The organism is Staphylococcus sp. SB1-57, from assembly GCF_017086425.1.
In the GTDB taxonomy this organism is placed as follows: Bacteria; Bacillota; Bacilli; order Staphylococcales; family Staphylococcaceae; genus Staphylococcus; species Staphylococcus warneri_A.
Genome location: NZ_CP070964.1, coordinates 2,191,516 through 2,249,186, shown reverse-complemented (window position 1 = coordinate 2,249,186; position 57,671 = coordinate 2,191,516). Strand labels below are relative to the sequence as shown.

Annotated in this window: 47 protein-coding genes, 10 tRNA genes, 5 rRNA genes and 1 other RNA gene (2 of these 63 only partly in view); all 63 read left to right on the top strand. The window is 36.0% G+C overall.

The genetic code is table 11. The features are described from left to right. Nucleotides 1-2,477, top strand: the 3' portion of a protein-coding gene (gene gltB / locus JX000_RS11145) for a glutamate synthase large subunit (RefSeq protein WP_206140707.1). The gene continues 2,020 nt to the left of window position 1, outside the view; 2,477 of the gene's 4,497 nt are visible here — the last part of the coding sequence; its start codon lies beyond the left edge, outside the window; its stop codon occupies nt 2,475-2,477. Between the two features lie 15 nt (nt 2,478-2,492). Then, on the top strand, nt 2,493-3,956 hold the full coding sequence (locus tag JX000_RS11140) for a glutamate synthase subunit beta (protein ID WP_049425207.1): 1,464 nt from the start codon (nt 2,493-2,495) through the stop codon (nt 3,954-3,956). Between the two features lie 52 nt (nt 3,957-4,008). After that, a tRNA-Ser gene (locus JX000_RS11135) sits at nt 4,009-4,101 on the top strand. A gap of 280 nt (nt 4,102-4,381) precedes the next feature. Beyond that, nucleotides 4,382-5,818, top strand: coding sequence for a PTS system trehalose-specific EIIBC component (gene treP, locus JX000_RS11130; RefSeq protein WP_124228260.1), 1,437 nt, complete (start codon nt 4,382-4,384; stop codon nt 5,816-5,818). 75 nt (nt 5,819-5,893) lie between these two features. Further along, nucleotides 5,894-7,531, top strand: coding sequence for an alpha,alpha-phosphotrehalase (gene treC, locus JX000_RS11125; protein WP_206140706.1), 1,638 nt, complete (start codon nt 5,894-5,896; stop codon nt 7,529-7,531). A 25-nt stretch (nt 7,532-7,556) separates the two neighbouring features. Continuing rightward, nucleotides 7,557-8,291, top strand: a complete 735-nt coding sequence (gene treR, locus JX000_RS11120; RefSeq protein WP_002451943.1) for a trehalose operon repressor — start codon at nt 7,557-7,559, stop codon at nt 8,289-8,291. Between the two features lie 91 nt (nt 8,292-8,382). Beyond that, an RNA gene (ffs, locus tag JX000_RS11115) (signal recognition particle sRNA large type) lies at nt 8,383-8,652 on the top strand. Nucleotides 8,653-8,809: 157 nt separating this feature from the next. After that, nucleotides 8,810-9,340 (top strand): GNAT family N-acetyltransferase, encoded by a 531-nt coding sequence (locus JX000_RS11110; protein ID WP_049425478.1) that lies wholly within the window; start codon nt 8,810-8,812, stop codon nt 9,338-9,340. A 70-nt stretch (nt 9,341-9,410) separates the two neighbouring features. Then, a complete protein-coding gene (dnaX, locus tag JX000_RS11105) occupies nt 9,411-11,111 on the top strand; it encodes a DNA polymerase III subunit gamma/tau (protein ID WP_002451945.1) in 1,701 nt (566 codons plus the stop codon). An 89-nt stretch (nt 11,112-11,200) separates the two neighbouring features. Further along, nucleotides 11,201-11,518: a YbaB/EbfC family nucleoid-associated protein gene (locus JX000_RS11100; protein WP_002451946.1), complete on the top strand. Its 318-nt coding sequence runs from the start codon at nt 11,201-11,203 to the stop codon at nt 11,516-11,518. A gap of 4 nt (nt 11,519-11,522) precedes the next feature. Then, the gene (gene recR / locus JX000_RS11095) at nt 11,523-12,119 is read left to right on the top strand and encodes a recombination mediator RecR (protein WP_002466890.1); all 597 of its coding nucleotides are present in this window, start codon (nt 11,523-11,525) and stop codon (nt 12,117-12,119) included. 472 nt (nt 12,120-12,591) lie between these two features. Next, nucleotides 12,592-14,144: ribosomal RNA gene (locus JX000_RS11090) — 16S ribosomal RNA — on the top strand. Between the two features lie 380 nt (nt 14,145-14,524). After that, nucleotides 14,525-17,446, top strand: a 23S ribosomal RNA gene (locus JX000_RS11085). 70 nt (nt 17,447-17,516) lie between these two features. Continuing rightward, nucleotides 17,517-17,631: ribosomal RNA gene (rrf, locus tag JX000_RS11080) — 5S ribosomal RNA — on the top strand. The 16S, 23S and 5S rRNA genes sit together here, the layout of an rRNA operon. Nucleotides 17,632-17,936: 305 nt before the next feature. Next, nucleotides 17,937-18,464, top strand: a complete 528-nt coding sequence (locus JX000_RS11075) for a GNAT family N-acetyltransferase (protein WP_075778455.1) — start codon at nt 17,937-17,939, stop codon at nt 18,462-18,464. A 44-nt stretch (nt 18,465-18,508) separates the two neighbouring features. Continuing rightward, nucleotides 18,509-19,846: an Orn/Lys/Arg family decarboxylase gene (locus JX000_RS11070; protein ID WP_124227636.1), complete on the top strand. Its 1,338-nt coding sequence runs from the start codon at nt 18,509-18,511 to the stop codon at nt 19,844-19,846. 2 nt (nt 19,847-19,848) lie between these two features. Then, entirely contained in the window at nt 19,849-20,460 is a 612-nt protein-coding gene (gene tmk, locus JX000_RS11065; RefSeq protein WP_124227637.1) for a dTMP kinase, read from the top strand. A 34-nt stretch (nt 20,461-20,494) separates the two neighbouring features. After that, complete coding sequence (locus JX000_RS11060; protein ID WP_002451717.1) at nt 20,495-20,824, top strand: cyclic-di-AMP receptor; 330 nt, start codon at nt 20,495-20,497, stop codon at nt 20,822-20,824. Between the two features lie 125 nt (nt 20,825-20,949). Beyond that, on the top strand, nt 20,950-21,876 hold the full coding sequence (locus JX000_RS11055; RefSeq protein ID WP_124227638.1) for a DNA polymerase III subunit: 927 nt from the start codon (nt 20,950-20,952) through the stop codon (nt 21,874-21,876). Beyond that, nucleotides 21,877-22,680: a PSP1 domain-containing protein gene (locus tag JX000_RS11050; protein WP_124227639.1), complete on the top strand. Its 804-nt coding sequence runs from the start codon at nt 21,877-21,879 to the stop codon at nt 22,678-22,680. It abuts the gene before it with no gap. 16 nt (nt 22,681-22,696) lie between these two features. Continuing rightward, entirely contained in the window at nt 22,697-23,044 is a 348-nt protein-coding gene (gene yabA / locus JX000_RS11045) for a DNA replication initiation control protein YabA (protein WP_049425327.1), read from the top strand. Between the two features lie 96 nt (nt 23,045-23,140). Next, nucleotides 23,141-23,866: a tRNA1(Val) (adenine(37)-N6)-methyltransferase gene (locus JX000_RS11040; RefSeq protein ID WP_075778451.1), complete on the top strand. Its 726-nt coding sequence runs from the start codon at nt 23,141-23,143 to the stop codon at nt 23,864-23,866. Then, nucleotides 23,859-24,107: a GIY-YIG nuclease family protein gene (locus JX000_RS11035; RefSeq protein ID WP_002451722.1), complete on the top strand. Its 249-nt coding sequence runs from the start codon at nt 23,859-23,861 to the stop codon at nt 24,105-24,107. Before JX000_RS11040 ends, JX000_RS11035 begins: the two co-directional genes overlap by 8 nt. A gap of 1 nt (nt 24,108) precedes the next feature. Beyond that, nucleotides 24,109-24,948: a 16S rRNA (cytidine(1402)-2'-O)-methyltransferase gene (rsmI, locus tag JX000_RS11030; protein WP_049425329.1), complete on the top strand. Its 840-nt coding sequence runs from the start codon at nt 24,109-24,111 to the stop codon at nt 24,946-24,948. Nucleotides 24,949-25,177: 229 nt separating this feature from the next. Then, on the top strand, nt 25,178-27,148 hold the full coding sequence (gene metG / locus JX000_RS11025) for a methionine--tRNA ligase (protein ID WP_075778450.1): 1,971 nt from the start codon (nt 25,178-25,180) through the stop codon (nt 27,146-27,148). Nucleotides 27,149-27,175: 27 nt separating this feature from the next. Beyond that, nucleotides 27,176-27,952: a TatD family hydrolase gene (locus tag JX000_RS11020; protein ID WP_002451725.1), complete on the top strand. Its 777-nt coding sequence runs from the start codon at nt 27,176-27,178 to the stop codon at nt 27,950-27,952. Nucleotides 27,953-28,095: 143 nt separating this feature from the next. Then, nucleotides 28,096-28,644: a ribonuclease M5 gene (rnmV, locus tag JX000_RS11015; RefSeq protein ID WP_206140705.1), complete on the top strand. Its 549-nt coding sequence runs from the start codon at nt 28,096-28,098 to the stop codon at nt 28,642-28,644. Between the two features lie 4 nt (nt 28,645-28,648). After that, on the top strand, nt 28,649-29,539 hold the full coding sequence (rsmA, locus tag JX000_RS11010) for a 16S rRNA (adenine(1518)-N(6)/adenine(1519)-N(6))-dimethyltransferase RsmA (RefSeq protein ID WP_206141010.1): 891 nt from the start codon (nt 28,649-28,651) through the stop codon (nt 29,537-29,539). Between the two features lie 99 nt (nt 29,540-29,638). Next, complete coding sequence (gene veg / locus JX000_RS11005) at nt 29,639-29,902, top strand: biofilm formation stimulator Veg (RefSeq protein WP_002451728.1); 264 nt, start codon at nt 29,639-29,641, stop codon at nt 29,900-29,902. Nucleotides 29,903-30,203: 301 nt separating this feature from the next. Next, a complete protein-coding gene (gene ispE / locus JX000_RS11000) occupies nt 30,204-31,052 on the top strand; it encodes a 4-(cytidine 5'-diphospho)-2-C-methyl-D-erythritol kinase (RefSeq protein ID WP_002451729.1) in 849 nt (282 codons plus the stop codon). A gap of 14 nt (nt 31,053-31,066) precedes the next feature. Next, nucleotides 31,067-31,891: a pur operon repressor gene (gene purR / locus JX000_RS10995; RefSeq protein ID WP_002451730.1), complete on the top strand. Its 825-nt coding sequence runs from the start codon at nt 31,067-31,069 to the stop codon at nt 31,889-31,891. Nucleotides 31,892-31,907: 16 nt separating this feature from the next. Continuing rightward, on the top strand, nt 31,908-32,282 hold the full coding sequence (locus JX000_RS10990) for a RidA family protein (protein ID WP_002451731.1): 375 nt from the start codon (nt 31,908-31,910) through the stop codon (nt 32,280-32,282). A 73-nt stretch (nt 32,283-32,355) separates the two neighbouring features. Next, nucleotides 32,356-32,667, top strand: a complete 312-nt coding sequence (gene spoVG, locus JX000_RS10985; RefSeq protein WP_002451732.1) for a septation regulator SpoVG — start codon at nt 32,356-32,358, stop codon at nt 32,665-32,667. A 309-nt stretch (nt 32,668-32,976) separates the two neighbouring features. Then, entirely contained in the window at nt 32,977-34,341 is a 1,365-nt protein-coding gene (gene glmU, locus JX000_RS10980; protein ID WP_107533007.1) for a bifunctional UDP-N-acetylglucosamine diphosphorylase/glucosamine-1-phosphate N-acetyltransferase GlmU, read from the top strand. Between the two features lie 103 nt (nt 34,342-34,444). Continuing rightward, nucleotides 34,445-35,410 carry a ribose-phosphate diphosphokinase gene (locus JX000_RS10975; protein WP_002451734.1) on the top strand — a complete coding sequence of 322 codons (966 nt, stop codon included), beginning with the start codon at nt 34,445-34,447 and terminating at the stop codon, nt 35,408-35,410. A gap of 152 nt (nt 35,411-35,562) precedes the next feature. Further along, nucleotides 35,563-36,225, top strand: a complete 663-nt coding sequence (locus JX000_RS10970) for a 50S ribosomal protein L25/general stress protein Ctc (RefSeq protein ID WP_124227641.1) — start codon at nt 35,563-35,565, stop codon at nt 36,223-36,225. A gap of 236 nt (nt 36,226-36,461) precedes the next feature. Continuing rightward, entirely contained in the window at nt 36,462-37,034 is a 573-nt protein-coding gene (pth, locus tag JX000_RS10965) for an aminoacyl-tRNA hydrolase (RefSeq protein WP_002451736.1), read from the top strand. Beyond that, complete coding sequence (gene mfd / locus JX000_RS10960; protein WP_002451737.1) at nt 37,031-40,540, top strand: transcription-repair coupling factor; 3,510 nt, start codon at nt 37,031-37,033, stop codon at nt 40,538-40,540. The genes pth and mfd overlap by 4 nt, the downstream gene beginning before the upstream one ends. Further along, the gene (locus JX000_RS10955) at nt 40,530-42,059 is read left to right on the top strand and encodes a polysaccharide biosynthesis protein (protein ID WP_206140704.1); all 1,530 of its coding nucleotides are present in this window, start codon (nt 40,530-40,532) and stop codon (nt 42,057-42,059) included. The genes mfd and JX000_RS10955 overlap by 11 nt, the downstream gene beginning before the upstream one ends. After that, nucleotides 42,056-43,246 (top strand): MazG nucleotide pyrophosphohydrolase domain-containing protein, encoded by a 1,191-nt coding sequence (locus JX000_RS10950; RefSeq protein ID WP_206140703.1) that lies wholly within the window; start codon nt 42,056-42,058, stop codon nt 43,244-43,246. The genes JX000_RS10955 and JX000_RS10950 overlap by 4 nt, the downstream gene beginning before the upstream one ends. Next, nucleotides 43,243-43,509 (top strand): RNA-binding S4 domain-containing protein, encoded by a 267-nt coding sequence (locus tag JX000_RS10945; protein ID WP_002451740.1) that lies wholly within the window; start codon nt 43,243-43,245, stop codon nt 43,507-43,509. Before JX000_RS10950 ends, JX000_RS10945 begins: the two co-directional genes overlap by 4 nt. A 20-nt stretch (nt 43,510-43,529) precedes the next feature. Further along, nucleotides 43,530-43,928 (top strand): cell division protein DivIC, encoded by a 399-nt coding sequence (gene divIC / locus JX000_RS10940; protein WP_002451741.1) that lies wholly within the window; start codon nt 43,530-43,532, stop codon nt 43,926-43,928. A gap of 102 nt (nt 43,929-44,030) precedes the next feature. Further along, nucleotides 44,031-44,438: a S1 domain-containing RNA-binding protein gene (locus JX000_RS10935; protein WP_002451742.1), complete on the top strand. Its 408-nt coding sequence runs from the start codon at nt 44,031-44,033 to the stop codon at nt 44,436-44,438. A 165-nt stretch (nt 44,439-44,603) separates the two neighbouring features. After that, entirely contained in the window at nt 44,604-45,902 is a 1,299-nt protein-coding gene (gene tilS / locus JX000_RS10930) for a tRNA lysidine(34) synthetase TilS (RefSeq protein ID WP_124227643.1), read from the top strand. Nucleotides 45,903-45,905: 3 nt separating this feature from the next. Then, the gene (gene hpt, locus JX000_RS10925) at nt 45,906-46,442 is read left to right on the top strand and encodes a hypoxanthine phosphoribosyltransferase (protein ID WP_124227644.1); all 537 of its coding nucleotides are present in this window, start codon (nt 45,906-45,908) and stop codon (nt 46,440-46,442) included. A gap of 264 nt (nt 46,443-46,706) precedes the next feature. Continuing rightward, nucleotides 46,707-48,764 carry an ATP-dependent zinc metalloprotease FtsH gene (gene ftsH / locus JX000_RS10920; protein ID WP_206140702.1) on the top strand — a complete coding sequence of 686 codons (2,058 nt, stop codon included), beginning with the start codon at nt 46,707-46,709 and terminating at the stop codon, nt 48,762-48,764. Nucleotides 48,765-48,995: 231 nt separating this feature from the next. Further along, nucleotides 48,996-49,877, top strand: a complete 882-nt coding sequence (gene hslO, locus JX000_RS10915; protein ID WP_206140701.1) for an Hsp33 family molecular chaperone HslO — start codon at nt 48,996-48,998, stop codon at nt 49,875-49,877. A 172-nt stretch (nt 49,878-50,049) separates the two neighbouring features. Beyond that, nucleotides 50,050-50,982 (top strand): cysteine synthase A, encoded by a 933-nt coding sequence (cysK, locus tag JX000_RS10910; RefSeq protein WP_002465696.1) that lies wholly within the window; start codon nt 50,050-50,052, stop codon nt 50,980-50,982. Between the two features lie 207 nt (nt 50,983-51,189). Next, nucleotides 51,190-51,993 carry a dihydropteroate synthase gene (gene folP / locus JX000_RS10905; RefSeq protein WP_206140700.1) on the top strand — a complete coding sequence of 268 codons (804 nt, stop codon included), beginning with the start codon at nt 51,190-51,192 and terminating at the stop codon, nt 51,991-51,993. Further along, nucleotides 51,971-52,336 carry a dihydroneopterin aldolase gene (gene folB, locus JX000_RS10900; protein WP_002451749.1) on the top strand — a complete coding sequence of 122 codons (366 nt, stop codon included), beginning with the start codon at nt 51,971-51,973 and terminating at the stop codon, nt 52,334-52,336. The genes folP and folB overlap by 23 nt, the downstream gene beginning before the upstream one ends. After that, on the top strand, nt 52,337-52,816 hold the full coding sequence (gene folK / locus JX000_RS10895; RefSeq protein WP_075778442.1) for a 2-amino-4-hydroxy-6-hydroxymethyldihydropteridine diphosphokinase: 480 nt from the start codon (nt 52,337-52,339) through the stop codon (nt 52,814-52,816). A gap of 332 nt (nt 52,817-53,148) precedes the next feature. Continuing rightward, entirely contained in the window at nt 53,149-54,636 is a 1,488-nt protein-coding gene (gene lysS, locus JX000_RS10890; protein WP_107533001.1) for a lysine--tRNA ligase, read from the top strand. A gap of 394 nt (nt 54,637-55,030) precedes the next feature. Then, nucleotides 55,031-55,145: ribosomal RNA gene (gene rrf, locus JX000_RS10885) — 5S ribosomal RNA — on the top strand. Between the two features lie 11 nt (nt 55,146-55,156). Beyond that, nucleotides 55,157-55,232 (top strand) — tRNA-Val (locus JX000_RS10880). A gap of 7 nt (nt 55,233-55,239) precedes the next feature. Beyond that, nucleotides 55,240-55,315: transfer RNA gene (locus JX000_RS10875), tRNA-Thr, on the top strand. A gap of 6 nt (nt 55,316-55,321) precedes the next feature. Further along, nucleotides 55,322-55,394 (top strand) — tRNA-Lys (locus tag JX000_RS10870). Nucleotides 55,395-55,428: 34 nt separating this feature from the next. Continuing rightward, nucleotides 55,429-55,503 (top strand) — tRNA-Gly (locus JX000_RS10865). A 7-nt stretch (nt 55,504-55,510) separates the two neighbouring features. After that, nucleotides 55,511-55,599: transfer RNA gene (locus JX000_RS10860), tRNA-Leu, on the top strand. A 10-nt stretch (nt 55,600-55,609) separates the two neighbouring features. Then, nucleotides 55,610-55,686, top strand: a tRNA-Arg gene (locus tag JX000_RS10855). A gap of 22 nt (nt 55,687-55,708) precedes the next feature. After that, nucleotides 55,709-55,782, top strand: a tRNA-Pro gene (locus tag JX000_RS10850). Nucleotides 55,783-55,795: 13 nt separating this feature from the next. Next, a tRNA-Ala gene (locus JX000_RS10845) sits at nt 55,796-55,871 on the top strand. A 121-nt stretch (nt 55,872-55,992) separates the two neighbouring features. Continuing rightward, nucleotides 55,993-57,545 (top strand): 16S ribosomal RNA (locus JX000_RS10840). 95 nt (nt 57,546-57,640) lie between these two features. Beyond that, a tRNA-Ile gene (locus tag JX000_RS10835) sits at nt 57,641-57,671 on the top strand (it continues 46 nt past the right edge of the window).

Here is a 57,671-nt window from a genome sequence, read left to right as displayed (position 1 = left end):
AACGAACGGTTGAACAACTCACAAATGATGGCAAATTACATGGTACAGTAACATCGAATGTCGAAACGTATACAAACGTGTTATCAGAAGGTGTTATTAAAGTAATGGCTAAAATGGGAATATCAACAGTTCAAAGTTATCAAGGTGCACAAATATTTGAAGCGGTTGGGATATCACAAACTGTTATTGATAAATATTTTACAGGGACACAATCTAAAATCTCTGGTATTAACATTCAACAAATTGATGAGGAAAATAAAGCAAGACAAGAGTCGCATTCAGATTATTTAGCGTCTGGTAGTACTTTCCAATGGAGACAACAAGGACAGCATCATGCTTATAATCCGAAAACAATTTTCTTATTACAGCATGCTTGTCGTGATAATGACTATGACTTATTCAAACAATATTCCGATACGGTTAATCAACAGCGCCAAGATTTTATTCGTCATTTATTAGAATTTAAGACTTGTAAACCTATTGATATATCAAAAGTTGAGCCTGCTTCTGAAATTGTTAAACGTTTTAACACAGGTGCAATGAGTTATGGATCTATATCAGCTGAAGCGCACGAAACATTGGCGCAAGCGATGAACAGTCTAGGAGGTAAAAGTAACAGTGGTGAAGGTGGAGAAGATCCTTTACGCTATCAACCTCAAAAAGACGGTAGTAATAAAATTAGCGCAATTAAACAAGTTGCCTCTGGAAGATTTGGCGTAACGAATGACTACTTACAACATGCAAAGGAAATACAGATTAAAGTAGCACAAGGTGCTAAACCTGGTGAGGGTGGTCAATTACCTGGTTCTAAAGTATATCCGTGGATTGCCGAAACAAGAGGATCTACGCCGGGTATCGGTCTCATTTCACCACCACCGCATCATGATATATATTCTATCGAAGACTTAGCACAATTGATTCATGATTTGAAAAATGCAAATAAAGAAGCGGATATTGCTGTTAAATTAGTGTCGAAAACAGGTGTGGGAACCATTGCATCAGGGGTAGCAAAAGCGTTTGCAGATAAAATTGTCATCAGTGGCTATGACGGTGGAACAGGTGCTTCGCCTAAAACTAGTATTCAACATGCGGGTGTGCCTTGGGAAATAGGTTTGGCAGAAACACATCAAACTTTGAAATTAAATGATTTACGAAGTCGAGTGAAGTTAGAAACAGATGGTAAATTGCTTACTGGTAAAGATGTAGCGTATGCATGTGCGCTTGGAGCGGAAGAATTTGGATTTGCAACAGCACCTTTAGTGGTTTTGGGATGTGTTATGATGCGTGTTTGTCATAAGGATACATGTCCAGTAGGAGTTGCTACTCAAAACAAAGATTTACGTGCTTTATTTAAAGGAAAAGCACAACATGTTGTACATTTTATGTATTTTATTGCAGAAGAATTACGTGAAATACTTGCATCATTAGGATTGAGAACAGTTGGAGAATTAGTAGGACGAACAGACTTATTACAACGTTCTTCTCATATTAAACCAGGAACAAAAGCAGCATCTGTTGAAATCGAACGATTAATCAACATAGCTGATGGTCCTAATACTAAGGAAATAGCACAGAATCATCATTTAGATGAAGGTTTTGATTTGAATTATCTATATCCAGATGCCAAACAAAGTATAGAGGCAGGTCATGCATTTTCAGGAAGTTATACCATTAAGAACGTTCAACGTGATGTTGGCGTGATTACTGGTAGTGCGATTGCTAAACAATATGGGGAAAAAGGATTACTAGAAGATACGATTTATGTTAATACGGATGGCCATGCTGGTCAAAGTTTGGCTGCTTTTGCGCCAAAAGGATTAACGATACATCATAATGGAGATGCCAATGACTATGTCGGTAAAGGTTTGTCAGGTGGTACAGTCATTGTACAAGCACCTAATTCATTACGTGAAAATGAAATCATAGCAGGAAACGTATGCTTCTATGGTGCATCAAAAGGTAAAGCTTTTATTAATGGTAAAGCCGGAGAACGTTTCTGTATTAGAAATAGTGGTGCCGATGTGGTAGTTGAAGGTATTGGTGATCATGGACTTGAATATATGACAGGCGGCCACGTATTAATACTTGGCGATGTAGGAAAGAACTTCGGTCAAGGTATGAGTGGTGGCGTAAGTTATGTATTTCCAAGTGATATCAGTCAATTTAAGACGCAACATGCACTTAATACTTTGGAATTTAGTGAAGTTATGTATGACGAAGAAATGCAGTTTATTAAGAAAATGCTTGAGAGTCATGTGAAATATACACATAGTTCAAAGGCGCAAGATATATTACAACATTTCGATGACATAAAAAATCTAGTTGTCAAAGTGATACCTAAAGATTATAAATTAATGATGCAAAAAATTGATATTCAATTACGTCAACATAGTAGAAAAGACGATGCTATGTTAGCGGCATTTAATGATAACAGTTCAAGTGTTGATGAGACATTAAAACCAGCAGTAGTTTATTAAGAAAGAGGGATTATCATGGGCGAATTTAAAGGGTTTATGAAATATGAAAAGCAAGCATTAGCAGAATTGTCTTTGATTGATCGTCTTTCAAATCATCATGCATTTCAACAACGTTTTACAAAGGAAGATGCATCTACTCAAGGGGCGAGATGTATGGACTGCGGTACACCTTTTTGTCAAAGTGGATTATCCTATGGTTTTGAAACGATAGGATGCCCCATCGGCAACTATATTCCGGAATGGAACGATTTAGTTTATCGAGGAGATTTTAAAGCAGCATACGATAGACTTAGTGAAACGAACAATTTTCCAGAATTTACTGGACGTGTATGTCCAGCACCATGTGAACAATCATGTGTGATGAAAATTAATCGGAATTCAGTAGCTATTAAAGGAATTGAACGTACAATTATTGATGAAGCATATGAAAATGGATGGGTTAAGCCAAAATATCCTGAAGCGGATAGAGGGCAAAGTGTTGCTATCGTAGGAAGTGGACCAGCTGGGTTGACAGCAGCTGATGAACTTAACCATAGAGGCTATAAGGTCACAGTATATGAACGAGCTAAGGAACCCGGTGGCTTATTGATGTATGGTATTCCTAACATGAAATTAGATAAAGATGTGGTAAGACGTCGTATTAAATTAATGAAAGAAGCTGGCATTCAGTTTAAAACTGGCATTGAAATTGGTGTCGATATCAGTCGTGAAGATTTAGAATCAACATATGATGCTATTATTTTATGCACAGGTTCACAGAATGCTAGAGATTTACCGTTAGAGGGACGTATGGGTTATGGTATTCACTTTGCAATGGATTATTTAACAGAACAAACACGATTTTTAACTGGTGAAATTGACGAAGTAACTATCTCAGCTAAAGATAAGAATGTCATTATTATTGGTGCAGGAGATACGGGGGCAGATTGCGTGGCAACAGCGTTGCGTGAAAATTGTAAATCCATTGTGCAGTTCAATAAGTTTACGAAACTTCCTGAAGAAATCACTTTTGAAACCAATACATCGTGGCCACTTGCCTTACCAGTATTCAAAATGGATTATGCACATAAAGAATGTGAAGCGAAATTTGGTAAAGAGCCACGTGCATATGGTGTTCAAACAATGAGATATGATGTGGACGATACTGGGAAAGTGAGAGGGCTTTATACACAAATATTAAGAGAGACTGAAGACGGTACGGTGATGGAAGATGGACCAGAACGATTTTGGCCAGCAGATTTAGTTATACTTTCCATTGGCTTTATAGGTACTGAAATCACCATTCCACAATCATTTGGTATTAAAACCGAACGAAACAAAATTGTGGCTAATGACAAAGACTTTAGAACGAATCATTCGAAGATCTTTGCTGCTGGGGATGCACGAAGAGGACCTAGTCTTGTTGTATGGGCTATTAAAGAAGGTAGAGCCGTAGCTGATGCAGTTGAAACGTATTTAAACCAAGAAATTCTAGTGTAAAAAAGAATTGACTTTTAATGAACACTATTATATGATAATTATTGTGTTCAATGGAGGAATACCCAAGTCCGGCTGAAGGGATCGGTCTTGAAAACCGACAGGGCCTTAACGGGCCGCGGGGGTTCGAATCCCTCTTCCTCCGCCATTAGAATTTTAAATCCAAGACTAATAGATATAAAAGGCAAGTATTCATTTTATGATGAGTATTTGCCTTTTTTATTTGCCTTTTTATATAGCGACGTTAAGACGGAATTGAACAACGCAGTGCTGACAGTTTTATATGCCTAATAAAGGGGCAGTTTTAAATTGAAACGTGACTCATTTGTGTCTTTGAAGTAAAAGATTATATGAATTTACTTGAAAGCCTTTACATAACTTGTCTAGACAAGTTATAATTTGTGTAAGATAACAAAGGAGTGAGGGCTATGGCTGTAAAAAAACAAGATGTAAAAGCCATTGTAGATGCAATTGGGGGGAAGGAGAACCTAGATACTGCGACACACTGTGTAACAAGACTACGGTTAGTATTAAAAGATGATAATAAAGTAGATAAAGATGCGTTGAGTGATAATCCTTTAGTAAAAGGACAATTCAAAGCAGATCATCAGTATCAAATTGTTATTGGGCCGGGAACGGTAGATGAAGTTTATAAACAATTTGTAGCAGAAACGGGAGCAGAAGAAGCTTCAAAAGACGACGCTAAACAAGCTGCAGCTAAAAAAGGGAATCCAATTCAAAGATTGATTAAATTATTGGGGGATATATTTATACCAATCTTACCAGCGATTGTAACAGCTGGGTTATTAATGGGGATCAATAACATTTTAACTATGGAAGGGTTATTTGGTCCTAAAAAGTTAATAGACATGTACCCACAAATTGCGGACATTTCAAATATAATTAATGTCATCGCAAGTACCGCTTTCATTTTCTTACCTGCTTTAATTGGTTGGAGTAGTATGCGTGTATTTGGAGGAAGTCCAATTTTAGGATTGGTTTTAGGGCTTATCTTAATGCATCCGCAACTTGTATCACAATATGATATTGGTAAAGGGCATATACCAACTTGGAATTTATTTGGCTTAGAAATTAAGCAGCTTAATTATCAAGGACAAGTTTTACCAGTATTATTAGCAACATATGTGTTAGCTCAATTAGAGAAAGTACTAAACAAAGTTGTACATGATTCTATTAAGATGCTCGTAGTTGGACCGGTAGCATTGTTGATTACAGGTTTCTTAGCGTTTATAGTTATAGGACCTATTGCCTTAATATTAGGCACAGGCATTACAAATGGCGTGACTTATGTATTTGAACATGCAGGTTGGTTAGGTGGCGCGTTATATGGTTTATTATATGCACCACTTGTAATTACAGGTTTACATCACATGTTCTTAGCCGTTGATTTCCAATTAATGGGTAGTAGTTTAGGCGGTACATATTTATGGCCAATTCTAGCGATTTCAAATATTTGCCAAGGTTCAGCGGCATTTGGTGCATGGATTGTCTATAAACGTAAGAAAATGGTTAAAGAAGAAGGACTTGCGTTTACTTCAGGTATTTCAGGTGTATTAGGCGTAACTGAACCAGCTTTATTTGGTGTGAACTTACCATTAAAATATCCTTTTATTGCGGCCATTCTAACTTCAAGTGTACTAGGTGCTTTCATTGGTGCTCATAAAGTATTAGGTAGTGTTGGTGTAGGTGGTTGGCCTGCATTTATCTCAATCAAAAGTGAATTTTGGTGGATCTATCTTCCAGCTACATTAATTGCGACAGTTGTTCCTGCTGTGTTAACAATAGTATTTTCAAGATTTAGTAATCAAAAAGCTAAAAAGATGGTCGACACATCTAATTCATAAAAAAGTAAAGCGTTCAAGTTGATTAAACCTCTGAGCGCTTTTTATTTTCATATAATACATAAAGGTGGTTTAACAATGAGTGAACAAGACTGGAGAAAATCAGTTGTTTATCAAATATATCCCAAATCATTTAATGATACGACAGGCAATGGTGAGGGTGATTTAAAAGGTATTATTGAGAAACTAGATTATTTACATTTTCTAGGCGTAGATTACATATGGTTAACGCCAATTTATGAATCGCCTATGAACGATAATGGGTATGATATTAGTAATTATCTTACTATTAATGAACAATTTGGTACTTTAGAAGATTTTAAAGTTTTAGTGAAAGAAGCTCATCGACGAGATATTAAAGTAATGATGGATATTGTGATTAACCATACATCAACAGAACATCAATGGTTTAAGGAAGCCATTCAATCTAAAGATAGTCCTTATCGAGACTATTATTTCTTTAGACATTCGGAGGATGGACCGCCCACAAATTGGGAATCCAAATTCGGAGGTAATGCATGGCAATATGATGAAAAAAGTGATGACTATTATTTACACTTATTTGATGTTACTCAAGCAGATTTAAATTGGGATAATCCAGAAGTTAGACAAGCCCTTTATCAAATTGTCAATTATTGGATTGATTTTGGTGTGGATGGTTTCCGGTTTGATGTGATCAATCTTATTTCCAAAGGTGAATTTAAGGACTCTGACAAAATCGGAAAAGAGTTTTATACGGATGGACCCAAAGTGCATGAGTATTTACATGAATTGAATCAACATACATTTGGTAATAAGAATATGATGACTGTCGGTGAAATGTCGTCTACTACCATTGATCACTGTATTAAATATTCTAATCCAGAAAGAAAAGAATTGAGTAGTGTATTTAATTTCCATCATTTAAAAGTAGATTATCCTGACGGTGAAAAATGGGCTAAGGGTAGTATGGATTTTCAACAACTTAAAAAAATATTGATGGATTGGCAATTAGGTATATATGAAGGTGGTGGCTGGAATGCGATATTCTGGTGTAATCACGACCAACCACGTGTAGTTTCACGCTTCGGGGATGATAGTTCTGAATCTTTACGTCAAGCAAGCGCTAAAACATTAGCCATCTCACTACACATGCTACAAGGGACACCATATATTTATCAAGGCGAAGAAATTGGTATGACCAACCCTCATTTCAATTCAATAGATGCTTATAGAGATGTAGAATCATTAAATGCTTATGATTATTTGAAAAAACAGGGATACAACGAGCAAGACATTTTAGAAATATTAGATCAAAAATCACGTGACAACTCTCGTACGCCAATGCAATGGAATGCAACAAATCATGCAGGTTTTACAACTGGAGAACCTTGGATTTCTATTCCTCAGAACTATCACCATATTAATGTGGAACAAGCAATGAAAGATTCTGAGTCTATTTTACACACATATAAAACATTGATTTCATTAAGACATCATCACGATATAATAACTTATGGTAATATTGAACCGATGTATATGGAACACGAACAATTATTTGTATATCGTCGTCATTATCGCAATCAAACTTGGTTGGTTATTGCTAATTTCTCTAAAGAACCTGTATTATTACCTGAAGATTTAGATGTCTCAGGTGATGTAATTATTCAAAATGGAATATTAGAGCAACGTCAAATGTCAGGCTTTGGTGCAATTGTGGTTGAAACGGCGAAGTAATTTTATGTAAAAAGAGGATCTCAACATGACTCAAAAGAAATTCATTACTATTTATGAACAGTTAAAAAATCAGATTTTATCAGAACAATACCAATATGGTGATCAAATACCGTCAGAGAATGAATTGGTATCTAATTATGGGACGTCTAGAGAAACGGTTCGTAAAGCGCTGGAGCTGTTAGCGAATGATGGCATGATTCAAAAGATTAGAGGAAAAGGGTCTGTTGTTATATACCAAGGAATCACTGAATTTCCGTTTTCAGAGTTGATTAGTTTCAAAGAAGTACAAGATCAATTAGGCTTGAAACACCATACTGAACTTATTGTTAACGAAGAAGTTAAAGCAGGCGATTATGAAAGAGTAAGGTTAGCATTAGGATTAAAAAATGATGATATATTGCTTCATGTTATTCGCGCACGTTCAATTCAAGACAAGGTGAAAATCTTAGATGAAGATTTTTTCTTGAAATCTGTAGTTACATCTATTCCTAATAGCGTTGCGAAACAATCTATATATAACTATTTAGAAAATGATTTAGAGCTAGATATCAGTTACTCAAGTAAATCTATTACTTTTGAACCATTTTCAAGATTAGACTATGAGATGTTTGGCGATATTAACCCTCCTTATACAGCGACAGTGCGAAGTACAGTATATTTAAAGGATACGACACAGTTTCAATATAATATATCTAAACATCTTGCGACTGAATTTAAATTTAAGGAGTTTTCAAGACGTCGAGAAAATTTATTGCAATAGAGTCGAAGCTGAACGAATTTATGATAGATATTTATAGTTGTAAGATTTTAAGCTTGCAAACATAATAGTAATTATAGTATTATAAATCTTACCGTGCTAGGTGGGGAGGTAGCGGTTCCCTGTACTCGAAATCCGCTTTATGCGAGACTTAATTCCTTTGTTGAGGGCGTATTTTTGTGAAGTCTGCCCGAAGCACGTAGTGTTTGAAGATTTCGGTCCTATGCAATATGAACCCATGAATCATGTCAGGTCCTGACGGAAGCAGCATTAAGTGGACTCTCATATGTGCCGTAGGGTAGCCGAGATTTAGCTAACGACTTCGGTAACGTTTGTGATATACGTTCGATTCAAAGGTGCACGGTTTTTAAATTTATAAATAATAATATCGAATATAGATTTGAGCGACTTGTATGATGAGTCGCTCTCTTTTTATATAAATAGATAAATGTGACATAATTTGATAAAGTTATAACGATAAAACAAACGAAATAGCTAATGACGTAAAGGGTGGTGTAAAGATGCAAATCTATTTGAGTACCTTAACAGAAGTGGATTATGAAGAATCATTAAATAGTATTGAAGCAAATTACGATGAACAACCGGAAGCAAGTTGGCAGGAAAAAGCGCTTGTTAAAACATTAAGAAAGTCAGATGACTATAATTATGAGTTAGAAGTAATAGCGAAGAACGAACAAAATGAAGTGATTGGACATATCATGCTTGTCGAAGTCAGAGTGATTTCAGAAGAGAAAACATATACCGCTTTGACTGTCGCGTCACTATCAGTAAAAAAGGAATTAAGAAATCAAGGATTAGGTAAAGCACTAGTCCAAGCTGTTGAAGAACGTGCGAAGTCAGAAGGGTACACTACTATTGTAGTTGATCGAGAAACATCATACTTTACTCAATTAGGCTATCAATTAGCAAATGACTATAATTTATATTCTAAGGATGAAGATGTCACGCAGCCTTTATTAGTGAAGTTTCTATGGGATAATTTAACAGACCAACCAATTGGACAAGTAAAATATCCAAGTATTATGCGTTAAAGAATTTTTATTGATGAACAGGCTAGCACAAATGATATAATAGAGAGTAATTGCAAACGGAGGTGCTAAGGTGAATTATCAAGCGTTATATCGTATGTATCGTCCTCAAAGTTTTGATGACGTCGTCGGACAAGAGCACGTAACTAAAACTTTACGAAATGCGATATCTAAAGGGAAACAATCCCATGCCTATATATTTAGCGGCCCTAGAGGGACAGGAAAAACAAGTATTGCTAAGGTGTTTGCTAAAGCTATAAATTGTACAAATAGTACAGACGGGGAACCATGTAATGAGTGTGCAATTTGTAAAGGTATCACTCAAGGCACTAATTCTGATGTGATTGAAATAGATGCTGCGAGTAACAATGGTGTTGATGAGATTAGAAATATTAGAGATAAAGTTAAATACGCACCAAGTGAATCCGAATACAAGGTTTATATTATTGATGAAGTTCATATGTTAACGACAGGTGCTTTTAATGCGTTATTAAAAACATTAGAAGAACCACCTGCACACGCAATTTTCATATTAGCTACGACTGAACCTCACAAAATCCCACCAACTATTATTTCAAGAGCGCAAAGATTTGATTTTAAAGCTATCAGTTTAGAACAAATTGTCGAACGTTTGAAATACGTGGCTGATTCACAGTCATTACCTTACGATGATGAGGCGCTAGAATTTATTGCTAAGGCCTCTGAAGGTGGTATGCGAGATGCGTTAAGTATTATGGACCAAGCCATTGCTTTTGGAGATGAACATTTAACATTACAAGACGCGTTAAATGTTACAGGTAGTGTGGATGAAGCATCGTTAAATGAATTATTTAAAGATGTGGTTAAAGGCGATGTTAAGGCATCATTTACGAGGTATCATCAATTTGTTACTGAAGGAAAAGAAGTCAATCGTTTAATAAATGATATGATTTATTTCGTCAGAGATACAATTATGAATAAAACATCTAACCAAGAAGTCGAATATGACGCACTTCTTCATTTTGACTTGGATACCTTATATCGCATGATTGATATTATCAATGACACATTAGTATCTATACGTTTTAGTGTGAATCAAAGCGTGCATTTCGAAGTACTGTTGGTAAAATTAGCTGAAATGATTAAAGCTAAACCAGAAACAGTGCAAAATGTTGCTACAACACAAGTTGCTACAGAACCTAATAATGACGTTTTATTACAGCGTATGGAACAATTAGAGCAGGAATTGAAAGTATTAAAATCGCAAGGTGTATCGGCATCAGGACAGACGCAATCGCCGAAAAAGCCAGTTAGAAGTCAACAACGCTCAAAAAATGCTTTTTCTATGCAACAAATTGCTAAAGTGTTAGATAAAGCCAATAAAGATGATATCAAACTACTCAAAGATCATTGGCAAGAAGTTATTGATCATGCTAAAAACAATGATAAAAAGTCCTTAGTAAGTTTACTTCAAAATTCAGAACCAGTAGCAGCAAGCGAAGATCATGTGTTAGTGAAATTTGAAGAAGAGATTCACTGTGAAATTGTTAATAAAGACGATGAAAAGCGTAACAATATAGAAAGTGTAGTCTGTAATATCGTTAATAAAACTGTCAAAGTAGTGGGTGTTCCCTCAGATCAATGGTTACGTGTAAGAGCAGAATATCTTCAAAACAGAAAACAGGATCAACATAATGAAGCGGAAAAAATAGAAACTGAGCCAGAACAAGAAGATGTAGCACAAAAGGCGAAAGATTTATTTGGAGAAGAAACAGTACATATGATAGATGATTAGCTACACATGACAAGGCTAATATTCGTATGTATAATATAAACAAAGTTATTATTTAAAGAATTCAAGGAATTACAAGGAGGAAATAGATTATGCGCGGTGGCGGAAATATGCAACAAATGATGAAACAAATGCAAAAAATGCAAAAGAAAATGGAACAAGAACAGGAAAAATTAAAAGATGAACGTGTTGAAGGTACAGCTGGTGGCGGCATGGTTACTGTAACTGTTACTGGACACAAAGAAGTAGTAGATGTACAAATCAAAGAAGATGCAGTAGATCCAGATGACGTTGAAATGTTACAAGACTTAGTATTAGCAGCTACTAATGAAGCGATGAACAAAGCTGATAAGTTAACACAAGAACGCTTAGGTAAACATACTCAAGGCTTAAATATCCCTGGAATGTGATAAGATGCATTATCCAGAACCCATATCCAAACTTATAGATAGTTTTATGAAATTGCCAGGCATTGGTCCTAAGACCGCTCAACGTCTGGCATTTCACACATTAGATATGAAAGAAGATGACGTCGTTCAATTTGCGAAAGCGCTCGTAGATGTAAAGCGTGAACTTACCTATTGTAGTGTGTGTGGACATATAACTGAAAAAGATCCTTGTTATATTTGTGAAGATAAACAAAGAGATCGCTCAGTTATTTGTGTTGTTGAAGATGATAAAGATGTCATTGCAATGGAAAAAATGAGAGAGTTTAAAGGCTTGTATCATGTTCTACATGGCTCGATATCGCCTATGGATGGTATAGGCCCTGAGGACATAAATATACCAGCATTGGTTGAACGCTTGAAAAATGATGAAGTTAAAGAGTTAATACTCGCTATGAATCCAAATCTTGAAGGCGAATCAACAGCAATGTATATTTCCCGTCTTGTTAAACCAATAGGCATTAAAGTAACTCGTCTAGCACAAGGATTATCTGTAGGCGGAGATTTAGAATATGCAGATGAAGTAACATTATCTAAAGCGATAGCTGGTAGAACTGAAATGTAGTTAAAAACACTGATGCGTAACGTGTCAGTGTTTTTTAATTTTTGTTTAATAAAATGTAAAAAAGTTAAAGTTTGTATATAGTGAGATTTTAGAAGTGAATTACGATGTAAATCAAAAAAATTCATCCAAAAAACGAACTTTTATAATAACGTTTATTATATTATACGAAATCAGACACACCAAGAGATTTACACAGGAAAGAAAGTGTAAATTTTACTGTTGTTAAAAGTTTTGAATGTCTGTATAGTATATATTTGTTGAGCGAAACAAAGCGAAAACAACACAAATCACTTCAAAAATTAATTTTAAAAAGTTATTGACTTTCGAGTTAATAAGGCGTATAATTAATTCTTGTCGGTAAAAGAAATGAACATTGAAAACTGAATGACAATTTGTCAACGTTAATTCCAATAATGTAACGAAAGTTACAACAATTAATTTAGTTTTATGAGCTAATCAAACATCATAATTTTTTATGGAGAGTTTGATCCTGGCTCAGGATGAACGCTGGCGGCGTGCCTAATACATGCAAGTCGAGCGAACAGATAAGGAGCTTGCTCCTTTGACGTTAGCGGCGGACGGGTGAGTAACACGTGGATAACCTACCTATAAGACTGGGATAACTTCGGGAAACCGGAGCTAATACCGGATAACATATTGAACCGCATGGTTCAATAGTGAAAGGCGGCTTTGCTGTCACTTATAGATGGATCCGCGCCGTATTAGCTAGTTGGTAAGGTAACGGCTTACCAAGGCAACGATACGTAGCCGACCTGAGAGGGTGATCGGCCACACTGGAACTGAGACACGGTCCAGACTCCTACGGGAGGCAGCAGTAGGGAATCTTCCGCAATGGGCGAAAGCCTGACGGAGCAACGCCGCGTGAGTGATGAAGGTCTTCGGATCGTAAAACTCTGTTATCAGGGAAGAACAAATGTGTAAGTAACTGTGCACATCTTGACGGTACCTGATCAGAAAGCCACGGCTAACTACGTGCCAGCAGCCGCGGTAATACGTAGGTGGCAAGCGTTATCCGGAATTATTGGGCGTAAAGCGCGCGTAGGCGGTTTTTTAAGTCTGATGTGAAAGCCCACGGCTCAACCGTGGAGGGTCATTGGAAACTGGAAAACTTGAGTGCAGAAGAGGAAAGTGGAATTCCATGTGTAGCGGTGAAATGCGCAGAGATATGGAGGAACACCAGTGGCGAAGGCGACTTTCTGGTCTGTAACTGACGCTGATGTGCGAAAGCGTGGGGATCAAACAGGATTAGATACCCTGGTAGTCCACGCCGTAAACGATGAGTGCTAAGTGTTAGGGGGTTTCCGCCCCTTAGTGCTGCAGCTAACGCATTAAGCACTCCGCCTGGGGAGTACGACCGCAAGGTTGAAACTCAAAGGAATTGACGGGGACCCGCACAAGCGGTGGAGCATGTGGTTTAATTCGAAGCAACGCGAAGAACCTTACCAAATCTTGACATCCTTTGACCGCTCTAGAGATAGAGTTTTCCCCTTCGGGGGACAAAGTGACAGGTGGTGCATGGTTGTCGTCAGCTCGTGTCGTGAGATGTTGGGTTAAGTCCCGCAACGAGCGCAACCCTTAAGCTTAGTTGCCATCATTAAGTTGGGCACTCTAAGTTGACTGCCGGTGACAAACCGGAGGAAGGTGGGGATGACGTCAAATCATCATGCCCCTTATGATTTGGGCTACACACGTGCTACAATGGACAATACAAAGGGCAGCTAAACCGCGAGGTCAAGCAAATCCCATAAAGTTGTTCTCAGTTCGGATTGTAGTCTGCAACTCGACTACATGAAGCTGGAATCGCTAGTAATCGTAGATCAGCATGCTACGGTGAATACGTTCCCGGGTCTTGTACACACCGCCCGTCACACCACGAGAGTTTGTAACACCCGAAGCCGGTGGAGTAACCATTTATGGAGCTAGCCGTCGAAGGTGGGACAAATGATTGGGGTGAAGTCGTAACAAGGTAGCCGTATCGGAAGGTGCGGCTGGATCACCTCCTTTCTAAGGATATATTCGGAACATCTTCGTAGAAGATGAAGGAATAACATTGACATATTGTATTCAGTTTTGAATGTTTATACAACATTCAACATATCTTCTTTTTCAAAGAAAGCGATTCGCAGACAATGCGTTGAGTTACTTTAAAGCGAAGTTTACTAGAGTAAATGGGTATTTAAAGTAATGATAACAAAGCAGTATGCAAACGCTTGACTGGAAATAGAACTTGTACATTGAAAACTAGATAAGTAAGTAAAATAGATTTTACCAAGCAAAACCGAGTGAATTAGAGTTTTAAAGCTTGAATTCATAAGAAATAATCGCTAGTGTTCGAAAGAACACTCACAAGATTAATAACGCGTTTCCTGTAGGATGGAAACATAGATTAAGTTATTAAGGGCGCACGGTGGATGCCTTGGCACTAGAAGCCGATGAAGGACGTTACTAACGACGATATGCTTTGGGGAGCTGTAAGTAAGCGTTGATCCAGAGATTTCCGAATGGGGAAACCCAGCATGAGTTATGTCATGTTATCGATATGTGAATACATAGCATATCAGAAGGCAGACCCGGAGAACTGAAACATCTTAGTACCCGGAGGAAGAGAAAGAAAAATCGATTCCCTGAGTAGCGGCGAGCGAAACGGGAAGAGCCCAAACCAACAAGCTTGCTTGTTGGGGTTGTAGGACACTCTATACGGAGTTACAAAAGTATATATTAGACGAATCATCTGGAAAGTTGAATCAAAGAAGGTAATAATCCTGTAGTCGAAAATATATACTCTCTTGAGTGGATCCTGAGTACGACGGAGCACGTGAAATTCCGTCGGAATCTGGGAGGACCATCTCCTAAGGCTAAATACTCTCTAGTGACCGATAGTGAACCAGTACCGTGAGGGAAAGGTGAAAAGTACCCCGGAAGGGGAGTGAAAGAGAACTTGAAACCGTGTGCTTACAAGTAGTCAGAGCCCGTTAATGGGTGATGGCGTGCCTTTTGTAGAATGAACCGGCGAGTTACGATTTGATGCAAGGTTAAGCAGCTAATGTGGAGCCGTAGCGAAAGCGAGTCTGAATAGGGCGTTTAGTATTTGGTCGTAGACCCGAAACCAGGTGATCTACCCTTGGTCAGGTTGAAGTTCAGGTAACACTGAATGGAGGACCGAACCGACTTACGTTGAAAAGTGAGCGGATGAACTGAGGGTAGCGGAGAAATTCCAATCGAACTTGGAGATAGCTGGTTCTCTCCGAAATAGCTTTAGGGCTAGCCTCAAGTGATGATTATTGGAGGTAGAGCACTGTTTGGACGAGGGGCCCTTCTCGGGTTACCGAATTCAGACAAACTCCGAATGCCAATCAATTTAACTTGGGAGTCAGAACATGGGTGATAAGGTCCGTGTTCGAAAGGGAAACAGCCCAGACCACCAGCTAAGGTCCCAAAATATATGTTAAGTGGAAAAGGATGTGGCGTTGCCCAGACAACTAGGATGTTGGCTTAGAAGCAGCCATCATTTAAAGAGTGCGTAATAGCTCACTAGTCGAGTGACACTGCGCCGAAAATGTACCGGGGCTAAACATATTACCGAAGCTGTGGATTGTCCGTAGGACAATGGTAGGAGAGCGTTCTAAGGGCGTCGAAGCATGATCGCAAGGACATGTGGAGCGCTTAGAAGTGAGAATGCCGGTGTGAGTAGCGAAAGACGGGTGAGAATCCCGTCCACCGATTGACTAAGGTTTCCAGAGGAAGGCTCGTCCGCTCTGGGTTAGTCGGGTCCTAAGCTGAGGCCGACAGGCGTAGGCGATGGATAACAGGTTGATATTCCTGTACCACCTAGTATCGTTTTAATCGATGGGGGGACGCAGTAGGATAGGCGAAGCGTGCTATTGGATTGCACGTCCAAGCAGTAAGACTGAGTGTTAGGCAAATCCGGCACTCATAAGGTCAAGCTGTGATGGGGAGAGGAAATTGTTTCCTCGAGTCGTTGATTTCACACTGCCAAGAAAAGCCTCTAGATAGATAACAGGTGCCCGTACCGCAAACCGACACAGGTAGTCAAGATGAGAATTCTAAGGTGAGCGAGCGAACTCTCGTTAAGGAACTCGGCAAAATGACCCCGTAACTTCGGGAGAAGGGGTGCTCTTTAGGGTTAACGCCCAGAAGAGCCGCAGTGAATAGGCCCAAGCGACTGTTTATCAAAAACACAGGTCTCTGCTAAACCGTAAGGTGATGTATAGGGGCTGACGCCTGCCCGGTGCTGGAAGGTTAAGAGGAGTAGTTAGCTTCTGCGAAGCTACGAATCGAAGCCCCAGTAAACGGCGGCCGTAACTATAACGGTCCTAAGGTAGCGAAATTCCTTGTCGGGTAAGTTCCGACCCGCACGAAAGGCGTAACGATTTGGGCACTGTCTCAACGAGAGACTCGGTGAAATCATAGTACCTGTGAAGATGCAGGTTACCCGCGACAGGACGGAAAGACCCCGTGGAGCTTTACTGTAGCCTGATATTGAAATTCGGCACAGCTTGTACAGGATAGGTAGGAGCCTTTGAAACGTGAGCGCTAGCTTACGTGGAGGCATTGGTGGGATACTACCCTAGCTGTGTTGGCTTTCTAACCCGCACCACTTATCGTGGTGGGAGACAGTGTCAGGTGGGCAGTTTGACTGGGGCGGTCGCCTCCTAAAAGGTAACGGAGGCGCTCAAAGGTTCCCTCAGAATGGTTGGAAATCATTCATAGAGTGTAAAGGCATAAGGGAGCTTGACTGCGAGACTTACAAGTCGAGCAGGGTCGAAAGACGGACTTAGTGATCCGGTGGTTCCGCATGGAAGGGCCATCGCTCAACGGATAAAAGCTACCCCGGGGATAACAGGCTTATCTCCCCCAAGAGTTCACATCGACGGGGAGGTTTGGCACCTCGATGTCGGCTCATCGCATCCTGGGGCTGTAGTCGGTCCCAAGGGTTGGGCTGTTCGCCCATTAAAGCGGTACGCGAGCTGGGTTCAGAACGTCGTGAGACAGTTCGGTCCCTATCCGTCGTGGGCGTAGGAAATTTGAGAGGAGCTGTCCTTAGTACGAGAGGACCGGGATGGACATACCTCTGGTGTACCAGTTGTCGTGCCAACGGCATAGCTGGGTAGCTATGTATGGACGGGATAAGTGCTGAAAGCATCTAAGCATGAAGCCCCCCTCAAGATGAGATTTCCCAACTTCGGTTATAAGATCCCTCAAAGATGATGAGGTTAATAGGTTCGAGGTGGAAGCGTGGTGACACGTGGAGCTGACGAATACTAATCGATCGAAGACTTAATCAAAATTTATGTTTTGCGACGCAAAATCATTTTACTTACTATCTAGTTTTGAATGTATAATACATTCCATTTGTCTGGTGACAATGGCAAGGAGGTCACACCTGTTCCCATGCCGAACACAGAAGTTAAGCTCCTTAGCGCCGATGGTAGTCGGACTAACGTTCCGCTAGAGTAGGACGTTGCCAGGCAAATAATAGGATGCGATGAGCCGCATTGAGACCGTAAGGTCTCTTTTTTTATGCCCAAAAAAGAAAGTCAACGCAGAGCAAATGCAACGAGTTGGTTAAGTAATTAAGAGCATATAACTTTTTCGTTTGATTTAAAATAGCGACATTTAAATTGTTTGATTAATGATAAATACCTCAAGGCCTTAGTAGCCTCATTTTTATGTTCTAACACTTAACTAAATGATTAAATTTAATGTCAAAAAGCTTGAAATGATTTACATTTAAAACAAAGTCCAATACTATCGTATTTAAAGGAGTGCTTTAAAATGATCATTAGAGCTTTAGAAAAAACAGATTTGCAATATTTACATAATTTGAATAATGAATATTCAATTATGTCTTATTGGTTTGAAGAGCCATATCAATCATTGAGTGAATTAGAATCGCTATACCAAAAGCATATTTTAGATGAATCAGAAAGACGATTTGTTATTGAAGAGGATCAACAATCCATTGGTGTTGTTGAGTTATTAGAAATTAATTTTATACATAGAACTTGCGAAGTATTGATTATTGTTGACCCGCAATTTGCGAATAGAGGTTATGCAAAAAAAGCGTTCAAGATGGCAGTAGATTATGCGTTTTTAGTGCTTAACATGCATAAAGTTTATCTATATGTAGATGTAAGTAATGAGAAAGCAGTACATATTTATAAAAGTAATAACTTTGAAATTGAAGGAAAATTAAAAGAACACTTCTATACAAGAGGAGAATATAGAGACTGCTATGTCATGGGACTATTAAAACGAAATTGGGTTAATCAACAAGATGATGATTTATCTCATATAAGATAGTCTAGGTTAGATAAGACGATTATAAAAGTGAAGAGAGTGATGATTTGAGTTTACCAATATCTAAAAAATTACATGAATTAATATCACAACAAAGTATTTCCATGCATGTGCCTGGTCACAAAAATATGACTATAGGTCAGCTAGAATCATTGGATCTGAAAATGGATATGACTGAAATTAGTGGCTTGGACGATTTGCATCATCCCGAAGATATCATTTTAGAAAGCATGACAAAATTTAATAAACATCGAGATTACGATGCTTATCTATTAGTTAATGGAACTACTTCTGGGATTTTATCTGTAATCCAAGGCTTGGCTTATGAGTCAGGAAACTATTTGATACCTAGAAATGTACATAAATCAGTTTTTCATGGATTGGAATTAGCGAATCAAAAAGCGACTTTAACAAACATGAAGGTAAGTTCAACATCTCATCATTATATAGCTCCTAACTTTAATGGATTAGATTTGAGTCAACATAAATTAGCGATTATGACTTATCCCAATTATTATGGAGAAACTTACTCAATTCAAACTGATATAGACTTATTGCATTCTAATAATGTTCCAGTACTCGTTGATGAGGCACACGGTGCACATTTCGGTTTAGATGGATTTCCTGATTCTACATTAAATTATGGTGCTGATTATGTTGTTCAGTCTTATCATAAAACATTACCTGCACTTACTATGGGGTCGGTGTTATTTATACATAAAGATGCACCTTATAAAGAAAACATCAAACAATATTTATCTTACTTTCAAACGTCTAGCCCATCATACTTAGTCATGGCAAGTTTGGAGTTAGCACAAACATTTTATCAAAATTATGATAGTGGAATATTTTTTGAAAAAAGACATACCCTTTCGAATGTTTTAAATCGTAAAGGATTTGTTGTTAAAGAAGTTGATGACCCATTAAAAATGTTGATTTCTTACCCAGGTTATTCTGGATATGACATTCAAAAATGGTTTGAGAATGAACATATATTTGTAGAGTTAGCAGATGATTTTCAAATCTTATTTGTATTACCGTTATGGCATAAAGAAGATAAATATCCTTTTGAGATATTAATAAATAAAATTCAAAGCATGGTCATTCCGCATGTAAAGGAAGATTTGTTGATATACCCACAGCTTATGACAGAAAGTGGCATGTTTTCACCTATGGTATATAACAAAGTTAAATGGATTGATATTCGTCATTCAGCAGGAAAACTGTTGGCCCGTCACATTGTACCTTATCCACCTGGTGTGCCGATTCTGTTTAAAGGAGAAAAAATCACTTTAAATATGATAAAATTAATAAATCAATATCAACATTCAAATATGAAAGTTGAAGGAATAAAAGATAATCAAATATTAATTAAGGATGAATAAAAATGTCAGCATTTATAACATTTGAAGGGCCAGAAGGTTCAGGAAAAACAACCGTTTTAAAAGCAGTGGCTGAAAAGTTAGCTCAACACTATGATGTTATATCTACCCGTGAACCTGGTGGTGTTCCAACAGGCGAAGAGATAAGAAAAGTCGTACTAGAAGGCAATCAAATGGATATTAGAACTGAAGCAATGCTTTTTGCGGCATCGAGACGAGAACATTTAGTAGAAAAAGTGATGCCTGCTTTGAGAAACAATCAAATTGTTCTTTGTGATAGATACATTGATAGTTCATTAGCATATCAAGGATATGCAAGAGGTATTGGAATTGAAGAAGTGAAAGCTTTAAACGAATTTGCAATTAATGGACTATATCCAGATTTAACGATTTATTTAGATGTTTCTGCTGAAGTAGGGCGTGAAAGAATCCTCAGTAATCAAAGAGATCAGAATCGCTTGGATCAAGAAGATATTGATTTTCATGAAAAAGTCATTGAGGGTTATCATCAAGTGATACATAATGAGCCAGAGCGTTTTGTTCAGATAGATGCAGATCAATCAATTGATAAAGTTGTATTAGCCGCATATCAATCTATCATCAAATATTTAAAATAAATGTGATATAATAGATGAAAGAGGTGTTATAGAAATGAAGATGATTATAGCAATCGTCCAAGACCAAGACAGCCAAGAACTTTCAGACCAACTTGTCAAAAATGATTTTAGAGCAACAAAATTAGCAACAACAGGTGGTTTCTTAAAAGCAGGTAATACAACGTTCTTATGTGGTGTTAATGATGACCGTGTAGACGATTTATTATCAGTTATAAACAATACTTGTGGTAATAGAGAACAACTTGTGTCTCCTATTACTCCAATGGGTGGTAGTGCAGATTCTTACATACCCTATCCAGTAGAAGTAGAAGTTGGCGGTGCAACGGTATTCGTAATGCCTATTGAAGCCTTCCATCAATTTTAAATGTAACTAATGTTTATTGCACGAGACATTAGTTTATTGATGAATTGTGATATACAGTATTTAACAATTTGAGACTGCTCTTTTAGCAGTCTTTTTATATAAGTAGATATAGGAGAGATATCCAGATGGATGAACAACAACAATTAGCTAATGCTTATGCGTCGAATAAATTGTCACATGCTTATCTTTTTGAGGGCGATGACGCACAATCAATGCAAAAGGTCGCTATTAATTTTGCTAAACTCATCTTATGTAACAACGATGAACAATGTGAAGTTAAAGTAAGTACGTTGAATCATCCTGATTTTATGTATGTCTCTAGTGAAGAAACTACTATAAAAAAAGAAAAGATCGAACAACTTGTTCATCATATGAATCAACTACCGATAGAAGGTAATTATAAAGTATATATAGTAGAAGATTTCGAAAAATTAACTGTTCAAGGTGAAAATAGTATATTAAAATTCTTAGAGGAACCTCCTCAAAATACGATAGCTATTTTATTATCAACTAAACCAGAACAGATTTTAGACACCATACATTCGAGATGTCAACATGTCTATTTTAAACCTATTGATAAAGGTCAGTTTATCAATCACTTAGTTGATGAGTCTTTGACACGTCCTGTGGCGGAGATGTTAAGTACATATACGACGCAAGCAGAGACTGCATTATCATTAAATGAAGAATATGACCTTACTAGTTTGAGAAAGACAATTATAAGATGGTGTGAGTTGTTATTAACGAATCGTTCGATGGCATTAATTGGGATTATCGATTTGTTAAAACAGGCGAAAAATCGTAAATTACAGTTGTTAACATTATCTGCAGTGAATGGATTTTTTGAGGATATCATGCACGCAAAAGTAGAAGTAAATAGCGAATATATATATAGTGATTTGAGTGTTGAGATAGAAAAGTATGCAAAGCATTTAACATATAACCAACTTATATTGATGTATGATCAATTAACAGAGGCACATAAAAAGTTAAATCAAAATGTAAACCCAACACTTGTATTCGAACAAATAGTGATTAAAGGTGTGAGATAGATGCCAGATGTAATAGGTGTCCAGTTTCAAAAAGCTGGAAAGTTAGAATATTATGCACCTAAAGATTTACAAATTGAAATGGGCGATTGGGTAGTAGTGGAATCAAAACGAGGTATAGAAATAGGATTAGTAAAAATGCCTACGAGAACTGTAGATGACGGTGATGTTTCACTTCCATTAAAAGAAGTAATGAGAATAGCGACGCAACAAGATATAGACATCTACTATAATAATACAATTGATGCTGAGAAGGCACTTGCACTATGTAAAGAGGTAGTAATACAGCAGGAATTGGATATGAGATTAGTTAATTGCGAATATACATTAGACAAATCAAAAGTCATTTTCAATTTTACTGCTGACGATCGTATTGATTTTAGAAAGTTAGTTAAAGTATTAGCGCAAAATTTGAAAACGAGAATAGAACTGAGACAGATTGGTGTGCGTGATGAAGCTAAATTATTAGGTGGTATAGGGCCATGCGGACGCTCTTTATGTTGTTCGACTTTCTTAGGCGATTTCGAACCTGTGTCTATTAAAATGGCTAAAGACCAAAACCTGTCACTTAACCCTGCTAAAATTTCGGGTGCATGTGGACGTTTGATGTGTTGCTTAAAATATGAAAATGATTATTATGAAGAAGCACGTGCTCAATTACCAGATGTAGGTGACTCAATTGAAACACCTGATGGTAATGGCCAAGTAGTCGGTTTAAATATCTTGGATATATCGATGCAAGTTAAAATAGATGGTATGGAACAACCATTAGAGTACAAAATGGAAGAAATTGAAGCATTTAATTAAGGAGGTTTAACCACCTTTGAATCGTAATGAATTATTTGAAAAATTAATGCGCTTAGAAACAAACATGAACCAGCTTAATCAAGATATGTTGGATTTAAAAGATTTAGCTGTAGCATTGGTTGAAGAAAATGTAGCGCTTCAAGTAGAAAATGATAATTTAAAACAATTAATGGATAAGAGCGAAAGTTCAAATTCTGAAACTGTTCACCCACACCAGACGAAACATGTGAAGAAGCCACTGCCTAGTAAAGATAACTTAGCTATGTTATATAAAGAAGGATTTCATATTTGCAAAGGTGAGTTATTTGGCAAACATAGACAGGGCGAAGATTGTTTGCTTTGTTTAAATGTATTAAGCGATTAAACAATGTTGATATAAGAAAGATGACAGGGATGTGTTATGAGTAGACGATGATAGAGACTACGTTATAACAACGTCCCTTTTTTAGGAGAAAGATAAATGTTAAAGGATAATGAGAGGTTAGACTTACTAATTAAAGAAGATTTGAAAATCATCCAAAATGATGATGTGTTTTCATTCTCAACTGACGCTTTGTTGTTAGGGGATTTTACCGAAATTAGAAAAAAAGACAAAATTATCGATATATGTTCAGGTAACGGCGTTATACCACTGCTCCTTTCTCATAAAGGTAGCCAGACTATTGAAGGTATCGAAATTCAACAACAACTTGTGGATATGGCGAAGAGAAGTTTTAAGTATAATCAATTAGATGATCGATTACTCATGCATCAAATGGATGTTAAAAAGGTATATCATCATTTCAAACCTTCACAATATACGGTTGTTACATGCAATCCTCCATATTTCAAAGATAATCAGTTGCATCAACATCAAAAAGAAGCGCATAAAGTTGCTAGACATGAAATCTTATGTAAATTAGAAGATTGCTTAATGGCTGCTAGGCATTTATTAAAGCAAGGCGGAAGATTATATATGGTACACAGAGCTGAAAGAATGATGGATGTACTAACTGAAATGAGACGTGCTAATATTGAGCCAAAGCGATTAACATTTGTTTATAGTAAGCATGATAGAGACGCACAAACGATTTTAATAGAAGGTAGAAAGTCGGGGAACCAAGGTTTAGATATTACAAAGCCATTTTATATTTATCAAGAAGATGGTACGTACTCAAAAGAAATGAAGGGTATATATTATGGATAATCATTTTGTATATATCGTAAAATGTAAAGATGGAAGCCTCTATACAGGTTATGCTAAAGACATACAGGCACGTGTGGCGAAACATAATGAAGGTAAAGGTGCTAAATATACAAAAATAAGACGTCCGGTAGAGTTGGTTTATCAAGAAACATATTCTACTAAGTCGGAAGCGTTAAAAAGAGAGTATGAAATTAAGACCTTCACACGACAAAAGAAACTAAAATTGATTAAAGAGGGATAGTATGACTACATTATTTTTAGTAGGAACACCAATTGGCAATTTAGCCGATATTACATATCGTGCTATAGACACACTTCAACAAGTAGATTTAATCGCATGTGAAGATACACGTGTTACACGTAAATTATGTAATCATTATGATATTAAGACGCCACTAAAATCCTATCACGAGCACAATAAAGACCAACAGACATCATTTATGATTGAACAGTTATTGTCTGGACTAGATATTGCATTAGTTTCGGATGCAGGTTTACCATTGATTAGTGATCCAGGGTATGAATTAGTAGTAGAGGCACGTCAACATGACATCAAAGTAGAAACGATACCAGGACCTAATGCAGGCTTGACAGCATTAATGGCAAGTGGTCTCCCATCATTTACGTATACATTTTTAGGATTTTTACCTAGAAAAGATAAAGAAAAGCAAAATATACTATCAGAACGAATGTATCAAAGTAGTACACTTATTATATATGAGTCACCTCATAGAGTAACCGATACGCTAAAAGTGATTGGCAAAATAGATTCTCAAAGACGAGTATCATTAGGGCGAGAATTGACAAAGAAATTTGAGCAAATTGTAACTGCAGATGTGAATACATTATTAACCATGTTACATAATAATGAGATTCCATTAAAAGGAGAATTTGTCATTTTAATTGAAGGTGCTGAAGCTGAAATTTCTACTGCATGGTTTGATGATATGTCTATCGAAGAACATGTCGATTACTATATCAAAGAAAAAAATATTAAACCTAAAGCAGCGATTAAAATGGTTGCAGAAGATCGTCAAAGTAAAACTAGTGAAATATATAATATTTATCATCAAGTTGATTAAAGTTGCATAAGTTTAAGAATTGAGCAAAGTTCATTGTATCGAGTGAATTAATACAGATTTTCACCCCCCATAATGCCTTAAATTATGGTATTGTAGTAAAGATAATATAATAAACAATTGATAGTAATAACGTATTGTGATGAGTAAGGTACAGTAAGAACGGTACACAATTGAAAAGCAAAATAAATTTAGATATCATTTAACATGTAAGAAACGAGGAGGACCTTTGATGGCTAAAGATACATTTTATATAACAACCCCAATTTATTATCCAAGTGGTAACTTGCATATTGGGCATGCATACTCAACTGTAGCAGGTGATGTGATTGCTAGATATAAACGCATGCAAGGATACGATGTTCGTTATTTAACAGGTACAGACGAGCATGGTCAAAAAATTCAAGAAAAAGCTCAAAAAGCTGGTAAAACAGAATTAGAATATTTAGATGAGATGATCGCTGGAATCAAAAGTTTATGGGATAAACTAGAAATTTCAAATGATGATTTCATTCGAACTACAGAAGAACGACATAAGCAAGTCGTTGAAAAAGTATTCGAACGTTTATTAAAACAAGGCGACATTTATCTTGGCGAGTATGAGGGATGGTATTCAGTACCAGATGAAACATACTATACAGAGTCACAATTAGTTGAACCTGTTTATGAAAACGGCAAAATTGTTGGAGGAAAAAGTCCTGATTCAGGTCATGAAGTAGAATTGGTAAAAGAAGAAAGTTATTTCTTTAATATTAAGAAATATACTGATCGCTTACTTGAATTCTATGATCAAAATCCTGACTTTATTCAACCACCTTCAAGAAAAAATGAAATGATTAACAACTTTATTAAACCAGGTTTAGAAGATTTAGCTGTTTCACGTACATCTTTTAACTGGGGCGTTAGTGTGCCTTCAAACCCTAAACATGTTGTTTATGTATGGATAGACGCATTAGTGAACTATATTTCTTCTCTAGGTTATTTATCAGATGATGAAACGTTATTTAACAAATATTGGCCAGCAGATATCCACTTGATGGCTAAAGAAATCGTGCGTTTCCATTCAATTATTTGGCCAATTTTATTAATGGCATTAGATTTACCATTACCTAAGAAGGTCTTTGCACATGGTTGGATTCTAATGAAAGACGGTAAAATGAGTAAGTCGAAAGGTAATGTTGTTGATCCTAATGTATTAATTGATCGTTATGGATTAGATGCTACACGTTATTATTTAATGAGAGAATTACCATTTGGTTCAGATGGTGTGTTTACACCAGAAGCGTTTGTTGAACGTACAAACTATGATTTAGCTAATGATTTAGGTAACTTAGTGAACCGTACAATTTCAATGATTAATAAATATTTCCAAGGTGAGCTTCCTGCATATCAAGGTCCTAAACATGAATTAGACGAAGACATGGAAGCTATGGCACTTGAAACAGTTAAAGAATTCCATGAAAATATGGAGAGTTTACAATTCTCAGTTGCTTTATCAACAGTTTGGAAATTTATTAGCCGTACTAATAAATATATTGATGAGACAACACCATGGGTTTTAGCGAAAGATGAAAGTCAAAAAGATATGTTAGGTAATGTGATGGCACACTTAGTTGAAAACATCCGTTTTGCAACTGTATTATTGCGTCCATTTATTACACATGCACCAAAAGAAATATTTAAACAATTAAATATTAATAATCCAGAGTTAATGGAATTCTCAAGTTTAGCGACATATGGATCCTTAACAGAACCTATCACTGTAATAACTAAGCCAACACCAATATTCCCTAGATTGGATACTGAAGCGGAAATTGCTTATATCAAAGAGTCAATGCAACCACCAAAATCTGATGAAAAAGAAGACGTTCCAAGTAAAGATATGATTGATATTAAAGACTTTGATAAAGTAGAAATTAAAGCTGCGACAGTGATTGATGCTGAAAATGTTAAGAAATCAGATAAGCTACTAAAAATTCAAGTAGATTTAGATAATGAACAACGACAAATTGTTTCTGGTATTGCGAAATTCTATCGTCCTGAAGATATTATCGGTAAAAAAGTTGCTGTAGTAACTAACTTAAAACCTGCGAAACTAATGGGACAAAAATCTGAAGGCATGATTTTATCAGCCGAAAAAGATGGTGTGTTAACATTGATTAGCTTGCCAAATGCTATTCCAAATGGTGCAGTCATCAAGTAATCATGCTTTTAAACTAGGAGGATAATCATGTTAATTGATACACATGTTCATTTGAACGATGAGCAATATGATGAAGATTTAAATGATGTCATCACTCGTGCGAGAGAAGATGGCGTTGATCGTATGTTTGTTGTTGGTTTTGATACACCAACTATTGAACGTACAATGGAATTGATTGATAAATATGACTTTGTATATGGTATCATCGGTTGGCACCCAGTAGACGCCATCGATTGTACTGAAGAAAGATTAGAATGGATAGAAAACTTATCAAAACATCCTAAAATTATTGGCATTGGTGAAATGGGATTAGATTACCACTGGGATAAGTCTCCTGCTGATGTTCAAAAAGAAGTCTTTAGAAAGCAAATTGCTTTAGCTAAACGTGTACAATTACCAATCATTATTCACAACCGTGAAGCAACACAGGATTGTATAGATATTCTGATGGAAGAACACGCGGAAGAAGTTGGAGGTATTATGCATAGCTTTAGTGCCTCTCCAGAAATTGCTGATGTTGTCATCAATAAATTAAACTTTTACGTTTCATTAGGTGGTCCAGTCACATTTAAAAATGCGAAACAACCTAAAGAAGTTGCCAAGCATGTACCGATGGACCGATTATTAGTCGAAACAGATGCACCATATTTATCACCACATCCATATAGAGGCAAACGTAATGAACCACAACGAGTAACATTAGTTGCACAACAAATTGCTGAATTACGAGATATGAGTTATGAAGAGGTATGTCGTCAGACAACAGAAAATGCGGAGAGACTATTTAATTTAAATCAAGCATAAATATTAGATTGAGAAAGGTATCATTTAATTGGATATCTTTCTCATTTTTTATTAAATTAAGACTGAAGGCAGTGTTATTTATGATATTTTGTTAGAATAAGATGAATCACGATTTTCATTAAAATGAAGAAGGAATTAAAAATATGAAAATAAATGAATTTATAGTCGTAGAAGGCAGGGATGATACACAACGTGTTAAATCTGCGGTTGAATGCGATACAATAGAGACGAATGGTAGTGCAGTTGATGATGATGTGATAGCAGTTATCAAGCAGGCACAAGAAACACGAGGCGTTATTATCTTAACCGATCCAGATTTTCCTGGTGACAAAATAAGAAATACGATCAAAGACCGTGTGCCTGGGGTAAAACACGCATATATAGACAGAGAAAAAGCTAAAAATAAAAGGGGGAAAATAGGTGTTGAACATGCACATGTAGATGATATCAAAGAAGCTCTCATGCATGTTAGTTCCCCTTTTGAAGAAGCTGAAGAATCCATTGATAAAAATGTATTAATCGAATTAGAACTTATTATAGGGCATGATGCTCGTAGACGACGAGAAATTCTAGGTCGAAAATTACATATTGGGCATTCTAATGGTAAGCAACTGTTGAAAAAATTGAATGCCTTTGGATATACAGAAGAAGATGTACGACGTGCATTAAATGAAAATAAGGGAAGTGAATAAAGATATGGAGCATAAAGATATAGCTACACCATCTCGTACAAGAGCATTATTAGACCAATATGGATTTGATTTCAAAAAAAGTTTGGGACAAAACTTCCTAGTAGACGTTAATATTATTAATAAGATCATCGATGCTAGTGATATTGATGAAACTACAGGCATAATAGAAGTAGGGCCAGGTATGGGCTCGTTAACCGAACAATTAGCTAAACATGCTAAAAAAGTAATGTCATTTGAAATCGATCATCGACTAATACCAGTATTAAAGGACACATTAGCACCATACGATAATGTCACAATTATTAACGAAGATATTTTAAAAGCCGATATCGCTACAGCAGTAAATGAACACTTAAAAGACTGCGATAAAATTATGGTTGTGGCTAATTTGCCATATTATATAACGACACCTATACTACTCAATTTAATGCAACAAGACATACCAATAGATGGTTATGTCGTGATGATGCAAAAAGAAGTTGGAGAACGTTTAAATGCAGAGGTGGGTACAAAAGCTTATGGCTCGTTATCGATTGTGACGCAGTATTATACTGAAACAAGTAAAGTCCTAACAGTGCCTAAAACCGTATTTATGCCACCACCTAATGTAGATTCTATAGTGGTTAAATTAATGCAAAGATCAACACCGTTAGTAGATATCGATGATGAAGAAGCATTCTTTAAATTAGCAAAAGCTGTATTTGCACAAAGACGAAAGACTATTAATAATAATTATCAAAATTTCTTTAAAGAGGGAAAACAACATAAAGAGAGTATACTAAGTTGGTTAGAAAAAGCGAATATCGACCCTAGACGAAGAGGCGAAACATTGTCAATTCAAGATTTCGCTCAACTTTACAAAGAATTAAATAATTTCCCAGAATTAATAAATTAAATTGTTGACAAACCTTAATTACCTTGATAAAATTTTAGTTTAATTTGACAAAATCGCTATAAACATGGTAATATAACACTTGTAGCGAGGTGGAGCAATATGCCAAAATCAATTTTGGACATCAAAAATTCTATTGATTGTCATTTAGGAAATCGTATTGTACTTAAAGCCAATGGTGGTCGTAAGAAAACAATCGAACGTTCTGGTGTTTTAAAAGAAACATACCCATCAGTATTTGTCGTTGAACTTGATCAAGACAAGCATAACTTCGAAAGAGTATCTTATACATACACTGATGTGTTAACTGAGAACGTACAAGTTTCATTTGAAGAAGATAATCATCAAGAAGCAATTGCACACTAATAAGACATATGACATAGATGTAGATGTATCTACTCTATCAATTTAAGTTTTATATTATATTAAGGTGAGTATTGAGCAACATGTTCAATACTCTTTTTTTATACTTTTGAAGTGATAAATAAATTTTAGAACTATAGGAAAAACACATTAATAACATACATACTGTAATTTAATACTTTTTTATTATATTCCAATAATGAATGATATAATTATTTGTGAAAAAAATGAACATTATCTATCAAATCTTTTATCCCTTTATGTTAAAATCATCTTATTAAGATTACGAAGAGAGGGCGGAAAAATGATATATGAAACGGCACCTGCCAAAATAAATTTTACGCTCGATACACTTTTTAAAAGAGACGATGGATATCACGAGATTGAAATGATAATGACTACTGTAGATTTAAACGATCGATTATCTTTTCAAAAAAGAGATGATAAGAAGATTGTTGTTGAAATCGAACACAACTTTGTAACTGACGATCATAAAAATTTAGCATATAAAGCTGCTGAACTAATGACAAAGGTATATGATTTGAAACAAGGTGTGACGATTACAATTGATAAAGATATTCCAGTATCGGCTGGTTTAGCAGGTGGCTCAGCAGATGCGGCTGCTACGATGAGAGGTATGAATCGCTTATTCAGTTTAAATTTATCTTTAGATGAATTATGTGCACTTGGTAGTCAAATTGGGACAGATGTTTCATTTTGTATATACAATAAGACTGCTTACTGTACAGGACGTGGTGAAAAAGTAACTTTTTTGAACAAGCCTCCTTCTGCTTGGGTTGTTTTAGCTAAGCCTAATTTAGGTATCTCATCACCGGACGTATTTAAAGCTTTGGATTTAAATTTCACGCATGAAGTATTTACTCAAAATTGTATAGAAGCTTTAAAACGATCGGATTATAAGAAGTTATGCTCAAGTTTATCTAATAGATTAGAACCGATTTCTATGGAGATGCATCCAGAAATCAAAAAGATTAAGGAAAACATGATTCAATGTGGTGCAGATGGCGCATTAATGAGTGGTAGTGGTCCGACAGTTTACGGATTGGCACAAAAAGAAAGTCAGGCTAAAAATATTTATAACGCAGTAAATGGTTGTTGTAATGAAGTATATTTAGTTAGATTATTAGGATAGAAGGGTTGGAAATAATGAGATATAAAAGAAGTGAACGGATTGTGTTTATGACACAATATTTGATGAATCACCCAAACAAACTGATTCCATTAACATTCTTTGTAGATAAATTTCAACAAGCGAAATCGTCAATCAGCGAAGATGTTCAAATTATTAAAAGTACTTTCCAAAAAGAAGCATTAGGTACGGTCATTACCACTGCTGGCGCAAGCGGTGGGGTAACGTATAAACCTATGATGAGTAAAGAAGAAGCAACAGAAGTCGTGAATGAAGTTATCTCATTATTAGATGAAAAAGATAGACTTCTGCCTGGTGGATATTTATTCTTATCTGACTTGGTTGGTAATCCTACATTATTAAACAAAGTAGGTAAGATGATAGCAAGTATATATATGGATGAACAATTAGATGCTGTTGTAACGATTGCTACTAAAGGTATATCGCTTGCCAATGCAGTTGCAAACGTATTAAATTTACCTGTAGTGGTTATTAGAAAAGACAATAAAGTAACTGAAGGATCTACGGTTTCTATTAATTATGTTTCAGGTTCATCTCGAAAGATAGAAACGATGGTATTATCCAAGCGCACATTAGCTGAGAATTCTAATGTTCTCGTTGTTGATGATTTTATGAGAGCAGGTGGCTCAATCAACGGTGTTATGAATTTAATGAATGAGTTTAAAGCACACGTAAAAGGGGTATCAGTACTTGTAGAATCGAAAGAAGTAAAGCAAAGATTAATAGAAGATTATACTTCCTTGGTAAGACTATCAGATGTCGATGAATATAATCAGAAATTTAAAGTAGAGCCAGGCAACAGCTTGTCTAAATTTTCTTAAAGGAGCGAATCACATCATGGAAATTATTAACACAAACAAAGCACCGGAAGCATTAGGACCTTATTCACATGCTACAGTAGTAAATGGTCTAGTATACACATCAGGTCAAATTCCACTTAATTTAGAAGGGGAAATTGTAAGTGATGATGTAAAAGATCAAACTAAACAAGTTTTAGAAAACTTATCTGTGGTACTTAAAGAAGCCGGTTCAGATTTAGAAAATGTTGTTAAAGCAACTATTTTTATTTCTGATATGAATGATTTTCAATATATAAATGAGGTATATGGAAATTATTTTGATAAACATCAACCAGCGCGTAGTTGTGTCGAAGTAGCGCGACTACCTAAAGATGTTAAAGTAGAAATTGAATTGATTAGTAAAGTTAAATAAAGGATATAATTTTTCTTTTAAGCAATTGTCAAGCTTCTAATAAAACAAAGATATACTAGGGGGGGCTCACTACATGAAAGTGACAGATGTAAGACTTAGAAAAATAGATACAGATGGTAGAATGAAAGCACTTGTTTCTATCACGCTAGACGAGGCATTCGTAATCCACGATTTACGTGTGATTGAAGGAAATTCAGGTCTATTCGTCGCAATGCCAAGTAAACGCACACCAGATGGTGAATTCCGCGATATCGCGCATCCAATCAACTCAGAAATGAGACAAGAGATTCAAGATGCAGTGATGAAAGTATATGATGAAACTGATGAAGTGATTCCAGATAAAAACGCTACATCAGGCGAGTCTGATGAATCTAACGAAGCTTAAATATAAAAAATTACATTGCAGAGTCGACATAACAGAATGTGTTGACTCTGTTTTTACATTTTCATCATCTTTTAAATGAGCCCCTAATCCCCCTTCTAATTATGTTGAATTGACTTCTTAAATTTTGAAAGTAATTTGTCAAAAGTAATAAAAGTGAACCTATATAAATCGAGTCATCATGGATATATTAAAAATGTAGAACAATCGTAAGAATTGGTGCTTATGACTTGGTAGGTTATATGTTGAAAGAGTGATAGCGGTTAAATTATAATAATAACGAAGTGTATATTTAATGGAGGGTTAGCATTCATGCAAAGACATGCAATAATATTGGCAGCGGGTAAAGGCACTAGAATGAAATCAAAAAAATACAAAGTGTTACATGAGATCGCTGGCAAAACTATGATAGAACATGTGGTTGAAAATGTTCAACAATCAGGTGTGAACCAATTAATTACAATTGTTGGTCACGGTGCTGAAAGTGTAAAAGAAACATTAGGTAATCAATCACTTTATAGTTTTCAAGAAGAGCAACTTGGGACAGCACATGCAGTAAAAATGGCACAATCTCATTTAGTAAATAAAGAGGGAACAACACTAGTTGTGTGTGGTGATACACCGCTTATTACATCAGAAACACTTACATCTTTAATCGAGAGACATGAATCATCTCAGTCTCAAGCAACAGTTCTAACTGCTACAGCAATCCATCCAACAGGCTATGGCAGAATTGTCAAAGATAGCGAAGGGCATTTATTACGAATTGTAGAAGAAAAAGATGCTAACACAGAAGAAAAGGCAATTACTGAAATAAGTTCTGGAATCTTTGCGTTCGATAACAAAATTTTATTTGAAAAGTTAGAACAAGTTAAGAATGATAATGCACAAGGAGAATATTATTTACCAGATGTGATTTCTTTAATTATTAATGAAAATGGTAGAGCAAGTACATATCACACTGATGATTTCGAAGAGATTATGGGTGTGAATGATAGAGTGATGTTAAGTCAAGCTGAAAAAGCGTTACAAAAACGTATTAATTTATTCCATATGAGAAATGGTGTGACAATCATTGATCCAGATAGCACATTTATTGGGCCGGATGTAAAAATTGGTATGGATACAATCATTGAACCTGGCGTGAGAATTAATGGTTCAACTGTAATTGGAGACGAAGTTACAGTTGGACAGTATTCAGAAATTAATAATAGCGTTATTGCATCTCATGCACATATTAAACAATCAGTCATCAACGATTCAGAAGTAGGCGAATATACGAATGTTGGTCCGTTTGCACAGTTGAGACCAGGCGCTCAATTAGGTGCAGATGTTAAAGTAGGTAACTTTGTAGAAGTGAAAAAAGCTGAACTTAAAGACGGTGCTAAAGTATCTCATTTAAGTTATATTGGCGATGCGGTTATTGGCGAACGTACAAATATTGGTTGTGGCTCTATTACTGTTAACTATGATGGTGTAAATAAATTCAAAACTGTGATTGGTAAAGATGCGTTTATTGGATGTAATACAAACTTAATTGCACCAGTAACTGTTGGAGATCATTCGCTTATAGCAGCAGGTTCAACAATTACTGATGATATCCCAAATGAAAGTTTAGCATTGGCACGAGCAAGACAAGTTAATAAAGATGGTTATTTAAGCAACAAAAATAAATAACTGAAATGAATATGTAAAATTAGTATTTCGACTTTGGCATAGTAATCAAGTTTAATTTTCTATATAATAGTAGTTGTGTAAGTAAATAATTGGAGGACTATAAATGTTAAATAATGAATATAAGAATTCATCGCTAAAGATCTTTTCACTCAAAGGTAATGAACCTTTAGCACAGGAAGTTGCAGATCATGTAGGGATTGAATTAGGTAAGTGTTCTGTTAAGCGTTTCAGTGATGGAGAAATCCAAATCAATATTGAAGAAAGTATTCGTGGTTGCGATGTGTTTATTATCCAACCTACTTCATACCCAGTTAATCTACATCTAATGGAATTACTTATTATGATTGACGCTTGTAAACGTGCATCAGCGGCAAATATTAACATCGTAGTACCTTATTATGGGTATGCTCGTCAAGACAGAAAAGCACGTAGTCGTGAACCGATTACTGCTAAATTAGTAGCCAATTTAATAGAAACTGCAGGGGCAAATCGCATGATTGCTTTAGATTTACATGCACCTCAAATCCAAGGTTTCTTTGATATTCCAATTGATCATTTAATGGGCGTACCTATTTTAGCGCAACATTTCCAAAATGATCCTGCCATTAACCCAGAAGAATGTGTTGTTGTTTCTCCTGACCATGGTGGTGTAACAAGAGCACGTAAATTGGCAGACATTTTAAAAACTCCAATTGCAATTATTGATAAACGTCGTCCAAAACCAAACGTAGCCGAAGTAATGAATATTGTGGGCGATATTGAAGGTAGAACAGCCATCATTATTGATGATATTATTGATACAGCTGGTACTATTACGTTAGCAGCACAAGCATTAAAAGACAAAGGTGCTAAAGAAGTATATGCATGTTGTACACACCCTGTATTATCAGGTCCAGCTAAAGAACGTATTGAGAATTCAGCAATTAAAGAACTAATCGTAACAAATTCAATTCAATTAGAAGAAAGTCGCAAACCTACAAATACTAAAGAACTTTCAGTTGCTGGTTTAATCGGTAAAGCCATTATCCGAGTTTATGAAAGAGAATCAGTAAGTGTATTATTTGACTAAAATTGTTAAATGAGTTTGACGAAAGTGATATAAGCGTGTATAATACATTCGTTCGTGATTATACGAATAAATAAACACTTGCAAGCAACGAATGATGTTGATGGGTAAGTGAGGAGCTCGTGAAAGAGCGAAAAATGAAAGGTGGAAATAGAATGACTTCATTAAAGTCAATCATCCGTCAAGGTAAACAAACACGTTCTGACCTTAAACAATTAAGAAATGCTGGTAAAGTACCTGCAGTTGTATATGGTTACGGAACAAAAAATACTTCAGTTAAAGTTGATGAAGTTGAATTTATCAAAGTTATCCGTGAAGTAGGACGTAACGGTGTTATCGAATTAGGTGTTGGTTCTAAATCAATCAAAGTAATGGTATCAGATTACCAATATGATCCATTGAAAAACCAAATCACTCATATCGATTTCTTAGCTATCAACATGACTGAAGAACGTACTGTAGAAGTACCGGTTCAATTAGTTGGTGAAGCAGTAGGCGCTAAAGAAGGCGGCGTAGTTGAACAACCATTATTCAACTTAGAAGTTACTGCAACTCCAGATAATATCCCAGAAGTAATTGAAGTTGATATCACTGAATTAAATATCAACGATAGCTATTCAGTTTCTGATATTAAAGTATCTGGTGACTTCACTATTGAAAACGAACCAGAAGATTCTATCGTAACTGTAGTACCTCCAACAGATGAGCCTACTGAAGAAGAAGTAGAAGCTATGGAAGGCGAAGCAGCTACTGAAGAACCTGAACGTGTTGGTGAAGAAAAAGACGACGAAAAAGAAGAAAATAAAGAAGAAGAATAAGATTATTATTTTAATGAATAAGGTCTTATAAAGTTTCTTAACTTTCTTAACGGGCACTATGCTTATATTAATAAGCATAGTGCTTTTTGTGTTATTATAGGGAATGATTATAAAATTTGTGACTAAGATATTTTGATGTAAAGCATCCGTTAGATTAACAGATGAATTGGATCAATGATTATGTAGATTAAAAAGGTCACTTAATAAATAAAGAATAAACATGGAGGTAACGACATATGAAATGTATTGTAGGTCTTGGCAATATTGGTAAACGATTCGAATTAACAAGACACAATATTGGCTTCGAAGTCATTGACTATATACTAGAACGACATCGTTTCACATTGGACAAACAAAAATTCAAAGGCGCATATACTATTGAAAGAATGAATGGTGACAAAGTTCTGCTTATTGAACCTATGACAATGATGAACTTGTCAGGTGAAGCTGTTGCACCATTAATGGATTACTACAATGTTGATGTAGATGATTTGATTGTATTATATGACGATTTAGATTTAGAACAAGGTCAAGTACGTTTACGTCAAAAAGGTAGTGCAGGTGGTCATAATGGTATGAAATCAATTATAAAAATGCTTGGCACTGATCAATTTAAGAGAATTCGTATTGGTGTTGGTCGACCAACGAATGGTATGTCTGTTCCTGATTATGTACTTCAACGCTTTTCTAAAGAAGAAATGATTACAATGGAGAAAGTCATTGAACATTCAGCTAATGCCGTAGAATCATTTATAGAAACATCTCGATTTGACAATGTGATGAATGAATATAATGGTGAAGTGAATTGAGACAAGTTATTTCTAACTATGTAAAAGAAGATAAACGCTTTCAGGAATTAGACCAGGTTTTTGGCCAAGATAATATTTTAGTTACGGGTCTATCACCATCAGCAAAAGCAACCATTATTGCTGAAAAATATTTAGCTGATCAAAAGCAAATGCTGTTAGTAACTAATAATCTGTATCAAGCTGATAAAATTGAAGCGGATATATTACAATATGTCAGCGGCGAAGAAATTTATAAATATCCAGTTCAAGATATTATGACCGAAGAATTTTCTACACAAAGCCCTCAACTTATGAGCGAGCGTGTTAGAACGCTAACTGCTCTTGCTCATGGAGAAAAAGGGTTATTTATTGTTCCATTAAATGGATTGAAAAAGTGGTTAACACCAGTAGAAATGTGGCGCAATCATCAAATGACATTGAATGTCGGTGATGATATTGATGTTGACGATTTTCTCAATAAATTAGTCAATATGGGATATCGTAGAGAAAGTGTTGTTTCTCACATTGGTGAATTCTCGCTTAGAGGCGGCATTATAGATATTTATCCCTTAATTGGATCGCCTGTTAGAATTGAATTATTTGATACAGAAATAGATTCAATTCGTGATTTCGATGTGGAAACACAACGTTCTAACGATAACTTAGAATCAGTAGATATTACTACAGCAAGTGACTATATTATAACTGATGAAGTGATTAGTCATTTACAAACACAATTAAAAGCCGCTTATGAAGATACAAGACCCAAAATTGAAAAATCTGTGAGAAATGACTTAAAAGAGACATATGAAAGTTTCAAACTTTTTGAATCTACGTTCTTTGATCATCAATTATTACGACGTTTGGTGGCATTTATGTATGATCAACCATCAACAATTATTGATTATTTTGCAAATGATGTTGTGATAGCTGTTGACGAATATAATCGTATTAAAGAAACAGAAGAAACGTTAACGACTGAAGTTGATGATTTTATTAGTAACTTGATTGAAAGTGGTAATGGGTTTATTGGTCAAAGTTTTATGCAATATGATGGCTTTGAAACTTTATTAGATGAACGACCGGTGGCTTATTTTACGCTATTCACTTCTTCTATGCCTGTGGAATTAGACCATATTATTAAATTCTCTTGTAAACCAGTACAACAGTTCTATGGTCAATATGACATCATGCGTTCTGAGTTCCAAAGATTTATCCATAATGACTATGCGATAGTAGTCTTAGTCGAAACAGAGACGAAGGTTGAGCGTATACAATCTATGCTTAATGAAATGCATATACCCGTTGTAACACATATTGATCAGGCTTCAACAAGTGGTCAAGCAGTTGTTGTCGAAGGTAGTCTGTCTGAAGGTTTTGAATTACCTTATATGCAATTAGTGGTTATAACAGAAAGAGAATTATTCAAGACCAAGCAGAAAAAGCAACGTAAACGTACTAAAACAATGTCGAATGCAGAAAAAATTAAGTCATACCAAGATTTAAATGTTGGAGACTATGTGGTTCATGTTCATCATGGTGTAGGACGATATCTAGGCGTAGAAACTTTAGAAGTTGGAGAACAACATAGAGACTATATTAAGTTACAGTACAAAGGTACAGACCAATTGTTCGTTCCAGTTGATCAAATGGATCAAGTTCAAAAATATGTGGCTTCCGAAGACAAATCGCCTCGTTTAAATAAACTAGGTGGCACTGAATGGAAAAAGACGAAAGCTAAAGTTCAACAAAGTGTTGAAGATATAGCAGATGAGTTAATCGATTTATATAAACAAAGAGAAATGTCAGTTGGTTATCAATTTGGTCCAGACACTGAAGAACAGTCTACGTTTGAATTGGATTTCCCATATGAGCTAACGCCAGACCAAAGTAAATCCATAGAAGAAATAAAAGGTGACATGGAACGCGAACGTCCAATGGATCGCTTGTTATGTGGGGATGTCGGTTATGGTAAGACTGAGGTTGCTGTTCGTGCCGCTTTCAAAGCTGTCATGGAAGGTAAACAGGTCGCGTTTCTTGTACCTACTACGATACTAGCTCAACAACATTACGAAACATTAATTGAACGTATGCAAGATTTTCCTGTTGAAATTCAATTGATTAGTAGATTCCGTTCAACTAAAGAAGTGAAAGAAACTAAAGAAGGACTTAAATCCGGTTATGTAGATATTGTTGTAGGAACACATAAGTTATTAGGCAAAGATATCCATTACAAAGATTTAGGTTTACTCATTGTCGATGAAGAACAACGTTTTGGTGTGCGTCATAAAGAAAGAATTAAGACACTAAAAAATAATGTAGATGTGTTAACGTTAACAGCTACGCCAATACCAAGAACCTTGCATATGAGTATGCTTGGTGTGCGTGATCTATCAGTTATCGAAACACCACCTGAAAATCGTTTCCCAGTGCAAACTTACGTTTTAGAGCAAAACACCAACTTTATAAAAGAAGCATTAGAACGTGAATTATCTCGAGATGGACAAGTCTTCTATTTATATAATAAAGTTCAATCCATCTATGAAAAGAGAGAGCAACTTCAAATGTTAATGCCAGATGCCAACATTGCAGTGGCACATGGGCAAATGACTGAACGAGATTTAGAAGAAACAATGCTCAGTTTCATTAATCATGAATACGACATCTTAGTTACTACAACAATTATTGAAACTGGTGTCGATGTACCAAATGCGAATACATTGATTATTGAAGAAGCGGATCGATTCGGTTTAAGTCAATTGTATCAACTACGTGGTCGCGTTGGTCGTTCAAGTAGAATAGGATATGCTTATTTCCTTCATCCTGCAAATAAGGTGTTAAACGAAACAGCTGAAGAAAGACTACAAGCCATTAAAGAATTTACCGAATTAGGTTCAGGATTTAAAATAGCTATGCGCGATTTGAATATTAGAGGTGCTGGTAATTTACTCGGGAAACAACAACATGGATTTATCGATTCGGTTGGTTTCGATTTATACTCTCAAATGCTTGAAGAAGCAGTTAATGAGAAACGTGGTATCAAAGAGGAAACACCAGATGTACCGGACGTAGAGGTTGAACTGAATTTAGATGCTTATTTACCAGCGGAGTATATTCAAAATGAACAAGCTAAAATAGAAATTTATAAGAAATTACGTAAAGTAGAATCAGAAGAACAACTCATGGATATTAAAGATGAATTAATCGATCGATTTAATGATTATCCAACTGAAGTTGAACGTTTATTAGACATAGTAGAAATTAAAACCCATGCACTGCATGCAGGTATTACAAAAATTAAAGATATGGGTAAACAAATTCAAATCTTCTTATCTGAGACATCTACTGCTGATATTGATGGAGAGGCATTATTTAAAAATACACAACCACTTGGAAGAACGATGAAAGTTGGCGTAGAGAATGGTGCAATGAAAGTGACGCTCACTAAATCTAAACAATGGCTAGACAACTTAAAATTCTTAGTGAAATGTATTGAAGAAAGTATGAGTATTAAAGATGAAACATAAATCAGCATTTAATGGTGTAGTGATATTAACGCTTGCGTTAGTCATCGTTAAAGTATTAAGTGCAATCTATAGAGTGCCTTATCAAAATATACTTGGAGATGAAGGTCTGTATGCGTATCAACAGGTTTATCCTATTGTAGCTTTAGGTTTGATTTTATCTATGAATGCTATTCCAAGTGCAGTGACGCAAAACTTAGGTATGGACCACCGTTCAGAATACTATTCTAAAGTGCTACTTATTATACAAAGTGTAGGCTTAGGCATATGTTTGATTGTATTTGGGTGTGCAGGCATTATTTCACGCTTAATGGGTGATGGACATTTAGCACCTATGATTAGAATGGCTAGCTTTAGTTTCGTATTTGTAGGTGTGTTAGGTGTATTAAGAGGATATTTTCAGTCCAGACAGGATATGAACGTACCAGCTATTTCCCAGGTTATAGAACAATTTATTCGAGTAGGATTTATTATGATGGCTATTTTCCTATTTTTGACACAACAATGGACTATATATCAAGCTGGCTCATTATCAATCATTGCTTCTTCAATCGGCTTTTTAGGCTCAACGCTATATTTGGTATCTAAACGTCCGTTTAAATTAAAATGGAATGCTAAAGTAGCAAAAATTCAATGGTCCCAGTTACTGATTGCTATTCTTATTTTTGCTTTAAGTCAGTTGATTGTTATTTTGTGGCAAGTCGCAGATAGTTTTACTGTCATCCGTACTTTGAAAATGACAGGACTACCTTTTGAATCGGCTATCAAACAAAAAGGTGTATATGATAGAGGGGCTTCCTTTATTCAAATGGGATTAATTGTAACAACAACGTTTAGTTTTGTCTTAATTCCTTTATTAACCGAAGCTATTCAAAATAAGCAATCGATTCAAATGAATAGATATGCTAACGCTTCATTAAAAATAACTATATTGATTAGTTCAGCCGCAGGTATAGGTTTGATAAATGTCTTACCTCTTATGAATAAAGTGTTTTTCAAGACTGATAGTGAGACAGTAACGTTATGCGTTTATATGTTAACGGTTATTGGTGTATCATTGATTATGATGGATATTGCATTATTGCAAGTACTCAATCAAATTAAACCGATAGTGATTGGTTTTATAGTTGGTTTATTATCTAAGGCAATATTCAACATAGTTTTCATTTATCAACTTCACATTTTAGGCGCTAGTATAAGTACAGTATTATCGTTAATTATCTTTGCGAGTATACTTCACCATGCCGTCTTGAAATCTTATCATTTTAATCAAATGAGTAAATTTATTATAAAATTAGTGGGCGGGTTGTTTATAATGTCAGTTATTGTTCAACTGATGATGACTATCTTACCGTCTAGTGGACGTTTAATTGGATTAATTTCTTTATTAATTAGTGCCATAGTTGGTGTAAGTGTATTTATGATATACGTCGGTATTTTTAATGTCCTAAGTTATAGGGAATTGAAATTTTTACCTTTAGGAGACAAGTTATATCACTTTAAGAAAGGAAGTCGTTCATGACGCATACAATTACGATTATTGGTTTAGGAAACTATGATATCGATGATTTGCCTTTAGGTATATATCGATTTATTCAAAAGCAAGACAAAATATATGCACGAACGCTCGAGCACCCTGTCATTGAGGCACTTAAAGATGAAATTGATTTTGAGAGCTTTGATGATATATACGAAGCGAATGAGCAGTTTGATGCTGTTTACGATAACATTGTCGAACAGTTGATTAATAAAGCACAACAATCGAATATTGTATACGCTGTGCCAGGGCATCCTCGTGTCGCTGAAACGACCACTGCTAAGTTAATGGCGTATCATGCTCAGAATGATGATATAGAAGTGAAGGTATTAGGTGGGAAAAGTTTCATTGATGATGTATTCGAAGCGGTTGCAGTAGAACCTAACGATGGTTTCACATTACTAGATGGTACCGCGTTAGAAGAAGCGAAACTAAATGTTCGCACTAATACGTTGATAACTCAAGTATATAGTGCAATGGTAGCAGCAGATATCAAGTTGACGTTAATGGAACGCTATCCCGATGATCATATGGTCAAAATTGTTACAGGTGCACGTAGTGGTGATGCACAAGTAACTGAATGTCCTTTATTCGAGTTAGATCATTTTGACACTACGTTCAACAATTTAACAAGTGTCTTTGTGCCTAAAATTGTAGCAGATGAATCACTATATAATGACTTTAACTTTGCTGAACAAACGATTGATTTACTTGTTGATGATGAAAAAGGTTGTCCTTGGGATAAAGTTCAAACACATCAAACATTAAAACGTTATCTGTTAGAAGAAACATTTGAACTGTTTGAGGCTATCAATAATGAAGACGATTGGCACATGGTGGAAGAATTAGGAGACATACTTTTACAGGTATTATTGCATACTAGTATCGGTAAAAAGGAAGGCTATTTTGATATAAAAGAAGTAGTAGCAAGTTTAAATGCTAAAATGATTCGTCGTCATCCACATATATTTAGTGATGAATCTGCAGAATCCATAGAGGATTTAAAAACAATTTGGTCAACTGCTAAATCTAATGAAGGTAAAAAACCTCGTGTGAAATTCGAGAAAGTATTTGCAGACCATTTCATGTCATTGTATGATAAAACAAAAAATAAAGATTTTGACGAAGTGGCTCTTAAACAATTTTTAGAGCAAGGAGAGACTCATCAATGAGATTAGATAAATTTTTAAAAGTGTCTAGATTAATTAAACGTCGTACATTAGCTAAGGAAATTAGTGACCAAGGACGTATTACGATTAATGGTAATGTAGCAAAAGCAGGTACAGATGTTAAAGTTGGAGATGAACTCGTTATTCGTTTCGGCCAAAAACTTGTAACCGTTAATGTAACAGGATTAAATGAACATGCATCTAAAGAAAATGCTAAAGGTATGTATGAATTAGTCAAAGAAGAACGTATTAATGAATCTGAATAGACAAAGTGAGGTGACAAGCTATGAATAATAAAGTTGAAAATATCGGTAATCAATATACATCGAAAGAGAACCAAAAAAAACAACGACAACGTAAAATGATGCGTGTTGTACGTCGAAGAATCGCATTGTTTGGTGGTATCATGCTTGCGATTATCATTTTATTATGCATTATGCTTGTCTTCCAAAAACACAGCAACGAAAAGGATGCAGTGGAGCGAAAACATAAAGAAGAGCAGTTTCAAAAACAACAAGACGAAGAAATCGCATTGAAAGAAAAACTAAATAATTTGAATGATAAAGATTATATCGAAAAAGTGGCACGAGATGATTATTATTTAAGTAATAAAGGTGAAGTGATTTTCAGATTGCCAAATGATAATAAATCCTCTAAGGCTAAATCTTCAGATGAGAATAATTAATTAAAGAGAAATAAAATAATCGCATTATAGCATTGTGAAATTGCTTCAACAGGAATATAATAAAGTTAAAATCGAATGAAATCGGGAGGATTTATTTAGAATATGTCAATCGAAGTAGGAAATAAGCTTAAAGGTAAAGTCACTGGTATTAAAAAATTCGGTGCATTCGTTGAGTTACCTGAAGGAAAAAGTGGCTTAGTCCATATTAGTGAAGTGGCTGACAACTATGTTGAAAATGTGGAAGATCATTTATCTTTAGGTGATGAAGTAGAGGTTAAAGTACTTTCAATCGCGGATGATGGCAAAATTAGTCTTTCAATCAAAAAGGCGAAAGACCGTCCACAACGTAAACCACAGCACAATAATAAATCACATCAAAGTAAACCAGCTCCAAAAGGCGAAGACTTTGAAAAGAAATTAAGTAACTTCTTAAAAGATAGTGAAGATAAATTAACTTCTATTAAACGTCAAACTGAATCTAGACGTGGTGGTAAAGGTTCAAGACGTTAATTTCATAAACCAAGTCTGTTGCAATAACTTAACATAGCTTTTGTATTGCTAATTACTTTGAATAACAGACAACCTAAGACTGTTTCTTGATGAAGGAGCAGTCTATTTTTATTGTAACAATGTATTGATGATAGGTTATTTAAATGCTTGGAGGTGAGAGGTAAGATGGAACTTAATGCTACAGGGTGGTCGGAACAGGATCATATTGTTTTAGCGGTATCAACAGGTATAGATAGTATGTGTTTACTGCATCTTTTATTAAACGAATATCAACATACATATAGCAAATTGACATGTATTCATATCAATCACGGGTTAAGACAAGCATCCATAGAAGAAGAGGCATTTTTTAAAACATATTGTGAAGAACATGGGATCGAGTATTATATCAAACGACTAGATTTATCTGAAACGGTTGAAGCGGGGAACAGTATTCAAAACATATCTCGCCAATACAGATACGAGTGGTTTGATTATATTATGAAACAACTTGGGGCCAGTGTGCTACTAACTGCACACCATCGAGATGATCAAATTGAAACCATCTTTTATAGATTATTTACAGGTAGATTCACACGTAGCCATTTAGGCATTGCTTATACTTCTCAACGCGTCAGTTATCAACTTGTTCGTCCGATGCTAGACATCTCAAAAGCTACAATCAAATCTTATCAAAATCAATATAACGTTCCATTTTTTGAAGATGTATCTAATCATAACAATGTATACGTCAGAAATGATATAAGAAATCGTATCATACCAGCAGTAATGGATAATCAACAACTAGACGTAGCACACTTATTAAAATTAAAATCATGGCATGATCAAGAATTAGCTACACTTAGAAAATCGGCGCATCACTTTATCAAAGAAGTAGTACGAGTCTCAGAGAATCTAGATAAAATAGTGATTCCAAGAGACCAATTTAATCGATTAACAGATAATGTGAAGGTACATGTACTTGATCAATTATTTGAAAAGATAGCATTGTCTAAAGCGATATCTGATAAAATGTATCAATCATGGTTTAATCAAATTTCAAGTCAAAAATCACAATTCATAATTGATATAACAGATAAATGGATAATTCAAATTGCATATGATACATTAATAATAATGGCTAATACAGAAATGAGCGACGTGAATTCAACACAAGTCATCGAAGTACCTCATACATATCGTTTTGGTGATTATGAGATTGAAATACAACCTGACTTTCCATTCAATCAGTTCCCATTAACAATAAGACAACGTCAAAATGGCGATCGTTTTTTATTAAATGGTTATACTGGCAAACATAAAAAAGTAAGTCGATTGTTAATTGATAAAAAAATCGATGCTATTGAACGAAATCGTTTACCAGTTGTTATCAATGCAGAAGGTAAAATAATTGCTGTAGGTCAATTGTTTATGAATAAAGACTATAAACATTATATAAATATTAGAAATATTGGAGATGAATAACAAATGCACGAGGATATAAAAAGTATCGTATTAAGTGAAGAAGAGATTCAAGCGATTTGTAAGGATTTAGGACAACAGTTAACTAAAGATTACCAAGGTAAACCACTTGTTTGTGTTGGTATCTTAAAAGGGTCGGTTATGTTTATGACTGACTTAATTAAGCGCATTGATACACACTTATCAATCGATTTTATGGATGTTTCGAGTTACCACGGTGGTACCGAATCTACTGGGGAAGTTCAAATTATTAAAGATTTAGGTTCATCAATTGAAAATAAAGATGTACTCATCATAGAAGACATTTTAGAAACTGGTACTACATTAAAATCTATCACTGAACTATTAGAATCTCGTAAAGTCAACTCATTAGAAATTGTTACTTTATTAGACAAACCAAATCGTAGAAAAGCTGATATTGAAGCTAAATATGTTGGTAAAAAAATTCCGGATGAGTTCGTAGTCGGATATGGATTAGATTATGGTGAGCATTACAGAAACTTACCTTATATTGGTACGTTAAAACCGGAAGTGTATTCATAAGACAAATCGAATTAAATCGATACATTGGACACGATGTTTTTTGCTATGATTCAACATCAATGTAGTGTAGACTCGATTTAAATCGTAAAAATATAATTGAATGAGATATTTTGCAGTCACGATATTAAGAAAAATAAAAATCTCTATAGTGGAAATTGACTAAAATTGTTAAACCAATACTAAAGTTGAAATAGTAGCCTGCTAAAGATGTATTGTGTTACAATTTTTGTTAGTTTTATTATTGGAAGTAGGAGGAAATGTCACATGCAGAAAGCGTTTCGCAATGTGCTAGTTATCGCAATTATAGGCGTTATCATATTTGGCCTGTTTTCTTTCTTAAATGGTAATGGAAATATGCCAAAACAGCTTACATATACGCAATTTGTTAATAAATTGGATAAAGGCGATTTAAAATCATTAGAAATCCAACCTGAGCAAAATGTATACATGGTAAGTGGTAAAACAAAAAATGGTGAAGATTATTCATCAACAATATTATTTAATAATGAAAAAGATTTGCAAAAAATCACTGATACAGCTAAGAAACAAGATGGATTGAAATTTACAGTTAAAGAAGAAGAAGAACAAAGTGTATTTGTTAGTATCTTAACAACATTAATTCCTGTTTTAATCATTGCTTTATTATTTATTTTCTTCCTTAGCCAAGCCCAAGGTGGAGGCGGCGGTGGTCGTATGATGAACTTTGGTAAATCCAAAGCTAAAATGTACGATAGTAGTAAACGTCGTGTTCGTTTCTCAGATGTTGCAGGCGCAGATGAAGAGAAACAAGAACTTGTTGAAATAGTAGATTTCTTAAAAGATAACAAGAAATTCAAGCAAATGGGATCTAGAATTCCGAAAGGTGTTTTACTTGTAGGTCCTCCAGGTACTGGTAAAACATTACTTGCACGTGCAGTTGCAGGTGAAGCTGGTGCACCATTCTTCTCAATTAGTGGTTCAGACTTTGTTGAGATGTTTGTTGGTGTTGGTGCTAGCCGTGTACGTGATTTATTTGAAAATGCTAAGAAAAATGCTCCATGTATTATTTTCATAGATGAAATTGACGCAGTAGGTCGTCAACGTGGTGCTGGTGTCGGTGGTGGACACGACGAACGTGAACAAACATTGAACCAATTGTTAGTTGAAATGGATGGCTTTGGCGAGAATGAAGGTATCATTATGATTGCTGCAACAAACCGTCCTGATATTTTAGATCCAGCGTTATTACGTCCAGGTCGTTTCGATAGACAAATTCAAGTAGGTCGTCCAGATGTTAAAGGTCGTGAAGCCATTTTACATGTTCATGCTAAAAACAAACCGCTTGATGAAACAGTTGATTTAAAAGCTATTTCTCAAAGAACACCGGGATTCTCAGGTGCTGATTTAGAAAACTTATTAAACGAAGCATCGTTAATCGCAGCTCGTGAAGGTAAGAACAAAATTGATATGCGTGATATTGAGGAAGCAACTGACCGAGTTATTGCTGGTCCTGCTAAAAAATCACGTGTTATCTCTGATAAAGAGCGAAATATTGTTGCCCACCATGAAGCAGGTCATACGATTATCGGTATGGTGCTTGATGAAGCAGAAGTTGTACACAAAGTAACAATTGTTCCACGTGGACAAGCAGGTGGTTACGCAATGATGCTACCTAAACAAGACCGTTTCTTAATGACTGAACCAGAATTATTAGACAAAATTTGTGGTTTATTAGGTGGTCGAGTTTCAGAAGATATTAACTTTGGTGAAGTATCAACTGGTGCTTCTAACGACTTTGAAAGAGCGACTCAAATCGCACGTTCTATGGTTACTGAATACGGTATGAGTAAAAAACTTGGACCATTACAATTCTCTAGTAGCGGTGGCGGCCAAGTATTCTTAGGTAAAGACATGCAAGGTGAACCTAATTATTCAGGTCAAATCGCTTACGAAATTGATAAAGAAGTACAACGTATAGTTAAAGAGCAATATGAGCGTTGTAAAGAAATCTTATTAGAGCATCAAGATCAATTGAAACTGATTGCTAAAACTTTACTTACAGAAGAAACATTGGTTGCTGAACAAATTCAATCATTATTCCATGAAGGTAAATTGCCAGAGGTTGATTACAATTCAGCAGAAGTTGTTAAAGAAACAAATTCTGAATTTGATGAAGGTAAATATGGCAAATCATACGAAGATGTTCGTAAAGAGCAATCGTTAGATCATAAAGGTGACGACAATCATCACGAAGATGAGTCAGAAGATGAACCAACTGGTCATGAACAATCACCAAATATAGACAAACCATATAATCCTAACGATCCAAATCACAGAGAGTAAAGTAGCACATAGTTTAATCTCCCTACTATCACCCATATAGTAGGGAGATATTTTTGTATAAATATGTGAAGTACATTTTTATAAATACTTTTTAAATAAACAAATAGCCAAAATGATCTTGAAACAAATCATTTCATGAAAATAAACAACAGATGTATAATAGTTATTCGAAAATGATATTGATTAAAAGAAACGAAGCATCGTAAAGATATATAAAGGAGTAATATAATAATGACACATGACTATATTGTTAAAGCACTAGCGTTTGACGGTGAAATTAGAGCATATGCAACATTAACAACAGAATCAGTACAGGAAGCTCAAACAAGACACTATACGTGGCCAACTGCTTCAGCCGCAATGGGAAGAACGATGACTGCTACCGTAATGATGGGAGCAATGCTTAAAGGAGATCAAAAATTAACTGTAACAGTCGATGGTCGTGGTCCTATTGGCAGAATTATCGCAGATGCAGATGCAAAAGGTAATGTACGTGCCTATGTAGATCATCCACAAACACATTTCCCATTAAATGAACAAGGTAAATTAGATGTTAGAAGAGCTGTAGGGACAGAGGGTTCGATTCAAGTAGTTAAGGATGTAGGAATGAAAGATTATTTTTCTGGTTCAAGTCCAATAGTATCAGGGGAACTAGGAGAAGATTTTACGTACTATTATGCAACAAGTGAACAAACGCCATCTTCTGTTGGTTTAGGTGTACTTGTTAACCCAGATAATACGATTAAAGCAGCGGGCGGATTCATTATTCAAGTGATGCCTGGTGCCAAAGAAGAAACAATCAGTAAATTAGAAGAAGCAATTAATCAAATGACACCAGTATCTAAGCTAATTGAGCAAGGATTGACACCTGAAGGAATTTTAAATGAAATTCTAGGAGAAGAGCATGTCCAAATTTTAGAAACATCACCTGCACAATTTGAATGTAATTGTAGCCATGAAAAATTCTTGAATGCTATTAAAGGTTTAGGCGAAGCAGAAATTACAGATATGATTCAAGAAGATCATGGTGCAGAAGCAGTTTGTCATTTCTGTGGTAATAAATACAATTATAGTGAAACAGAGCTTAATCAATTATTAGAATCCATGGTATAAAATCAACAGAAGTTTATAATAAATTAAAATAGGGAATTTATTAAACGTATGTCGATAAATGTGCATTAGATTTTGTAGGATACATTTGTTTTTTTTAGAAAATTCTGATAGAATATAAATATCCGATAAAAAGACTAAGTTTTATTAATTCTATCTATAAGGAGTGTTTGGAATGGCACAAAAACCAGTAGAAAACATTACGCAAATTATTGGTAACACACCAGTAGTTAAATTGAGAAACGTTGTTGATGAAGATGCGGCAGATATTTACGTTAAATTAGAATATCAAAATCCAGGTGGTTCAGTTAAAGACCGTATAGCTTTAGCTATGATTGAAAAAGCTGAAAAAGAAGGAAAAATCAAACCTGGAGATACTATTGTGGAGCCGACAAGTGGTAACACAGGTATTGGTTTAGCATTTGTATGTGCAGCTAAAGGTTACAAGGCAGTGTTCACAATGCCTGAAACAATGAGTCAAGAGCGTCGTAACTTATTAAAAGCATATGGTGCAGAACTAGTATTAACACCTGGCTCAGAAGCAATGAAAGGTGCAATTAAAAAAGCTAAAGAACTTAAAGAAGAGCATGGTTACTTTGAACCACAACAATTCGAAAACCCAGCGAACCCTGAAGTTCATGAACTTACAACTGGTCCAGAATTAGTTGAACAGTTTGAAGGTAAAACAATCGACGCTTTCTTAGCTGGCGTAGGTACTGGTGGCACGTTATCTGGTGTAGGTAAAGTTTTAAGACAACAATACCCAGATATTGAAATAGTTGCTATCGAACCAGAAGCATCACCAGTGCTAAGTGGTGGAGAACCAGGACCACATAAATTACAAGGTTTAGGTGCTGGATTTGTTCCGGATACGTTAAATACTGACATTTACGATAGTATTATTAAAGTAGGCAACGAAACTGCTATGGAAATGGCACGACGTGTTGCAAAAGAAGAAGGTATTTTATCAGGTATTTCTTCTGGTGCAGCTATCCATGCAGCTATTCAAAAAGCCAAAGAACTGGGTAAAGGTAAAACAGTAGTAACAGTATTACCAAGTAATGGTGAACGTTACTTATCCACACCTTTATACTCATTTGATGACTAATTATAGAAGCTACCAAAGCGAAGTCGGGATAAATCGACTTCGCTTTTTTATATTTGATGATATGTGTATTAGTATAGTCAATTCATTTTAACTGTTATTTAGAGTAAGTTATTTGATTTTTACCACTGAAATTATCTTGAAAGTAGTGATATCATAGTAAGTGATATGAAAATGCATGAAATATTTCAATATAGAAAAGGTGATTAAATGTCAAAAACTAAAATTATGGGCATACTTAATGTAACGCCAGATTCATTTTCAGATGGTGGGAAATATAATTCTGTTGAAAAAGCAGTTTCGAGAGCAAAAGAAATGGTGGATGAAGGTGTTGATATAGTGGATGTAGGTGGTGTTTCAACACGACCTGGATATCAAGAAGTTACCCTAGAAGAAGAGTTGAATAGAGTTGTGCCAGTTGTTGAAGCATTGATAGAGCTTAATGTACAAATATCAATTGATACATATAGAAGTGAAGTAGCAGAAGCTTGTTTGAAGTTAGGTGCTACAATGATTAATGACCAATGGGCGGGTTTGTACGATCCTAAAATATTGAATGTTGTTACTCAATATGATGCGGAAATTGTTCTAATGCACAATGGGGATGGTGAAAGAGATAAGCCTGTTGTAGATGAAATGCTTGTTACCCTATTAGCACAAGCTAATAAAGCAGAAATGGCAGGTATCCCACAGTCTAAAATTTGGCTAGATCCTGGTATAGGGTTTGCTAAAACTAGAGATGAAGAAAACGAAGTGATGGCTCGACTAGATGAGTTAGTTGCAACAGATTACCCGATTCTATTGGCTACTAGTCGTAAAAGATTCATTAAAGAAATGATAGGTGGAGATACAAAAGCTATTGAAAGGGATGAAGCTACTGCAGCGACAACTGCTTATGGTATAATGAAGGGCGTTCAAGCTGTGAGAGTACATAATGTTAAACTTAATTCACGTATTGCACAAGGCATGGATTTTCTAAAGGAGAATGAAAATGAACGACATCATATTTCTTAATGGAATGCGATTTTATGGTTATCACGGTGCATTGCCAGCAGAAAATGAAATAGGTCAAATATTCATTGTAGATATTACTTTGAAAGTAGATTTACATGATGCTGGTCAATCAGATGATGTAAGAGACACGGTACATTATGGAGAAGTCTTTGAGGATGTTAAAGAGATTGTTGAAGGTGCTCCCTCTAATTTGCTCGAACATCTAGCAGAACGTATTGCCAAACGTATAAATTCACACTATAATCGTGTAATGGAAACGAAAGTTAGGATAACTAAAGAAAATCCTCCGATACCCGGACATTACGATGGGGTAGGTATCGAAATAGTGAGGGAGCGTCATTAAATGGTTAAAGCGTATTTAGGCTTGGGAAGTAATATGGGTGATAGAGCACATCAGTTACAACAAGCTATCCAAATTATCGACCGATTTCAACATATTGATGTTACATCTGTATCTCCTATCTATGAAACAGAGCCAGTTGGTTACACTGATCAACCGCAGTTTCTTAACTTATGTATAGAAATAGAGACAACATTAAAACCTCAAGAATTATTAAAGCGATGTTTAGAAACAGAGCAAGCACTTCACCGTGTAAGGAAGATTCGATGGGGGCCTAGAACGCTAGATGTTGATATTTTACTGTATGGAAATGAAATCATTGAAGAAGATAATCTAATCATTCCTCATCCGAGAATGGTTGAACGCGCTTTTGTACTTATTCCATTGAATGATATTGCATCGAAACATATTGAACCCCGTTCCCAAAGATTGATTGAAAATTTAGTAACAGCAGATAGTACTGTTAAAAGATATATGTCTTAATGAGTAACGAAGAGATTGATGATGTGAGACACTACATAGTGACTTAAATTATTTAATTCTAGTTGTTTTTTTAAATAGATTAAGGTTTAACAGTTAAAGGCAAAGAAGTAAATACTTTATTAGAACATTGCCGTTTAGTAAAATGAGATGGTGGGAAGATAGATGTTATGAAAAGATTTAACACGCTTCTTGGCATCGTTATATTTAGAGTGGACGATAGAGGGAATAAGAGTGTCTCTAAGAACAAGAGAAATGATTGATATACCTAAACATTTCTAACAAAATGTATAAAATAAATAATTGAAAAACAAGAAGCAAAAGGAGAGAAAGTTATGTCAGAAGAAATGAATGACCAAATGCAGGTGCGCCGCCAAAAACTACAAGAATTAAGAGATTTAGGAATTGATCCATTTGGTCAAAGATACGATCGTTCTGCTTCAGCAGCAGAATTAAAATCAGCTTGGGACGAATTCTCAAAAGAAGAATTACATGAAAAAGAAGAAGAAAGTCATGTTGCGATAGCAGGTCGTATTATGACTAAACGTGGAAAAGGTAAAGCAGGATTTGCACATGTTCAAGACTTATCAGGACAAATTCAAATTTATGTTAGAAAAGATCAAATTGGAGAAGAACAATTTGATTTATGGAAACATGCCGATTTAGGGGATATTGTCGGTGTTGAAGGTGTAATGTTTAAAACTAATACTGGTGAATTATCGGTTAAAGCGAAATCATTTACACTATTAACTAAAGCTTTAAGACCATTACCAGATAAATTCCACGGATTACAAGATATAGAACAACGTTATCGTCAACGTTATTTAGATTTAATTACAAATCAAGATAGTACACGAACATTTATTAATCGTAGTAAAATCATTCAAGAAATGCGTAATTATCTAAATCAAAAAGGTTTCTTAGAAGTAGAAACACCAATGATGCATCAAATCGCTGGAGGGGCTGCTGCTAGACCATTTGTGACACACCATAATGCATTAGACGCTACTTTGTATATGCGTATAGCTATCGAATTGCATTTAAAACGTTTAATCGTAGGCGGATTAGAAAAAGTATACGAAATTGGTCGCGTATTCCGTAATGAAGGCGTATCTACACGACATAACCCTGAATTTACAATGATTGAATTGTATGAAGCATATGCAGATTACCATGATATAATGGATTTAACAGAATCAATGGTTAGACATATTGCTCAAGAAGTACTTGGATCAGCTAAAGTTCAATATAATGGAACTGAGATTGATTTAGAATCATCATGGAAAAGATTACACATTGTTGATGCAGTTAAAGAAGCTACAGGTGTAGATTTCTATAATGTGAAATCTGATGAAGAAGCTAAAGCATTGGCAAAGGAACATGGAATTGAAATTACTGACAATATGAAATATGGTCATATTTTAAATGAATTCTTTGAGCAAAAAGTAGAAGAGACATTAATTCAACCAACATTCATATATGGTCATCCAATTGATATATCACCGTTAGCTAAGAAAAATCCGGAAGATCCTAGATTTACAGATAGATTTGAATTGTTTATCGTAGGAAGAGAACATGCTAATGCCTTTACTGAGCTTAATGACCCTATCGATCAAAAAGAACGTTTTGAAGCTCAATTAGTTGAAAAAGAGCAAGGTAATGATGAAGCACATGAAATGGATGAAGATTATATCGAAGCATTAGAATATGGTATGCCTCCTACAGGTGGTCTAGGAATCGGAATTGATAGATTAGTTATGTTATTAACTGATTCACCATCAATTAGAGACGTATTATTATTCCCTTATATGAGACAAAAATAATATATCTAAAAACACCAATCACAATTGTGATTGGTGTTTTTATGTAATCTAATTGTTGAAAAAGTGAGATGAAATTATTTTTTTCTTAAATAAATGTTACTTTTGATAAGTAAAAGTAACTTATTTACTGATAGAAAGTAATAATACCTATAGTTTAGGAAAGTGATATGTGGTAGAATAGATCAAGTGGAAAAGACGTAGGAATTGAAATTCCGTCTTTCGAAAAAAATGAAAATAATCTGTTGACTTTCTTAAGTAAATGAAGTAATATATAAAAGTCGTCAAAAACACGTAGTTTGGTTAACGAAATGTAAAATTAATTTTAACAAAGTGTAAAATTAACTATTGAAATGTTATTAACAAACGTGTATTATTAATAAAGTAAGTTAATTTGTCTGGTGGCAATAGCAAAGAGGTCACACCTGTTTCCATGCCGAACACAGAAGTTAAGCTCTTTAGCGCCGATGGTAGTCGGACTAACGTTCCGCTAGAGTAGGACGTTGCCAGGCAATAGATAACAGGAGAATTAGCTCAGCTGGGAGAGCATCTGCCTTACAAGCAGAGGGTCGGCGGTTCGAACCCGTCATTCTCCACCATTTAATAGCCGGCCTAGCTCAATTGGTAGAGCAACTGACTTGTAATCAGTAGGTTGGGGGTTCAAGTCCTCTGGCCGGCACCATCTTTTGAGCCATTAGCTCAGTTGGTAGAGCATCTGACTTTTAATCAGAGGGTCAGAGGTTCGAATCCTCTATGGCTCATTACGATTTTATTTATTATTTTAAGCGAAATATTGCAGAAGTAGTTCAGCGGTAGAATACGACCTTGCCAAGGTCGGGGTCGCGGGTTCGAATCCCGTCTTCTGCTCCATTATTTTGCCGGGGTGGCGGAACTGGCAGACGCACAGGACTTAAAATCCTGCGGTGAGAGATCACCGTACCGGTTCGATTCCGGTCCTCGGCACCATCTTTAATAAGCGCCCGTAGCTCAACTGGATAGAGCGTTTGACTACGGATCAAGAGGTTATGGGTTCGACTCCTATCGGGCGCGCCATTTTAAAGAATATAACTACATACGGGAAGTAGCTCAGCTTGGTAGAGCACTTGGTTTGGGACCAAGGGGTCGCAGGTTCGAATCCTGTCTTCCCGACTTCTTAAAAAATGGGGGCTTAGCTCAGCTGGGAGAGCGCCTGCTTTGCACGCAGGAGGTCAGCGGTTCGATCCCGCTAGTCTCCACCATTATTTATTTCAACAATGAACATTGAAAACTGAATGACAATATGTCAACGTTAATTCCAATAATGTAACGAAAGTTACAACAATTAATTTAGTTTTATGAGCTAATCAAACATCATAATTTTTTATGGAGAGTTTGATCCTGGCTCAGGATGAACGCTGGCGGCGTGCCTAATACATGCAAGTCGAGCGAACAGATAAGGAGCTTGCTCCTTTGACGTTAGCGGCGGACGGGTGAGTAACACGTGGATAACCTACCTATAAGACTGGGATAACTTCGGGAAACCGGAGCTAATACCGGATAACATATTGAACCGCATGGTTCAATAGTGAAAGGCGGCTTTGCTGTCACTTATAGATGGATCCGCGCCGTATTAGCTAGTTGGTAAGGTAACGGCTTACCAAGGCAACGATACGTAGCCGACCTGAGAGGGTGATCGGCCACACTGGAACTGAGACACGGTCCAGACTCCTACGGGAGGCAGCAGTAGGGAATCTTCCGCAATGGGCGAAAGCCTGACGGAGCAACGCCGCGTGAGTGATGAAGGTCTTCGGATCGTAAAACTCTGTTATCAGGGAAGAACAAATGTGTAAGTAACTGTGCACATCTTGACGGTACCTGATCAGAAAGCCACGGCTAACTACGTGCCAGCAGCCGCGGTAATACGTAGGTGGCAAGCGTTATCCGGAATTATTGGGCGTAAAGCGCGCGTAGGCGGTTTTTTAAGTCTGATGTGAAAGCCCACGGCTCAACCGTGGAGGGTCATTGGAAACTGGAAAACTTGAGTGCAGAAGAGGAAAGTGGAATTCCATGTGTAGCGGTGAAATGCGCAGAGATATGGAGGAACACCAGTGGCGAAGGCGACTTTCTGGTCTGTAACTGACGCTGATGTGCGAAAGCGTGGGGATCAAACAGGATTAGATACCCTGGTAGTCCACGCCGTAAACGATGAGTGCTAAGTGTTAGGGGGTTTCCGCCCCTTAGTGCTGCAGCTAACGCATTAAGCACTCCGCCTGGGGAGTACGACCGCAAGGTTGAAACTCAAAGGAATTGACGGGGACCCGCACAAGCGGTGGAGCATGTGGTTTAATTCGAAGCAACGCGAAGAACCTTACCAAATCTTGACATCCTTTGACCGCTCTAGAGATAGAGTTTTCCCCTTCGGGGGACAAAGTGACAGGTGGTGCATGGTTGTCGTCAGCTCGTGTCGTGAGATGTTGGGTTAAGTCCCGCAACGAGCGCAACCCTTAAGCTTAGTTGCCATCATTAAGTTGGGCACTCTAAGTTGACTGCCGGTGACAAACCGGAGGAAGGTGGGGATGACGTCAAATCATCATGCCCCTTATGATTTGGGCTACACACGTGCTACAATGGACAATACAAAGGGCAGCTAAACCGCGAGGTCAAGCAAATCCCATAAAGTTGTTCTCAGTTCGGATTGTAGTCTGCAACTCGACTACATGAAGCTGGAATCGCTAGTAATCGTAGATCAGCATGCTACGGTGAATACGTTCCCGGGTCTTGTACACACCGCCCGTCACACCACGAGAGTTTGTAACACCCGAAGCCGGTGGAGTAACCATTTATGGAGCTAGCCGTCGAAGGTGGGACAAATGATTGGGGTGAAGTCGTAACAAGGTAGCCGTATCGGAAGGTGCGGCTGGATCACCTCCTTTCTAAGGATATATTCGGAACATCTTCGTAGAAGATGAAGGAATAACATTGACATATTGTATTCAGTTTTGAATGTTTATATAACATTCAACGTGATGGGCCTATAGCTCAGCTGGTTAGAGCGCACG

What these genes read in the sequence shown, in the direction of transcription:
- cysK (WP_002465696.1), top strand. Translation starts at nt 50,050, where the DNA reads ATGGCACAAAAACCAGTAGAAAACATTACGCAAATTATTGGTAACACA.
- spoVG (WP_002451732.1), top strand. Translation starts at nt 32,356, where the DNA reads ATGAAAGTGACAGATGTAAGACTTAGAAAAATAGATACAGATGGTAGA.
- recR (WP_002466890.1), top strand. Translation starts at nt 11,523, where the DNA reads ATGCATTATCCAGAACCCATATCCAAACTTATAGATAGTTTTATGAAA.
- glmU (WP_107533007.1), top strand. Translation starts at nt 32,977, where the DNA reads ATGCAAAGACATGCAATAATATTGGCAGCGGGTAAAGGCACTAGAATG.
- purR (WP_002451730.1), top strand. Translation starts at nt 31,067, where the DNA reads ATGAGATATAAAAGAAGTGAACGGATTGTGTTTATGACACAATATTTG.
- tilS (WP_124227643.1), top strand. Translation starts at nt 44,604, where the DNA reads ATGGAACTTAATGCTACAGGGTGGTCGGAACAGGATCATATTGTTTTA.
- JX000_RS11040 (WP_075778451.1), top strand. Translation starts at nt 23,141, where the DNA reads ATGTTAAAGGATAATGAGAGGTTAGACTTACTAATTAAAGAAGATTTG.
- treC (WP_206140706.1), top strand. Translation starts at nt 5,894, where the DNA reads ATGAGTGAACAAGACTGGAGAAAATCAGTTGTTTATCAAATATATCCC.
- treR (WP_002451943.1), top strand. Translation starts at nt 7,557, where the DNA reads ATGACTCAAAAGAAATTCATTACTATTTATGAACAGTTAAAAAATCAG.
- hslO (WP_206140701.1), top strand. Translation starts at nt 48,996, where the DNA reads ATGACACATGACTATATTGTTAAAGCACTAGCGTTTGACGGTGAAATT.
- rsmI (WP_049425329.1), top strand. Translation starts at nt 24,109, where the DNA reads ATGACTACATTATTTTTAGTAGGAACACCAATTGGCAATTTAGCCGAT.
- JX000_RS10950 (WP_206140703.1), top strand. Translation starts at nt 42,056, where the DNA reads ATGACGCATACAATTACGATTATTGGTTTAGGAAACTATGATATCGAT.
- JX000_RS11055 (WP_124227638.1), top strand. Translation starts at nt 20,950, where the DNA reads ATGGATGAACAACAACAATTAGCTAATGCTTATGCGTCGAATAAATTG.
- rnmV (WP_206140705.1), top strand. Translation starts at nt 28,096, where the DNA reads ATGAAAATAAATGAATTTATAGTCGTAGAAGGCAGGGATGATACACAA.
- JX000_RS10970 (WP_124227641.1), top strand. Translation starts at nt 35,563, where the DNA reads ATGACTTCATTAAAGTCAATCATCCGTCAAGGTAAACAAACACGTTCT.
- JX000_RS10975 (WP_002451734.1), top strand. Translation starts at nt 34,445, where the DNA reads ATGTTAAATAATGAATATAAGAATTCATCGCTAAAGATCTTTTCACTC.
- JX000_RS11035 (WP_002451722.1), top strand. Translation starts at nt 23,859, where the DNA reads ATGGATAATCATTTTGTATATATCGTAAAATGTAAAGATGGAAGCCTC.
- pth (WP_002451736.1), top strand. Translation starts at nt 36,462, where the DNA reads ATGAAATGTATTGTAGGTCTTGGCAATATTGGTAAACGATTCGAATTA.
- JX000_RS10990 (WP_002451731.1), top strand. Translation starts at nt 31,908, where the DNA reads ATGGAAATTATTAACACAAACAAAGCACCGGAAGCATTAGGACCTTAT.
- ispE (WP_002451729.1), top strand. Translation starts at nt 30,204, where the DNA reads ATGATATATGAAACGGCACCTGCCAAAATAAATTTTACGCTCGATACA.
- JX000_RS11020 (WP_002451725.1), top strand. Translation starts at nt 27,176, where the DNA reads ATGTTAATTGATACACATGTTCATTTGAACGATGAGCAATATGATGAA.
- folP (WP_206140700.1), top strand. Translation starts at nt 51,190, where the DNA reads ATGTCAAAAACTAAAATTATGGGCATACTTAATGTAACGCCAGATTCA.
- JX000_RS11110 (WP_049425478.1), top strand. Translation starts at nt 8,810, where the DNA reads ATGCAAATCTATTTGAGTACCTTAACAGAAGTGGATTATGAAGAATCA.
- JX000_RS11075 (WP_075778455.1), top strand. Translation starts at nt 17,937, where the DNA reads ATGATCATTAGAGCTTTAGAAAAAACAGATTTGCAATATTTACATAAT.
- JX000_RS11060 (WP_002451717.1), top strand. Translation starts at nt 20,495, where the DNA reads ATGAAGATGATTATAGCAATCGTCCAAGACCAAGACAGCCAAGAACTT.
- JX000_RS11140 (WP_049425207.1), top strand. Translation starts at nt 2,493, where the DNA reads ATGGGCGAATTTAAAGGGTTTATGAAATATGAAAAGCAAGCATTAGCA.
- JX000_RS11050 (WP_124227639.1), top strand. Translation starts at nt 21,877, where the DNA reads ATGCCAGATGTAATAGGTGTCCAGTTTCAAAAAGCTGGAAAGTTAGAA.
- JX000_RS10935 (WP_002451742.1), top strand. Translation starts at nt 44,031, where the DNA reads ATGTCAATCGAAGTAGGAAATAAGCTTAAAGGTAAAGTCACTGGTATT.
- folK (WP_075778442.1), top strand. Translation starts at nt 52,337, where the DNA reads ATGGTTAAAGCGTATTTAGGCTTGGGAAGTAATATGGGTGATAGAGCA.
- JX000_RS10955 (WP_206140704.1), top strand. Translation starts at nt 40,530, where the DNA reads ATGAAACATAAATCAGCATTTAATGGTGTAGTGATATTAACGCTTGCG.
- treP (WP_124228260.1), top strand. Translation starts at nt 4,382, where the DNA reads ATGGCTGTAAAAAAACAAGATGTAAAAGCCATTGTAGATGCAATTGGG.
- lysS (WP_107533001.1), top strand. Translation starts at nt 53,149, where the DNA reads ATGTCAGAAGAAATGAATGACCAAATGCAGGTGCGCCGCCAAAAACTA.
- divIC (WP_002451741.1), top strand. Translation starts at nt 43,530, where the DNA reads ATGAATAATAAAGTTGAAAATATCGGTAATCAATATACATCGAAAGAG.
- hpt (WP_124227644.1), top strand. Translation starts at nt 45,906, where the DNA reads ATGCACGAGGATATAAAAAGTATCGTATTAAGTGAAGAAGAGATTCAA.
- rsmA (WP_206141010.1), top strand. Translation starts at nt 28,649, where the DNA reads ATGGAGCATAAAGATATAGCTACACCATCTCGTACAAGAGCATTATTA.
- JX000_RS10945 (WP_002451740.1), top strand. Translation starts at nt 43,243, where the DNA reads ATGAGATTAGATAAATTTTTAAAAGTGTCTAGATTAATTAAACGTCGT.
- metG (WP_075778450.1), top strand. Translation starts at nt 25,178, where the DNA reads ATGGCTAAAGATACATTTTATATAACAACCCCAATTTATTATCCAAGT.
- ftsH (WP_206140702.1), top strand. Translation starts at nt 46,707, where the DNA reads ATGCAGAAAGCGTTTCGCAATGTGCTAGTTATCGCAATTATAGGCGTT.
- tmk (WP_124227637.1), top strand. Translation starts at nt 19,849, where the DNA reads ATGTCAGCATTTATAACATTTGAAGGGCCAGAAGGTTCAGGAAAAACA.
- folB (WP_002451749.1), top strand. Translation starts at nt 51,971, where the DNA reads ATGAACGACATCATATTTCTTAATGGAATGCGATTTTATGGTTATCAC.
- JX000_RS11100 (WP_002451946.1), top strand. Translation starts at nt 11,201, where the DNA reads ATGCGCGGTGGCGGAAATATGCAACAAATGATGAAACAAATGCAAAAA.
- veg (WP_002451728.1), top strand. Translation starts at nt 29,639, where the DNA reads ATGCCAAAATCAATTTTGGACATCAAAAATTCTATTGATTGTCATTTA.